We start from the raw sequence: 57671 nt of genomic DNA on the forward strand, positions 1-57671 counted from the left end.
GTGAGACCTCAAATTAACTGACATGCCGCTATAACATTAACAAGTTAAGTAAATGTGCTGACTGAGGTGGGAGGATTCCCGTGCCGCACTTATCTCTCGAATATTCTGCAAATCTACGAGGAAAGGTGGATTTTACAGAATTATGTCTCAAACTTCGGGATGCAGTCCTGGGAACCGGGCTTTTTGAAATAGGCGCGATCCGAGTCAGGGCTTTTGAAGCATCGGCATGGGCGGTTGCTGATGCTCTTCCGGAGAATGGGTTTGTCGATATGTCTTTCCGCATTGGGAGGGGCCGGTCTCAAGAAGAGAAAAAGCGGGCAGGAGAAGCTATTTTTTTCACAGCTACGAATGCGATGTCCGGTTTATTGGAAACGCAAAATTTCGCTCTTTCACTAGAGATACGAGAAATAGAGTCAACGCTGAGTTGGAAGAAAAACGCCATGCATGATCGGCTAAGAAAACAGTAAAAACAGAACAAAAACAAAAGCCGAAAGCTTGGAAAGGATAAGATGAATGTCAACTTTAGAAGAAAATGCAAGAAAGGCGAACGAATACATTACACGTATCCGCGAAAAAGGTGTTCTCAACCGTATTGGTGGGAAAGAATGCCCCGCGATCAGTGGCGAGGTTTTTGAAACACTATCGCCAATTGATCTCAAGCCGCTGGCGTTCGTTGCGAAAGGTGATGCGCGAGACATTGATCAGGCAGCAAAAGCTGCGAAGGCGGCTCAACCTGCGTGGGCTGCGTTGAGCGGAGCGAAGCGTCGGGAGATTTTGCACACTATCGCTGATGCCATTGAAGCGCGTGCCGAAGAAATTGCATTTCTGGAGTGTCTGGATACAGGTCAGTCGCTGCGGTTCATGTCAAAGGCGGCGCTTCGCGGTGCCGAAAATTTCCGGTATTTTGCAGACAAGGCGCCTTCTGCCCGTAACGGACTTTCTCTGCCCACAGGCGGACAGGCCAATATAACCACGCGTAATCCTGTGGGGCCGGTGGGTGTTATCACTCCGTGGAATACGCCTTTTATGCTCTCAACGTGGAAGATCGCGCCCGCTTTGGCCGCCGGCTGCACGGTTGTTCATAAACCTGCGGAGTTTTCACCCATCACGGCATCGGTTCTGGTGGAGATTGCTGAGAAAGCTGGATTGCCCCCCGGCGTGTGGAATCTAGTGAATGGCTTTGGAGAAGACGCTGGCGCGGAACTGACACGACACCCGGATATCAAGGCGATCGCCTTTGTTGGGGAAAGTGGAACTGGTTCGCTGATCATGAAGCAGGCCGCAGATACTCTGAAGCGTTTTCATTTTGAACTCGGCGGGAAAAATCCAATTATTGTCTTTGCTGACGCGGACTTGGAACGTGCAGCAGATGCGGCTTTGTTCATGATTTACTCTCTCAATGGGGAGCGGTGTACTTCATCTTCACGTCTTCTGGTGGAGGCAAGCATCTATGACAAGTTTACCGCTACTCTTGCCGAGCGTGTAAAGACCATAAAAGTAGGGCATCCGCTAGATCCAGCCACGGTTGTCGGTCCGCTTATTCATCCGGTTCATGAAAAGAAAGTTCTTGAATATATCGGGATCGGTAAGGAAGAAGGTGCCACGATAGCTGCCGGTGGTGGAAAGGCCGATGGTCCTGGTGGTGGATGTTATGTTGCCCCTACACTTTTCACACATGCAACCAACAATATGCGCATTGCGCAGGAAGAAATCTTTGGCCCAGTTCTGACCGCAATTCCCTTCCAATCGGAAGATGAGGCCGTTCTTCTGGCGAATGACACCCAATACGGACTTGCTGCTTATCTTTGGACTTCAGATGTTACCAGATCCTTCCGTGTTTCGGACAAGCTTGAGGCCGGCATGATCTGGGTGAATTCAGAGAATGTGCGGCACCTCGATACACCGTTTGGCGGTGTCAAAGCCTCCGGCATAGGCCGCGATGGCGGAGACTGGTCATTCGATTTTTATATGGAAACCAAGAATGTTTCCTTTGCAACAGGCGTCCACACTATTCCGAAACTGGCCTGACAGGCCGGGTTTTCGGACTTCATAAAAATAAAAATCGTACCTGACAGGACCGTCAGACAAACGAGTGGAGAATAAGAATGCCGATCAGCCCGTTCAACCTTTACCCAGATTTCAATATTCTGCGTCTTAGCCATGTCGAACTGGTGGTGACCGATCTGGCCCGCAGCCGTACCTATTACGCGGACCTGCTCGGTTTGCAGGTCACAGACGAAGATGCAGATCATGTCTATCTGCGTGCGCTTGAGGAGCGGGGACATCACTGCATGGTGTTACGCCGCGGTGAGAAAGGAGAAGTCGGTTATCTGGGTCTTAAAGTTTTTTCAGAAGAAGATCTGGACAAGGCGGAGCGGTACTTCCGCAATCTGGATCATAAGGTCGAGTGGATCGAGCGCCCCTATCAGGGGCGTACTCTGCGGACGCACGATAATTTCGGTATCCCGCTCGAACTCTACTTCAAAATGGACCGTCTGGAGCCGATTCACCAGAAATATGCGCTCTATCACGGGGTAAAACCGCTACGCATTGACCATTTCAACTGCTTTTCACCCGATGTTGATGCATCGGTCGAGTTTTATAATAATTTAGGCTTCCGCGTGACAGAATATACGGAAGACGAAAGCACAGGCCGCTTATGGGCAGCCTGGATGCACCGCAAGGGTGGTGTGCACGACATGGCGTTCACAAGTGGTGTCGGGCCGCGCCTACACCACACAGCTTTCTGGGTGCCGACCCCACTGAATATCATTGATCTCCTCGATCTGATGTCCACCACCGGTTATCTTGCCAATATCGAACGTGGCCCTGGTCGTCATGGAATTTCCAACGCGTTCTTCCTGTATTTGCTTGATCCGGATGGACACCGCACAGAAATCTACTGCTCGGACTATCAGACGGTCGATCCTGATCTCGAACCAATCAAATGGCAATTAACAGACCCTCAGCGCCAGACATTGTGGGGAGCACCGGCGCCTAGATCATGGTTTGAACATGGTAGCGAATTCCGAGGTCTTGAAACGAGGCAGCCTGTGGCGACGGCCAGCCCGATCATCGCGCCGTAAGAAAAGAGATCGGGCCATGAAGCTTCAGGATCCATCCCTGTTTCGGGAAGCTGCGCTGGTGGGTGACCGCTGGGTTGCGGCGTCATCGTCATCTTCCATCCCTGTAACCGATCCTGCGACAGGACAGCTTATTGGCTCGGTCCCTGATCTTGGTGAGGCAGAAACAGCAGAGTCAATATCGGCCGCTGTGCGTGCCCAGCGGACTTGGGCAGCCCGCACAGCAGCCGAACGCGCTGCCTTTCTGCGTCGGTGGTATGATCTCGTCATGGCCAGTAAGGCCGATCTTGCCAGAATCATGACGTTCGAACAGGGAAAGCCCCTAAAGGAAGCAGAGGGCGAAATTGAGTATGGAGCCAGCTTTATCCTCTGGTTTGCCGAGGAGGCTCGCCGCCTGTATGGTGATCTCATTCCGGGGCATCAAGCCGATAAGCGTATTCTGGTAGCCCGCCAACCCGTTGGCGTTGTTGCGGCGATCACGCCCTGGAATTTCCCCAATGCGATGATTACGCGCAAAGTCGCCCCGGCTTTGGCCGCTGGCTGTGCTATCGTGCTCAAACCGGCAATACAGACACCGTTCTCAGCCATTGCCTTGGCGATTCTGGCGGAAAGAGCGGGTCTTCCCGCAGGACTTTTCAGTGTCATTACCGGAGGCGCCAGAGAAATTGGCGCGGAGATGACATCGAATCCTGCCGTGCGTAAACTGACGTTTACCGGATCAACCGAGGTTGGTGCGCTTTTATATGCTCAATGTGCGCCGACAATCAAAAAACTCGGTCTTGAACTGGGCGGAAACGCACCTCTGATCGTGTTCGACGATGCAGATGTTGATGCCGCCGTGGACGGCACACTGATTGCGAAATTCAGAAATAATGGTCAGACCTGCGTGTGTGCAAACCGGCTTTATATCCAGTCAGGTGTTTATGACCACTTCGCAGAAGCCCTGACTAAAAAAATCACGTCCCTGAAAACAGGAAACGGTTTCGCGGAAGACGTTACATTCGGCCCGCTTATCGACAATGCTGCTGTGGAGAAGGTCAGAGAGCATATTACAGATGCGATTGAACATGGCGCATGTGTTCTTGCGGGTGGAAAATCACATGCGCTGGGCGGACTGTTTTTTGAGCCAACCGTGCTAACCGACGTGACCAGTCAGATGCGTGTGGTCCACGAAGAAACTTTTGGGCCTTTAGCTCCGCTGATCCGTTTTGAGACAGAGGAGGAAGTGATAGCTGCCGCAAACGATACTGAATTTGGACTGGCATCCTATGTATTCACACGTGATGTCGCTCGGGTCTTTCGCGTGAGCGAAGCACTCGAATACGGAATGGTGGGTGTTAACACAGGAGCTATCTCAACCGCGGAAGCACCTTTCGGCGGAATCAAGATGTCCGGCCTCGGACGGGAAGGCTCGCGATACGGTCTCGATGACTTTACAGAGCTCAAATATATCTGCCTTGGCGGCATTGCCTGATCAGAAAGCGAAATTTTTCCATGACTGCAAAATTTCTTACTTTTTCCTATGAGAATGTAACCCTCTACGGATTACTTCATGATCGGGGAATCACGGATTTATCGCGCCTCTATGGTGATCGGTGGCCCGGCCTGCGAGAGGTTATCGAAGCAGGCGCGCTGAGCGAACTGGCAACATCCGCGCCACGGTTGGTCGATTTCCGTGAAGAGGATATTCGCTACGAAATTCCTGTTACCAATCCAGAAAAAATTATATGCGTCGGCGTTAATTTTCCCGATCGCAACGAAGAATACAAGGATGGTCAGGCTGCGCCGTCCAATCCGTCCCTGTTTATTCGCTTTCCGCGCAGTTTCGTAGGCCATAAAGAGGCTCTGATAAGACCACCGGAATCTTTACAGCTCGACTATGAAGGGGAAATCGTCCTCGTAATAGGGAAGGCTGGACGGCGAATCTCTCAGGAAAATGCTCTTGATCACGTCGCCGCTCTGACCCTCTGTAACGAGGGCACGATCCGTGATTGGGTCAGGCATGCGAAATTCAATGTTACACAGGGGAAAAATTTCGATCGCACTGGTTCAATCGGTCCTTGGCTGATTCCATTTACCTCAGAAGATCAAATCCGCGATATCGCGTTGAGCACCCGTGTCAATGGTGAGATCCGTCAGCAGGACCGTACCTCGAGGATGATCTTTTCTTTCAAGAAAATTATTTCCTACATATCAACCTTTACAACACTTGTTCCTGGCGATGTCATTGTCACCGGAACACCAACAGGAGCGGGAGCCCGCTTCGATCCGCCAGTGTGGCTGACGCCTGGCGATGTCATTGAAGTTGCTGCCGACGGGCTGGGTGTTCTTCGTAATTCCGTTGCTGATGAGGAGCTGACGTAATGCTGTCTCCCGAACAGATCAGAGCAGAAGCAGATAAACTGGATGAGGCAGAAAAAACACGAATACAGACGGGGCTGATTTCCCAACGCTATCCCGATGCTTGTCTTGATGATGCCTACGCCATTCAGGATGCCTGGGTCAGCCGTAAGATGGCGTCAGGACGAAAAATCATAGGATGGAAGATTGGCCTGACATCAAAAGCCATGCAATACGCATTGAACATCGATACACCTGATTCAGGCGTTCTTCTTGATGACATGCATTTTGATGATGGTGCCGAAATACCTGCTGATCGGTTCATTCAGCCAAGGATTGAGGCCGAACTTGCTTTCGTGATGAAAAAATCACTCCGTGGACCCGGAGTCAGCATGTTCGATGTCATTGCCGCGACGGATTATATCGTTCCAGCACTTGAAATTCTCGATACGAGGATCGTACGTGTGGATCGTGAAACGGGTCACGCACGGACAATTATCGACACCATTTCGGATAACGCTGCCAATGCAGGCATTGTCCTTGGTTCCGTTCCGGCGGTCCTCGATAAAATCGACATCCGATGGGTGGGCGCGATTGTTTTCCGAAACGCGGTTGTTGAGGAAACTGGGCTGGGAGCAGGCGTACTCAATCATCCCGCACGCGGTGTGGCATGGTTGGCAAACCGGCTGGCGCAATATGGCGGCGGCATCAATGCAGGTCAGATTGTTCTCGCAGGGTCCTTCATCCGCCCGGTCGAAGCCCGGCACGGTGATACGATAACGGCTGATTATGGTCCTCTTGGAACAGTAAGCTGCTTTTTTAGATAAGGAGTGTCTTGATGTCGGCACCAGTGAATGAATTCAAAAAGGCTCTGCGTTCTGGGGAGTGCCAGTTTGGGTTGTGGGTGGCTCTTGCCAATGCCTATACAGCCGAAATATGCGCTGGAGCAGGGTATGACTGGCTGCTGATTGACGGTGAGCATGCGCCAAACGATATCCGCAGTATCATGGCGCAGTTGCAAGCCATTGAAGGAAGTAGCAGTCACGCCATTGTCAGGCCGCCTGTTGGTGAGACCTGGATGATCAAACAGCTTCTTGATATCGGGGCACAGAGCATCCTTGTTCCAATGGTCGAAAGCGCTGGTCAAGCGCGTGAGCTTGTGCGCGCAGTTCATTACGCGCCGCAGGGTGTGCGCGGTGTGGGTGCCGCCCTTGCGCGCGCTTCTCGTTTCAACCGTGTGTCTGATTATCTCCAGACCGCAGGAAACGAAATTTGTCTGTTGCTACAGGTGGAAAGCCGCCTCGGCCTTGCGGCCCTGGATGAAATCTGTGCTGTTGAAGGTATTGACGGAGTGTTTGTCGGGCCAGCAGATCTTGCCGCAGATCTCGGTTATATCGGGCGACCAGGAGAGCCGGAAGTTCAGCGCCACATCGAAGAGGCTCTACAAAAAATTATTTCTCATGGAAAGGCTGCGGGCATTCTGACAGCGGATCCTGTTCTAGCGAGGAATTACGTGTCCGCAGGGGCAACCTTTGTTGCCATCGGCACCGATGTTGGTCTGCTGGCCGGGGGAGGCTCCCGTCTTCTGGAAGATTTCAAAAAAACACTCTGATTCTTTTTCAGAAGAGACTTAATATGATGAAGAGCCGGTCATGCTTCATCTTCTAATGAAAGCCTCATTGGCCTTCGACTGATAGGCCGTATCATCCCCGACATCAGATCCCCTTGGGTCAGGGTTTTCCTGCCACAGGGCCTTTAACGGTGTTTTTTTGGTGGTTCAGTTATCGTTATCCGATCTACTCGCAGTTTGGCTTAGGAGCGGATCAAAAATCAACGTTTTTTAGATTAACTGCTGGAAATGCTTGAAAAAATTAGCATCGTGTGCGGGGTTTGAACTCGTATTACCATCATGAAAAGGCAATAAAGATTGGCTGATAGACTGAGGTTATGTTAGTGATATTCCGATAACGAAACATCACAATATTGCTGATGGTCTCGGGATACAACCAGACTTCACACCATAGTGGGCTCAGGTTGGGGCGAAACTGTTGCGTTCCTTGTCAGTTATCTGTCTCCTTCTTGAGTGTGGCATGTAGCAGCAGTTCGGTGATCAAAGTTATCTATTGGGCTTCTGTGCATTATATTTGCATATTCACATGAAATATCACTTATGATTGACTTAGAGGGATCGAAGAACCGTTTTTTTGAACTCCTGTTGCCTGATTTCAGGGCTATGACGTTTTGATTGATGGTTGTCAGGGTAATTTTTTCTCTGCGTTTTGATCCGTGAGGGGATATTGCCCCCGCTGAGCTGCTACGCGGTCGCACTGATCCGCTCCAGGAAGATAAAGCGGCGCATGTTGTAGACGATGTTGGCCAGCCCAATTTTCATGGTGGCCCGTGTGATACCGACGGTGCGTATGAACAATCCCATCTGTGATTTCTGATCGGCAAAAACATGCTCGACACGCGACCGGATAACGGACTTGCCCGTATTGGACCGCTGGATATGACAGGGCATAGACTTGAGATGAGGCTTTTTCCTGTGAACCCTGGAGACAAAGCCATGCTTTTCCATGAAGTCCTCATTGGCTTTTGAGCGGTAGGCTGTATCTGCCCAGACATCAGACGCTGTATTGCTGCGGTCGAGCAGGCCTTCTCTCACTCTGGCACCATCGCTGGCGGCGGCATCCGTCGTCTTCCATTTGCGGATCAGCCGAAACTTTCGGTCGATGGAAATATGCGATTTATAGCCAAAGAAAGGGATGGCGAGATCCGTTGACGGGATCGTTCCGTCATCCTGCCGTTTTGCCTTGGTGAATTTCAGGGGCCAGCATGCATGACGATCCTTGAGGGATAGCTTTGCGGGTTTGTCCCGCCAGTCTTGTGGGATCCGTTCCACCCGAAGATCCGCCTTCTCCGCGTTGGTGTTGCGCTGCTTTGGAGCAGCCACCAGTGTTGCGTCCAGGATCTGGCCTGCCATCGGGAGATAACCAGCGTTTCGTAGGGTTGCGTCAAAGCGATTGAACAGGCCATCGATCGCACCCGCCTGTGTCAGACGCTCGCGAAAGAGCCAGACCGTTTTGGCATCCGGTACCCGGTCCGACAGCTCCAGACCAAGGAAACGCATAAAAGACAGCCGGTCGTTGATCAGGTATTCTGTTCGTCATCAGACAAATTGTTCAGCGTCTGGATCACCAGTATCTTGAACATCAGAACCACACATCAAAGGGCGGACGCCCGCCTTTTCTTCCATCCGAATAGGCCAGAGCCTGATCCAGATCAGGGCGGAACACCTCAAAATCCACAGTCCGGGAAAACGCTTCAAGCTGATCGCCAAGCCCGCTCAAACGAGCAAGCCGCTCTTCAACATCAAAGAAACCCAGCTGCTTCATTATTCATCCACCCAATCACCACAGGGGGCATGGAATCACAGATACGCACTCAAAACCATGGAGTTTTTAGAACCCTCCAATTTATTTCTGAAACAAAAAAGTATTCAAAATTCTGATTTATGATGTGGGGAGTGTGTGTTGATCCAGTAGGGCTACATTTTCATGAATGGCTTTGATTAACGCATCTACGGCCTGATTATCTTGCTTTATTTTCTGATACTCCAGACTAAAAGGCAGATCAGATAGCGGTGGTAAATCGGCCGCAATAGCGTCGACAATTTTTACACCGTCTGGAATAAAATGACGTCCAAAAACCGAAACGCCAAGCCCTGCGATAACACCGGCTCGTAACCCTGTAATACTTAAGCTTGTATGTGTAATGACGAACGGAATGTGAGCAGCGCTTAGGGCTTCAAGGGCCATACTACGGCTGACGCTTGGTTCCGGGTGCAATGCAAGAGGAAGAGGACGCTGTTTGCAAAGATCCGGTTCGTCAGGGGAAATCACCCAGACGAGAGGATCTGCCATAAGCGGTAAGGCCTGCTGTGTTGATGATCTGGTTTTAACAAGAACGATATCAAAAAAACCGGTGTGAAATTTATCAAGTAGATTTCCACTTAACCCAACTTCAACCTGCAATGTGATGCCGGGATAAAAACGGCGAAAACGTCGGAGAATATCTGGTAGCCTAGATGTGGCAAAGTCTTCAGCAACCCCAAGTCTAACATGTCCGGTTACTCCTGGTGCGGCCAGGTCACGCTCTGCGTCTTCAATAGTATTCAGAATACGTCTGGCATGCGGCAGAAAACGTTCTCCTTCTGGCAGAAGGGCGACATGATGTGTTGAACGCAGGAACAACTGTTGTCCAAGTTGCGATTCAAGTCTGCGTATGTGCTGACTAATGGTGGACTGGGTCAGTCCCATGCGTGCTGCTGCAAAAGTAAAGTTTCTCTCTTCTGCAACCGCAAGAAAGCTTTCAAGGAGATCAGTATCAATCATAATATAATTATTAAGAAACCAACTCACCAATGTGTCAATAATTTATTCTTCCACTGAATTCTTCTTGGGGCTTAGTGTGCTTTCAGCCGGATGCAACGTCGAACAGGACTGGATTGATGACAGACTGGTTAAAACAAAAAAAAGAGCGAGCGCGGCGTCTTGAAGAAGTTGCTTCTCTGGTATCAGGCAAGGTTGTGCAACCTGCGGATGTCACTGCTCTACTTGAACGAATTATCTGTAGTGGAGATCGTGTATGTCTTGAAGGTGATAATCAAAAACAGGCTGATTTTCTAGCTGAATGCCTCACACGCGTTGACCCCTCGCAAGTGCATGATTTGCATATTGTTCAATCAGGTCTGGTTTTATCAGAACATCTTGATTTGTTCCGACTAGGGATTGCCCGAAAACTTGATTTCTCATATTCAGGTCCGCAGTCTGGAGCGATCGCCAGAGCGCTGGATCAGGGAAAAATCAAACTGGGGGCAATTCATACTTATATTGAACTTTTTGCTCGTTATTATGTTGATCTGACCCCTAATGTTTCACTCATTGCTGCGGTCAGTGCTGACAGGAATGGTAATTTATATACGGGACCGAACACTGAAGATACGCCGACCATTGTTGAAGCTACAGCGTATAAAAATGGTATTGTAATTGCTCAGGTTAACAAAATTGTTGATACGGTTCCACGCATAGATATTCCTGGAGATCAGATCGACTTCATTGTTGAGGCACCAAAGCCTTTTTACGTTGAACCTCTTTTCACACGTGATCCGGCAGCGGTAACTGAAACACAGATCCTGATGGCAATGATTGCTTTGAAAGGGATCTATGCAGAATATCGCCCGCGCAGACTCAATCATGGTATTGGCTTTGCAACAGCTGCGATTGAACTTCTCCTGCCAACTTACGGAGAACAGCTTGGCCTGCGTGGAGAGGTCGCGACTCACTGGGCACTTAATCCTCATCCAACATTGATCCCAGCGATAGAAAGCGGTTGGGTACAGCAGATACACTGTTTTGGCAGTGAAGTTGGTATGGATCGTTATATGTCAGCCCGGCCAGATATTTATTTTATTGGTCATGACGGAACATTACGTTCAAACCGTCTACTATGTCAGAATGCAGGGCTCTATGCCTGTGATATGTTTATCGGTTCGACCCTGCAAATTGACCTTGCAGGTAATTCCTCGACTGTCACACCTGACAGAATAGCTGGTTTTGGGGGAGCGCCGAATATGGGAGCTGATGCACATGGCCGCCGTCATGTTTCAGATGCTTGGCTAAAGGCGGGACGTGAAGCTGCCGGCAATGATGGCCCTCTTGTTCGGGGGCGTAAGCTTGTGGTGCAGATGGTTGAGACTTTTGGCGAGGGAATGAAACCAGCCTTTGTGGAGGAATTAGATAGTATTGCCCTAGCACGAAAGCTGGGTATGCCGTTGGCTCCGGTTATGATTTTTGGTGATGACGTAACGCATATCGTTACAGAAGAAGGAATTGCCAATCTCCTTCTTTGTCGTAATGCCGATGATGTTGAACAGGCTATTCGGGGTGTTGCTGGTTACACGCCGGTTGGTCTTGCGCGTGATCGCGCAAAGGTTGAGGCTCTGCGTGAACGTGGCGTGATACGTCGTCCTGAAGACCTTGGGATCAATCTTTTACAGGCTGATCGTAATTTGCTGGCCGCGCGTTCCATTCGTGATCTTGTGACATGGTCTGATGGGCTTTACGCCCCTCCTTCAAAATTCCGAAACTGGTGAGGTCTTCCATGGAAAAATTCACCATACATACTCAGGCGAAGGCAGTATTACGCGGTAAATCTTCTAACGCATTTACTGGAGTTGTTGCATCTGGAAACCTGGAAATTCTTTTTGAAAGAAAAGACAATTCTCTCGATGTAACAGTCGAAGTAATGACTGCATCGCACGGATATCAGGCGGTGTGGGAGGCTGTCATCAAAGATTTTGTGGATAGAACTTCTCCAGGAGGGGTGCACATCGCCATTCACGATAATGGGGCTCGACCTGATACGGTTTTACTTCGCCTGATGCAGGGCGCACGTCTTATGGGGGCCCAGTCATGATCCCTGAAAATATCATGAACGAGCCCAGTTGGTATGAGTCATCTGCCCGGGCCCGAATTAATGGTTTGCTGGATGCTGGTAGCTTTAGTGAAATTCTTGGCCCTCAGGACAAGATCATGAGTCCGCATCTGGCTCTTTTTGATCTGCCACCGGCCTTTGATGACGGCATGATTATTGGTCGTGGGCTGATAGATGGCCGCCCTGTTGCTGTCGCTGCTCAGGAAGGGCAGTTTATGGGCGGCACGTTTGCCGAAGTCAGCGGTGCAAAGCTCGTCGGTTTACTCAGATCTGTGGCCAGTGCCGCAGGAACTTCTCAGGCTGTAAGCACTGTAGTTCTGTTACTTGATACAGGCGGAGTGCGCCTTCAGGAAGCGAATGCGGGGGAAATGGCTGTTTCAGAAACCATTCGTGCTGTCCTTGATGTCAGGCGAGCGGGCGTGCCTGTTGTTGCTTTGATTGGCGGTCGTGCTGGAGCATTTGGCGGTGGTGGTCTGGTAACGGCGTGCTGCTCTCACATTGTTATTTCTGAGCAGGGGCGTATTTCAGTCAGTGGCCCTGAAGTGATTGAGACCAACAAGGGGGTAGAAGAATTTGACTCCCATGATCGTGCTCTGGTCTGGCGTATTACAGGGGGGCGTAGTCGTGTTCTTCTAGGCGGGGCTGACAGTTATGTGAAAGGTGATATTTCCAGTTTTCGTCAAACGGCAGCACAGGCACGTAATAGTGCGCCTTCTTTGTCCTTGGAAACATTAGAGCGTGAGCAGGAGAGACTTGAACAAAGACTCTCGTCCTATGGTGACTGTCGCGATACCCCGGAGATCTGGACACTGGCAGGCCTGCCGACACCAGACAAGATAGCAGATCTGACTGAGGATGAGTTTATCAGCCTCTTGGCAAAGGGAGGAAGGCGTCATGATGCCCGATAATCTACTTTCAGCATTGTTCCCTGAAGGTCATATGCTTTCATTGGGGGCAGAAAATACTTTTTCGGGCCGCGCCAAGTCTGGTGGCAGAGAGGTTGAAGTTCTGGGTATTAGTGGAGGCACACCTCTTGGTCCTGAAACAGCAATTATTCTCGCTGGGCGCGTGCTTGGAATAGTAAAATCCGGAAGCAAAGCCCCAATTGTCTTTCTAATCGACACAGCTAGTCAGCGGATGACAAGACGGGATGAAATGCTGGGGTTGAATGAATATCTGGCGCATCTTGCCAAGAGTATTATGTTAGCTGGCTTTGAGGGGCATAGGACGATCAGTGTGCTTTATGGTACAGCTGCTGCTGGTGCGCTTATTGCCACAGCACTTGCAACGCAAACTATGATTGCTGTTGATGGAGCGCATCCCAGTGTGATGGATCTGCCGTCTATTGCGCGTGTTACAAAATTATCACTGGATATTTTGACTGAAAAAGCGAAAAAAACACCGGTGTTTGCTCCTGGGGTCGAACCTCTTGCTGCGACAGGTGCAGTCACTGAAATCTGGAGCCTCTCTGATGGGCATTGTAATGAACGTCTCAGTGCTTTGCTGGCTGATGAGGTGACGGATGGAGCCGACATCCGTGATCTCCTGGGGGCCAGTCGTGGTGGCCGTAAAGTGGCTGCAGAGGTTGCCAAACGTGTACAAGAAGCTTTTTTGCAGACTATTGTTTCAGAAAAGGCTCGCTGATGTTGCCGGTCTGGCGGCATAAACTTCTTGTCGTCAGATCGGATGTCTGGCGCGGGATATGCGCAGATGCGTTGGTTGGTCTGGACGATGCTTATACCAAAGCGATCATTCTTGACTGGGCATTTCAGGGGTGGCCACTGATTTGCCGGCGACCTTATGAAAACGAACAGAAAGATATTGATGCTGGTGGTGTTGCGGTTGGTCTGCCTTTACCGTCGGTTATGGGCAAAAAGCGTCTTGGGTTCATCGTACCGTCTCACGCCCTTTCATCCTTTTCAGGGGCTTCGTGGCCACGAAGTAATGTCTCTAGACCCGGCTTAACGCCTGCACGTCTGAACGATATTCGCTTATTGACTGAACTCGGGACGAAACACGGTCTTTTTCCAGAAGCAGCAGGAAGTTTGCTTTGGGAAATTTTGACAGGGCTGCCGTATCTTTCTGAAACGTCAGATTTCGACGTGATGTGGCGTCTTCCTGCCTCAAAGATCGAAGATCCTGAAGTTCTTGCTGCTTTTCTTGCTGATCTGGACCAGGCTGCAAGTAAGTTGTCAGTGCGTCTGGATGGTGAAGTTGTTTTTCCGAATGATCGCGCTGTGCAATGGCAGGAGCTTCATTCTGCGCGTCCTGATGACGAAGTTTTGGTAAAAACCCTTACTACAGTCGAGTTGGTTCCGGTCAGAACTCTGACGGACTCATGGGGAAGACTTCCTGCATGAAACTTGCCATCATGCAGGGAGTCGACGTTTCTTCTACTGTGCCAGCAGATATGGTCGCGCATATAGCACGGAAATGTCTGATTGATGAGGTTAGAACCTGGCCCAAGCCCGGTCTTGTCAGTCATGTTGATACAGGTAGCCACACAGATATGACTGCTGCCCATTTTGAAGCCAGCGCACGCGCTATAAGCCCATATTTTTCTGATCTTTACCGTGCAGGTTATGCTGGCGCGGACTTGCCGGTCTTGCGTAAGGTTGGTCTTGCGGCAGAAGCTGCTATGCTGCGTGCCACCGGTGGCATTAACACACACCGGGGTGCTATATGGGCTTTAGGTCTGTTAAGCGCTGCTCTTGGCTGGCGTGTTGCTCGGGGTGAGGAGTTGCCCTGCTGTGATGTTGTGCGGCGGGTATGGGGCTCAGACATTCTGGCGACCACGCATGAACCATCAAGTCATGGTGGGGTAGTTCACAGGCTTTATGGTGCTGGCGGGGCACGTATTGAAGCTGGTTTAGGATTTCCCTTTATTCGCTCTGTTGGTTTGCCTGCATTAGAAAAGGGACGTGAGTTATGCCCCGGTGATGAGGAGGCGGCTCGGGTGCAGTGTTGCATAGCCTTAATTGCGCAACTCGAAGATACCAATATTCTGTATCGCGGCGGCACAAAAGGATTATCTTACGCGCAAACGGGCGCTGCGATGTTTCTCAGACGTGGTGGAGTGGGGAATCCCGGCTGGCGTGTTCACGCCGAGAGCCTGCATCGTGGTTTTGTCTCCCGCAGGCTTTCTCCTGGTGGTGCAGCTGACGGTCTAGCTGTTTCGCTCTTTCTTGAACGAACGGAGAAAACCATCTCCTAACGACATGTCCTTCAACAACAAAAAAAATAGGACGCAACATGATACATATTCTACTTGTTTCTCTGATTCCAATTTTCGCAGTTATGATGGCTGGATATATAGCTGGCAAACGTGGAAAAATTGATAATAAGAATGTCGCCAGTCTTAATGTCTTGACTATGGAGTTTGCTTTGCCTGCAGCTCTTTTTGGTACAACAGCCAGAACATCGCGCGATGTTCTGGCTGAACAATGGCCTCTTCTTTTTACGTTATTGCTTGTTATGTTATTAGTTTTTGCATGTGTGTGGGGAATTTCACGATACATATCAAGCTTTTCTGCAGCGATTTCTGCTGTGATAGCATTGAGCGTTTCATTGCCTAATTATGCTGCTGCAGGCATTCCTCTGGCTTCTGCCGTGTTTGGTATGACAGGAAAGCTTTATATTACCACTGCTATTGTCTCTGGTGCGATTGTTATGTCACCTCTTACCCTTGCTTTTCTGGAGGCCCAGAAAGCCGATGTAAACGAAAAGGGCCTTTCGCTTCTGTTCATGTCTGTAGGGCGCTCTATGCTGAAGCCTTTAGTTGTGGCTCCGTTCCTAGGGGTCGCAATTGCGTTGTTGGGTATTGTTTTACCTGATTATATTCTGCGCTCTTTTGATCTAATTGGACAGGCAACAGCGGGTGTAGCGTTGTTTGTTACCGGGCTCATTTTGAGTGCACAGAAAGTTTCTCTTTCTACTCGTATTCTGTTCCTCAGTGTCGTGTGCAATGTTGTGCAGCCTTTGTTTGCATGGTTTTTGACAGTGATAATTCCCATGTCAGTTGAAATGGGACAGGCTGTTATCCTGTTGACGGCGCTGCCTGCTGGTTTTTTTGGTCTGCTGTTTGCTTTGCGTTACCACGCAGATAGTCAGGATGCCGGGTCTATTATGGTTGTAAGCACTGTGATGAGCCTGGTGACATTGACAGTTGTACTGGCCTTGGTTGCAGGCACATCTATGTATAGCTAGCCTTAATTAATGTAAGGGAGAAGTTCGATGGGTGGTGTACTGGCTATTCTGTGTTCCGGGCAGGGCAGCCAGCATGCAGGCATGTTTGACATGATTGCGAACTGTGTTGAAGCTCTTCCCGTTTTTAATGAAGCTACCAAAATTCTTGGTAAAGACCCGAGGGTTTTTGTAAAGGAAAATGATACCGATAAAGCTTATTCAAATCGAAATGGGCAGATTTTATGCTGTACCATGGCTCTGGCTTTATCTGCTGTTCTTGAAAAGTTTCTCACAGGGCAACGGGTTCTTTACGCGGGTTACAGTGTTGGTGAATTAGCGGCGTGGGGGGGGGCTGGATGTCTGACACCCACGCAGGTGCTTGATTTGGCGATGCGCCGTGCAGAATTGATGGATGCTGTAAGTCCAGAAGGCGCTGGTCTTGCCGGAGTGGCGGGCCTTCCCCGGCATGTGATTGAAGGTATTTGTGAAAAAACTGAGGTTTCGATTTCTATTTCTAATAGCGATGAATCAGTCGTTCTTGGCGGTACAGGTAGAGCGCTAGAGAAGGCGGTAGAACTTGCTATTAAAGCTGGAGCTGGAACAGCCCACCGACTGAAGGTCTCGGTACCCTCTCATACGCCATTACTTAAAGGAGCAGTAGCTCCCCTTCTAGAATATATTCTTTCTCTAAATCCTAAACCTCCAAAAGAAGAAGCGCGGCTTGTTAGCGGCCTGGATGGAGAACCCATTTTTCGGATTGACGATGGGGCAAAGCGCCTTGCAAAGCAGGTTGCTGCCACGGTGCATTGGGATGCGTGTATGGAGGCCTGCCTGGAAGCTGGAAGTCAGACCGTTCTCGAACTGGGACCAGGAACGGCTCTCGCGCGCATGGCTCGTACCGGTATTTTGAAAGATGCCCATGTTAGAGCAGTTGAGGACTTTCACACTCTGTCAGGGCTTCTGAGTTGGTTAGAGCAAAATATTTAGCTGTCAGGTTATGACACGCCCTAGCGGTCCAATGCCGGGAAATCAGTTATCAGATCCCGCGTTGAGCACGTTTTTGCTGATCAGAAATCACAGACTGGACTGTTTGTCCGCAAGGTCAGTATGATTCGTGTCATCGCGAGGATCGGGCTGGCCAATATCGTCTACTGCGTGCACCGCTTTCTGCTCCAGACGCAGAGCGAAGCCTATCACCCAGAACCATTAATACCTGCTCGTTAAACCCAAAATCACGCTACAACACCTTCAATCAATGGTTCTTCTATCCCTCCATCTACTTCATAATGAAGATCAGCAACTTGCTACATCTCTGCACACCATATTCTGCCTTTTTATCTACAAAAACGACATAGAATATCATTTTTATACCGGAATATAATAGAATTGCATCTGGTAGATGCGTCATTGTTTTTTTAATGAAACGATTATGTTTCCACTTCTGATGCGAGGAGATTAAATAAATAAATATAATTTTTCTATATTTCGTATTACATAATGCAAAATGCATTGTGTAAAAAGAAAGTTATTCTTGATTTTTAAGGTCACGCCAAGAAAAAATTTGCTCACAGAATGATGGAGCGTAAAATGAAACTAACAGACTTCAAGGTTCTGACTTTCGATTGCTACGGTACCCTGATTGATTGGGAGACGGGTATCATGAATGCTCTAACACCGTTAATATCACGGCTGAAAACGCCTCTTAGTCGTGATGCCATTCTCCAAGCGCATGCAAAATATGAATCGCGCCAGCAGAAATGGACGCCGGGCCGTCCCTATCCAGCTATTCTGTCGAGCGTATATCGTCGCCTGGCGGAGGAATGGGGTGTTTCTCATACGATTTCCGAAGCGCAAGATTATGGTAATTCCGTTCCAAACTGGCCTGCTTTTCCCGATAGTACCGAAGCACTTGAATATCTGAAACAGCATTTTAAGTTAGTTATCTTGTCCAATGTCGATGCTCGTTCTTTCAGCGGCAGCAATGCCCGACTGAATGTCGCATTTGACGGTATTTATACAGCCGAGGACATCGGGTCCTATAAACCGGCAATGCGTAATTTTGAATACATGCTGGAATATCTGGCTGATCTCGGTTTGGAGCCGTCTAATGTGCTGCACACTGCGGAGAGTCTGTTCCACGATCATATGCCAGCCAATCAGGCGGGACTGGCGTCATGCTGGATCTACCGCCGTCATGCGCAGGACGGTTTTGGGGCGACGATGGATCCGGGTGCGATGCCGAAGATTGATTTCTGCTTCAACTCCATGGCTGAACTAGCCGAAGCGCATAAAAAGGAAATTGCTGAAGGCTGATATCCATTTCTCCTGTCATCATCTCCTGATATCTAACGGTGTTGAGGTCATGTATGAATAGCCGCAATAAAAAGCTGGGCATGGGAAACACGATTTCCCGGCGTGATCTGATCCATGGTATTGCCGCAACTACACTTGCTGTGCCCATGGCCCAATCAGGGATTGGCCGGGCTGTTGCAGCTGGCACGCAGACGGCCCTTACCAATTACGCAGGGATAATTACGGATGCGGCGGCCTATCCCCCCCTGCGTGAGGGAATGCGTGGTGCTCACCCTGGTGCGTTCGAGGCTGCGCATGCACGCCGTGATGGCGTGCCTTACCCGACACCGGTCCCGACGGGAGAGAGTTATGATCTTGTGGTTGTAGGGGGAGGCTTGAGCGGCCTTGCGGCTGCATGTTTCTACCGTCGGCGCTTCGGTTCGGATGCTCGCGTTCTGGTGTTGGATAATCATGATGATTTTGGTGGTCATGCCAAGCGCAACGAGTTTGTCAGTGACGGTCGTACGCTTATGGTTACAGGGGGATCAGCCTATTTTGTCGCGCCGGATCAGTGGACCGACAACGCAAAGGAATTCGTGAAAAGTCTCGGTGCTGATTTTACGGTCAAACGTAAGGAAGCCAATCCGTATGTCCAACTGGGTATGCAGCCCGCGACTTTCCTTTCGCGTGAAAGTGGGGGGGGCGGGCGACTGTATCCCCACGTTCGTTTTACCTCGCCAACGCCCGAATTCTTGAAAACGGCAACCCTACCGTCTCGTGTGCGGCGTGATCTAACCGCTGTCTATTATGGTACGGCTGATTATATGGCGGGTATGACAAAAGCGCAGAAAATTGAGCGTCTGCAGACCATAACGTACAAGCAATATCTTCTGGACTATGTAAAGATTGCCCCCGAGACCTTGCCATGGCTGCCTGGTGTGTGGTGCCTAAGCAAGACGGCCGCCAGTGCCTGGTTTGCTTATTTCCGTTATGCGCCGGGGTTCTCGTCGCTGGGGGTGGAGCGCGCGCCCTTTTCGCCTGAAGCTCCGCAGAACGAAGCGGCAGATTTTCATATGCCCGCAGGCAATTCGGATTTGGCACGGCTTATGGTGCGTGAGTTGGTTCCACAGTCCTTGCCGGAAGGAACGTGGCAGTCGCTGGAAACGGTTCGGGTGCATTATGATACACTGGATCGCGCGCAGTCTCCCGTACGTATCCGGCTAAGTAGTATCGCGGTCAGGGTCCAGCATCTCGGCCCTGCGCCGGTGGGTCTGTTTGAACCTGAAAGGCGGCCCGTTGCCGTGGATTATATACGTGACGGTAAATGCTGCCGCGTAATGGGAAAAAATGTTGTTCTTGCAGGCAACAATAACATGATCCCCTATTTATGCCCTGAGATGCCAGAAGAACAGAAAGCAGCTCAACACAAAGCCGTCCGCGCCGCCAACCAGATAACGAACGTTCTGATCCGTAACTGGGAAGCCTTCCGCAGGGCAGGTGTTACCCATGTGGATACACCTGTCGGGTTCTTTGGTAGTTTTGCTCTGAATGTCCCATGGGCGAGGGATGATGGTACGCCCGACATGGACCCCAGCAAGGGTGCTGTCGTGAGCTTCATGACGGGGACCAATTCCGGTATCCTGAATAATGAAACCATGACACGCACTATTCTGGGGAGTGACATGCCCGACAACCTGAGTATGCAGCAGCAGTTCAGGATGGTGCGAATGGGATTGTTACAGACGCCTTTCGAAACATTCGAACGTGCGGTCCGCAGTCAGATGAACAACGTGCTGGGTCCTTATGGTTTTGATGCCGCGCGCGATATTGTGGGAATAACCGTCAACCGCTGGCCCCATGGTTTTGCCATGGCGCAGAATTCGATCTTTGATCCACCCAGCCCGACGGGGGAACAGCCCTATGAAATCGCCCGTCGGCAGTTTGGCCGAATTTCCATCGCCAATAGCGATGCATCGGGGCAAGACCTGTGCAACACTGCTATTGATCAGGCATTTCGCGCAGTGGAAGAAATGGTTCCCCACAGTTATGGCTATTATAGCAGGATATAAGTCAATCCTGCACTCAGTGGCAGTCCCGTCGTGTAGCCGTCATGAAATGGCGGTATGCGCCATAATCCATAACAGCTTGGAAGCAATAACGGACATGAACAAGGAATATACTGTCACCCGCTCCCTTTCACCCTTGTTGGGGGCGGTTGCATGTCTGATTGTCATGATAGCTGTAGGACTATTGGCCCCCGCTGCCCTTGCAGCAGAAGAAGCATGGCATGGCATAGATGCACGTCAGGAGATGCCCGATGTCCTGCTGGGACCATGGAAGGCTGACATTGCGGCATCTCATTATACTGATCCACCACCACGTAATGCGTTGCGTTTCTTTTCCTACACCGAAGGGGGAAAGGTTCTTGTCTCCTTTATGACGCTAAATGCGAAAGGACAGTTCAGTTCTGGGCACTGGTCTGCCTCGGTTGATGGAACACCCGGCATAGAATACCATAGCCAAGGCGGCTCAATCCCGTTCAATGTTGTCTATTTCACAAAAGTCGACGACTACGATTACCATCTTGTTGTGAAAAGAAATGGAAAGGTGGAAATCACGGCGGATTACAGCCTATCCAAAGATGGCAGGACACTGTCATATCGTTACGGTGATAACGTGATCATCTATCATCGTTGGAACATGATGGATTAGCACCGGACGACGTGGGAATATCATAGCCGCTTGGGCGCGTAGGTCTCTTAAAACTCTCTGTTCTGTCCGAATAAAAATCGTAACCCATTGATATTTCTGTTACTGGAAAGATCAAAATAGTGGTTCTTAGAATCCTTCTGGTTTCACCAAAATTTCAGTGGCTGATGAAGGTAAGTCAATAACAGCTTAATTGTCTGGAGCCGTAAGGAACTCAACTGGTACAACCAGAACAGTTGCCAGAAACGAACCTACACCAAAGCTAAGAAAGACATGATAGAAACCGATTGCTGCGATTGTACATTCATGTCCCTCATTCACACTGTCGCAATCTGTATCTTCTATCTCAAAGAGTGTGTCTTGAGGCTAAATAAGGAGAAAATTTCTCCCGGTAACAAAAGAAGCATTTTTTTGCAGGAGACGGGTTGTCGTCGTGGTGAAATTCTAATGACTGGCCGAGTAGGCATTAAAAGACGAAAGGGTATAAGTTGATTGACATGAAACGCGTTCTTGATCTCAAGGCTATGATAGCAACAGTCGAGTTGGCGGCAGGAGATTATTTAACCTCACGTTACAAATTACCTGCGCCGGATGACGCCGTAACACTTGAACTCGTTGCGCCGCTAGGACAGGGCCATGTTGAGGCAGCGGCCAAAGATACTTTTGTGTTTGTTCTGAACGGGCAGTTTTCCATTAATGACATGCTTCTTGAGAAAGACGACGGGTGTAAAATTACGGCAGGAACCGCATTTAACTGGACAGCAACCCCGGCCACCTATTTGTTTGTTATGAGTGTATTAGAAACCGAAGATACTGAGCAGGGATTGGTGTCTATTGGTCCATTTGCTCAGATGTCTCCGTCTTCACCTCCTCCTGTAGAGTATCTGACAGGGCCTGTTCCAACATGTCAGAGTGCTTCTGCATGGCGCAGCTGTGCTGGTCAGTTCTATGGTGGAATATGGACTTCGACTCCATATTCCCGAAAAAAGGTTCCATATGTTCATGATGAGTTCATGTATTTGCTTGAAGGAAATGTTACGTTCACCAGTGTTTCTGGTGAGGCACAGACATTCAAGGCAGGAGATGCGTTTCTGATCTGTCGTGGAGCAAGCTGTTCATGGGATAGTCAGGAGAACGTCAAGAAATTGTACGTTATTTTCCGTCCATCATAAGATGAAGGACGTGACGTCTTTTGTTTCGCGAATGACTCTGTCTTCCAATTGTATTTGCGATTGTATGCTGGCAGTGAGTTCACCGCTCCTTTAGTATTAAAGTATCTTATATAAAAAGCTCAGGGGAACGAACTCTTCTGATCATGCTGACGCCTTTCAAAATAGCATGATGATACGCCAGTAATCTTTTCTGTGTATCAGAGTTGGTTTCTTTTCTACACTGAGCGTCATTTTTCTAACACGTCCCCGATGAATGTCCGTGGTGAACCGCCCCTTTCTGCTTCAGTCAGGACGCTCGGAAGAATTTTATTTATTCCGGTAAGAAAATGATATGATGTTCTGTATCGCTTATAAAAATGGGGTTTTCCGCTGTCTACTTCTGCACATAATCAATTGGATATTGGTGCTGTATCACCCCTTTTAGGGAGTTCCGGAGGATAGGCATGGCAAACACTTACCCCTCTTCTATGGTGCAGAATGGTAAATCATTCCTGTTATCCAGTTATGTGGCGCGAGGGGGCATGTCCCGCTCTCTGGTTCTACTACTCTCGGTTTCTTCATTTGTGGCTTTTAGTCAGCTATGTTGTTACGATATCGGAACAGCAGAGGCTGAACCTACTCGAACCGGTTCTGTCCCGGAACGGAATAGTAAAATTGTAACCCATAAAACTGTCAAGAACAGCAAAGCGGGGAAGATATCCACTGCTATAGAGAAATCCCCGCAGGCTGTTGTTTCATCAGGCACGGAAGAAGTCGGGGTTACTGGGCATGTCGCATTGCCCAATGGGGTTACGAACCGTACCCCAGGAGGAGGGATGATGCCTCCGCAGACGATTGCAAAATCTCGTAGCGGATTGACCCGCGATTATATTGCCAAGCAAAGTCCGACCAGTAACCCAGTTGCTCTTGTGGCCAGTCTTCCGGGCGTAGTGTATGCCGGGAATGATCCGCTTGGCACAAATGACGATCAGCAGGGCTTGACAGTACGTGGGCTCAATCAGCAGGAAATTGGCTACCTATTTGAGGGAATACCTGCTGCGGCCCCAGTTTATCTTCTGCCTTATACGTCAGCGGCAGCAGACAATGAAAATATTCAGTCATTAACGCTCACACAGGGGTCTCCAGACACGCGGTCTCCACTTTATAACGCAGTAGGTGGTGAACTTTCTGAGACCATGCATGATCCGTCACATCATTTTGGTGGCCTGATTGACGCATCATACGGTTCTTTCAGTCTGCGTCGTCACTTTATTCGTGTGGATACAGGTGATATTGGGAATACGGGCGTGCGAGGTTTTATCTCCTTCTCACACCGTCAAGCGGATGAATGGCGTGGTGCGGGTGGCACGCGGCGTTATCATATTGATATGAAACTGGTGAAAGACTGGGGTGCTGACAATCACGCAGCTTTCATCATGAGCTACAATGACGCTAAGCAATATTATCTACGTGCGCCGACCAAAGCGCAGTGGGACCAGTATGGCGTCAACTTCAACTATAATGATACCCCTTGGGGGGAATCTCCTTCAAATTATTATAAATATGAAGAAAATAGAATGAAAAAATTCATTCTTGGTGCGCCCATTAATCTCAATTTAGGTCATGGCCTTACGCTAGATGTAACGCCATATTTTACGTATTCTTGGGGATACGACAACGGAGGAAGTACATTAAGCCGGGATGGCAGTTTCCTTGGACCGAATGCGGCAGGTCCTTTACAAGTGGGCGGCACAAACAGTTCTATAGTGGCTGCATCAATTGATTCATATCGACTGGCTTACTCTGGAATTAATTCTGCTCTGTCTTGGACACGCGGTCATAACACTCTGACAGGCGGGGCATGGTATTCCTATTTTGATCAAGCGGAGCCGCAAAGCTATCAGGCTGTCAATGCCGATGGGGGTGTGCCCAGCATGTGGGGGGATAACCCTATTCTAACTGCTGATGGTAAAGTTCTTCGAACTTATGATATTCATCTCGTTCAGCAGACAAATGCTTTGTTTATCAATGATACATATAAAATGTTACATGATAAGCTAACCCTTACGGCAGGTTTTAAAGAAGTTATGGTTACACGGTCACAAACCAACCTTGTGCCAGGCGTAACATATGCAACAGGACAGAGTGTGGCAGAGCCTCTCCCACAGTTCATGGCAAGTTACAAAATTACACCTCATGATCAGATATATATCAATGGAACAGCATCTTTCCGTATGCCAGCATCCATCATGACATATGCTGACCGCTATAGTGTTTCTACCGGGACGCTGTCTTCCAAACATGCGAGTAATATTAAACCTGAATTTGCGATTGGCGAAGAAATCGGTTATCGGCATACTGGTTTTGCCAATGTCTCAGTTGCTTTGTTCAACTATAACTTTACACACAGACAACTTAGCACAACAACGTATCAGGATGGCTTGCCTGTTTCTGAGTCCATTGATGCAGGTGGTCAGACCATGCGTGGGGCTCAGATTGAGGTAGGGCTCCAGCGGTGGCATCACTTCAGTCCCTATGTATCTGGGCAGTATGAACACGCGACAATCGATAGTAATCTCCCGGCTGTTGCCAGTGACGGTACGTCAGTAGCTCTGCCAACCAAAGGAAAAAGGGCCGTCAACACACCAGAATTTACAGCCGCAGTAGGCCTTAACTATGATGACGGATCTATCTTTGGTGGGTTCAACATGAATTATATCGGCAAGCAGTATTCGACATTCATGAATGATGAATCCATACCGGGTTATGAAACATTCAATGTGAATATCGGCTACCGGTTTAAAAATATGTGGCTCGCAAAACACCCGCAGCTTCAGCTTAACCTGCTTAATATTGGCAATAGTGGCTATCTGTCCGGCACTAGCAGCATCAAAACCAATGCGCGTACCATGATGGTTGCAGGTCATAGTGTCGCAGGATCTGCGCCTCAGTATTACGTTGGCGGTGGCTTTGCCGGTGTTCTTTCCTTCTCAACAGGTTTTTAAAAAATATCTGACGGAGAGTTTTGCATGTCACGGTTTCCCAAAGCTTTGACCTTTGATGTTGTTGGTACCCTGATTGATTTTGAAAGCGGGATGATTAATTCCCTGCGAAAACTATGCGGTGTTGCCATAGACCGTGAGGCTTTTTTGACGGCCTATCGGGGGATGCGCGCACGTGGGCAGACACTGCCTTTTCCGCAGGATCTCAAGCCTATTTATCAGGAACTGGCCCCCCATTTCGGTTTACCAACGGATGAAGCGTATTCTGACGCATTTGTATATGCAGCTAAAGACTGGCCTGCATTCGAAGATAGTGTGGAGGCCATGCGGCGCCTTGGTCAGCACTTCAAGCTGGTTGCCATGACGAACACGCAGCGCTGGGCTTTTTCCGGGATGGAAAAGACGCTTGGCCTACCATTCCATGATTCTATTACGGTGGATGATGCGTTGTGTGAAAAGCCGGATACTGCATTCTTTGGGTTTACGCGGGGTCGCTTGAGTCGGGATGGTTTTCTGCAAGGTGATATTTTGCACGTTGCGCAAAGCCAGTACCACGATATCGGGATTGCTCGTAAACTTGGTTACACGGTCTGCTGGATTGAGCGTAGAAAGGCTGTCGGTGGGTTTGGCGGTACCATTGCTGTGGAAAACCTGACAAAGCCCGATTATCATTTTTCGACATTGAAGGAGCTAGCTGATCTTGCCGACTCAGGTGGTTTGAAAATGCTGTATTCCTGAGAGGCTGTAGACTATGGAAGTCCAGACTCTTGATGATGTCCCGGCATCAGCTTTTCATTTGCGTCTCGCACTTGTCGCTGGTGGCGGACCGTTTTGCGATGGTTATATTCTGGGCGTTATTGGTGTTGTGCTGCCGGTTCTGGTTTCCAGCTTTCATTTGAGTGCAGATGCAACCGGACTTGTTGGGGCCGCTTCTTTGCTCGGCGTCTTTATTGGCGGTTTTGCCGGAGGAATGGCTTCAGACCGGTTGGGAAGGAAAATGCTGTATACCGTGAATATTCTCATGTTCACGGTTTTTTCCGTCGCACAGTATTTTTGCGCCAGCTTTGGTGCCTTGCTGGTCTGGCGGCTTCTGATTGGTGTTGCCATTGGCGCGGACTATCCCATTGCTACAGCGTATGTCACGGAGTTTATGCCCCGCCGCTGGCGTGGGCCAGCTCTGAGCGGGCTTATTACTTTCTGGTGGCTGGGCTATGTGTGCAGCTTTGTTGCCGGATATGCGTTGCTCTCATTTTTCCCCGGAAACTGGCACCTTGTCATGGGCTCCAGCTTTATCCCTTCGCTTTTTCTTCTGCTGTGTCGGGCCGGTATGCCAGAATCCCCGCTCTGGCTGATGAGTGTTGGCCGGGTGGCCGAGGCACGTCATATTGTCATGACTTTTTTGAATGCTGATATTTCTTTTGAAGGCATTCAGTCTTCAGCGGAACCCGGGGGCATTCGTCAGGTTGTGGTAAAATTATGCAGCCCACGTTATCGCGGATTACTGGTTTTTGTAAGTGCCTTCTGGATTTTGCAAAGCGCTCCTGCGTTTTCAATTCATACGTTGCAGGCTCAGATCCTGGCACAGATGCACATGAACGATCCCATTCTGGCTGCCTGTGTCGTTACGTGTTTTACGTTTTTGGGTATTCTCCCTGTTACCTTCGGATTGATTAATCTGATTGGACGCAGAACGCTTCTGATCTGGTCCTTTGTTCTGGCAGCGCTTTCCTTACTTTTTATTGCCCTGTGGTCTGGAGAGGCTGGTTGGGCTGTGTTGGCTGCGTTTATTGTGTATTCCGCGGTGGAAGCGGCCGGTAGCGGCTTACAGTTTGTCTACCCCAATGAACTGTTTCCCACAGAAATACGGGGAACGGCAGTGGGGTTTGCATCTTCCGCCAGTAGGTTAGGGGCGGCTTTGGGTACGTTTTTACTTCCTGTCGGGGTCGCTCACTTTGGTGTCCGGGTAACGTTATTTTTTGCTTCCGGCCTTCTTGCTCTGGGGGCTTTCATATCCTGGCGCTGGGCCCCTGAAACTGCAGGGCTTAGTCTTTCTGAAGCCAGCCATATTACCCTTTCCTGAGATTGTTATGGAGAACAGGCTATGAAATTGACCTCCTATTGGCTAGAAACCGCTCCTTTGTTCAAGGCCAGTCCTGCTGCCGCCATGCCCGGTATGGTGGATGCCGTGGTGGTGGGGGCCGGGTTTAGTGGTCTTTCAGCGGCTTTGCGCCTGCGGGAGCTTGGGGCTTCAGTTGTTGTGCTGGAGCGTGAGCGGGTTGTCGGTGAGGCATCTGGCCGTAATGGGGGGCATGTCAATAACGGGCTGGCTGGTAGCTTTTCCATGGCCTGCAAGGCGATGGGGGAAGAAAAAGCGACCTCGCTTTACAAAGTTTTCAATAAAGCTGTTGACACTGTTGAAACGCTTGTGCGCGGGAATGACATTGATTGTGACTTCGTGCGGTGCGGTAAGCTGAAGGTTGGTAATTTGCCGGCTCATCGTGCGGCGCTGGAGGCCGACTATGAGCGGCTGACCAAGGCAGCAGACCCGGATGTGCGCTTTATTAGTGAAGCCCGGATACGTGATGAACTGAAGTCAGACTTGTTCAATAGTGGCCTGATTTACCCCCACAGTGGGCGTATGCATATGGGCCGCTTTGGTGTGGGGTTGGCGCAGGCTGTTCTAAAGTCTGGCGGCCTTATTTTTGAAAACACACCTATGACAGGTATAAAATCCGGGCATGGGTGTTTTGAGGTCAGCACGCCCCGTGGCAGGATTGTAGCAAAAAACGTGTTGATGGCAACGGGTACCAGTCGTCATGGTCCATCATGGTTCCGCCAGCGGATTATGCCAGTGGGGAGCTTTATTGTTGCGACTGAGCGCATGGATGCTGCGGCGCTGGAGCGGGTTATGCCCGGCGGCCAGAATGTTGTTACCATGCAGAATATTCATAATTATTTTCGTGCCACGGCTGACCACAGGCTGATTTTTGGGGGTAGGGCCAGTTTTTCCCGATCCCGAACTACAACAGATATAGTTAGTGGTCATATGCTACTTGCTGCTATGCGACGCACATTGCCCGACCTGCCTGATGTAAAAATCGAATATTGCTGGGGCGGTGATGTGGATATGACTGTCGATCGCCTTCCGCGTGCCGGGCAATGGAACGGCGTTTATTACACCATGGGCTATAGTGGACACGGAACGCAGATGTCTGTTTATATGGGGCAGCGGATGGCAGAAGCTATGGCCGGTATGCCAAATACCAATCCTCTTGCGGGCCGTTCATGGCCTAAAATTCCCTTTTATGGTCTGGCATCATATGCGTTGCCGGTCGTGGGAGCTTATTATCGCGCCAAGGATTACATACAAAATTTCAGAGCATAGTAGCCATTTTTCAGGTGTTACCTGATAATGGACAACTTACTCCCGTGGAGACTTAAAGGTTGTTTCGGTCGGTTCCAGAGTGAACCGACCGAAACAGAGAATATGCTCTTAGTAGCCTTTTGAACGGTCCACTCTTGAAGGAAAATTCCGTTCTCCGGCAAGGTAGCGTTTCACGGTATCCAGCAGGACGCGGCCAGCGGTTTCAGTCTGGCTGCTGCTGGCAATGTGTGGCGTTATAAAGATCCGTGGATCGTCCCATAGCGGGCTGTCGGTGGGCAGGGGTTCCGGGTCTGTCACATCCAGAATGGCTGCACTGATCTGCCCGCTTTCCAGCATTTCAAGCAGATCTGGCACAACCAGGTGTGCGCCTCGTGCTGCGTTGATGAGTTGTGCTCCCCAAGGTAATTTTTCAAACAGGCTGGTATTGAGTATTCCGCGCGTGGCGTCCGTCAGAGGAAGCAGGCAGACAAGAATGTCTGTTGTTGCCAGAAATGCACCAAGCTCTTCTGCCCCGGCGTAACAGGTAACATTGGGCATGCTGTGCCGTGAGCGTGACCAGCCGCTACAGGTAAACCCATTTATCGCCAGAGCTTGCGCCACGGGTGCACCAAGTTTGCCCAGGCCCATAATACCCACCCGCCGTTGTACCGCGACCAGATTGGGTCTGGCCTTCCAGACGTGTTTTTTCTGCTGAGCAATGTAGGTCAGTCCGTCACGGTGTAGAGTAAGGGTAGCCCACAGAACGTAGTCCACCATGCCATCCGTCAGGCCCGGTTCGATCATGCGGATGATGGTGACATGCTCGGGGATGGCGGACATATCAAACTGGTCCACCCCTGCGCCAACGGAGAAAATGACTTCAAGATTGGGAAAGCGTTTCAGCAGATCAGGCGGAGGTTCCCAGGCCGCTAAAAAGCGGACCTCTTCGGGGTTACCCGTTTCCGGCCATACATGGAATTCAAGCTCTGGCAGAGCTTTGTTGAAAAGCGGTTTCCAGACCTGCGCCCGTTCTGGGGTGGATTTGAGCAGAAAAGACATGCGGTACTTGTCCTACAGAGAAAAATGCGCGCAGGTTCAGCCAAATGCCTGGCTGCACAGGGCAAAGCAGGAGGGGGCATCTGCTTGTGAACTGATGATTTCTGTCGGTTCCGTTGTCATGGATACGACGGAGCCCACCCGCAGCAGGCCCCACTGGTCCAACAGGGTTGCCACGGTTTCATCCTGTGGAATGTCAACCCGCAGGAACTGTCCTGCACAGGTGCCCGCCCAGTAAGCCAGCATGGGTAGAGCAAAGGCCGGGTCCTGCGCGATAACTGGCCCGGCAACCTGTCCCCAGCCGAATTTGCGACAGAACGAAAACCCCAGAATGCCTTTTTCTGAATCGACCAGAATACCCCGGCCATCGTTCATTAACAGTTCGATCAGGGCTGAGCGGTTCATTCTGAGTGCGGCAGTGTCCATTGCACAGATAGCGCTTAGATCGGCGCTTCCCATAGGGCGCATCCGGCAGCCCTCAGGCAGAGGGATGAGCGGAACCGTGGAAACATTCCCCTGATGCTGCGCGACAACGCAGGTGGAATGGAAGCCGGTTTTTTCATAGAGAGGAACGCCGACAGAGGTTGCGTTCAGGTGCACCCTGTATCCGGGTAATGCCTGTCGCGCCAATGTCATCAGTTGCCTGCCAATACCATGCCCCTGCCATGCAGGACTGACAATAATCATGCCCAGACTGGCTGCCTGTGGGCCCCACGCCCACCACAGTATTGTCCCTATAACCGTGTTTTCAGACGTCGTGGCGACAAAGCCGTTACCTAGGCTAAACATCTGTTCCCAGTCTTCAAGTCGGTGGGGCCACGCTAGGTCCTTGGAAAGTTGCCATGCCTGAGCAAGATCATCAGGCAGCATGGCACGGAATGAGATCTGCGTTTGCAGCACGGAGGACGAGGATGTGCTCTGGGTCAAATCTTCTGCTCCGGAAAGAAGTCCTGAATTGGGAAAGACTCTTTTACGATGGGTGATTTTATGACGATGTAACTAAAGTATTTTTCAATTCCGATGTTTATTTCGAGAAGATTTTCCATGATGGTCTGGTAGTGTTCCACATCACGGGTGACGAACTTGACCAGGTAGTCATATCCACCGCTGATCAGATGGCATTCCACGACTGTATCAAGTTTGCTGATGTGGCCTTCAAATCGTGCAAAATCATGGCGACGATGGTCCGAGAGTGTTATTTCTGTAAAAACGGTGAGAATGGAAGTTATTTTCCGAATATCAATCTGCGCACCATAGCCGGTGATGTAGCCTGCGGCTTCTAGTCGTTTAACACGGATCAGGCAGGGGCTGGCCGAAAGCCCAACCCGATTGGCAAGCTCAACATTGGTCAGACGACCGTTGCGCTGCAACTGCGTGAGAATTTTCAGGTCGATCCTGTCTAGCTTCGGGGTGGGCTGCATGGCAAAAATTGTCTCCGGAACAGGCTAGGGTGCCCCGGAATGGGGCATAGAGAACGCCGATCAGAATATTCCGGTTATAAAACGTCAAGGCCACCGAGATGCAGGCTTTTCATTTCCATGAACTCTTCCATGCCAGCATGGCCTCCTTCACGCCCGAGGCCGGATTCCTTGACGCCGCCAAACGGAACACTTTCCATTGAAATAGCACCGGTATTGTGGCCGATCATTCCGAATTCCAGAGCTTCCCCCACGCGCCACAGGCGACGGATATCATTGGTGAAAAAATAGCTCGCCAGACCAAAGGGCGTATCGTTGGCAATGCGGACCGCATCCTCTTCCTTTTGGAAGCGGAAAAGGGGAAGTACTGGGCCAAATGTTTCTTCGTGCGCTACGCGCATGTCTGTCGTCACGCCTTCCAGCACAACCGGCCACACAAAACGTCCTTCAGTGCGGAGTGGGGCGCCCACATAGCGAGCGCCTTTGGCCAGTGCATCCTCAACATGGGCTCTTACCTTGGCGACAGCAGCTTCATTGATCAGTGGGCCGACGGTGCTGCCCGGCTCCAGCCCTGTGCCAACCTGAAGAGCCTCCACTTTAGCCATGATGACTGGTAGAATCTGGTCCCATATTCCATCCTGCACCAGCACTCGGTTTGCGCAAACGCACGTCTGGCCCGCATTGCGGAACTTGCTCTGCATGATGCCTTCAGCAGCGGCTTCGACATCCGCATCGTCAAATACAAGGAAGGGAGCGTTTCCTCCCAGTTCCATACTGCATTTTTTGACGGTAGCCGCAGATTGTTCGAGCAGAATCTTGCCAACACCAGTGGAGCCGGTGAAGGTCAGCTTACGGACAACCGGGCATTCGGTCAGCACTTTCCCGACGGCAGCGGGCCAGCCAGTCACGACGCTGAGCAGCCCCGCAGGCAGGCCAGCCCGCTCGGCGAGTGCGGCGAGTGCGAGTGCCGAAAACGGGGTCAGTTCAGATGGTTTGATCACCATGCTGCATCCTGCGGCTATCGCGGGACCACATTTGCGGGTGATCATGGCGAGAGGGAAGTTCCAGGGGGTAATGGCGGCAGTCACGCCAATGGGTTGCTTGAGCACAAGTACGCGGCGGGCCGGGTCCGCCGTGGTTAGGATGCTGCCTTCGCTCCGCCGGGCTTCCTCAGCGTACCATTTCAGGAAGGAGGCAGCATAGCGCACTTCCCCGCGTGCTTCGGCCAGTACCTTGCCCTGTTCGGCCGTCATGATTAGGGCGAGGTCTTCCACATTGTCTAGAACAAGCTGGTACCAGGCATTTAGAATTTCTGCGCGATGGCTTCCCGTTTTGTTGCGCCAGGCAATCTGGGCAACGCGTGCGGCCTCTATCGCCCTCTGCGTATCATCCGCTGTGCAGGCGGGTACCGAGCCGATGATGTCCCCGTTGGCTGGGTTATCGACGTCGATGGTCTGACCATCTGCCGCATCGCACCAGGTTCCGGCAATAAAGGCCTGCTGGCGGAAGAGAGTTGCATCATTCAGGGTTGGATGGGTCATGCTTGGTTTCCTAAATGCAAGGAGTCAGGACAGCTCTTGCGCTGTGCGGTGGCAGGCGATGAACGCGCCGGAAGGAGCCTGCCATACAGGGGGCGGCGTGAGCGCGCATGTGGCGGCGGCCACCGGGCAACGTGGCATGTAGCTGCAACCGCTTGCGGGTGCCGGACCACTTTTATCCTGCTTCAGCCCGTGCTGACGGAGGATGTTATCCAGCCAGTCCGGCCGCATTTCAGGCACCGAGGCTTCCAGCTTGCGCGCGTAAGGGTGATGCGGCGCGGTCTGCAGGGCTGTTATTGTGGAGAATTCTACACAGTGTCCGGCATACAGGACGGCAACATGGTCACACACCGAGCGCAGGGCGTGCAGGTCATGCGTAACAAACAGCCATGAAAGGCTGAGTTCGCGCTTGAGCTCCATCATCAGGTCCAGAATGGCCGCAGCGACAACGGTATCCAAGGCCGCCGTGATTTCATCACACAGCACAAGGCGCGGGCGGGCAGCGAGTGCGCGCGCCAGATTGACGCGCTGCTTTTGGCCGCCTGAAAGCTGGGTGGGCAGACGGCTGGCCAGAGCGGCGGGCAGACGCACCATGTCCAGAATATGCCGGATGGCGTTATCAGAGGCATCTTCACCATAAAACGTCAGCACCCTGCGCAGGGTGGCTTGCACGGTCATGGCGGGATTCAGCACAAGGTCCGCGTTTTGCGCTACCAGTTGCAAGTGCTGGCGTTGTTGAGGGGAGCGTAAGTTGATATCGGCCGCAAGCGGCTGCCCCTCAAACATCATGCTACCGGCCGACCAAGGCTGAATGCCCGCAATGGCGCGGATCAGTGTGCTCTTGCCGCAGCCGGATTCCCCGATAATGCCCATGGTTTCGCCAGCCAGAACCGGCAGGCTGACTTGATTCAGAATGGTGTGCACGGGGCGCCCTTCCGGCGTGGTACCCCCATAGCCAACCAGAATGTCACGCACATCCAGCAGCGGAGCGGAGGCCGGGGCCGGATCATGATTGCGCGTGTGGGGCTCACTGGCCGCCACAAGGGCCTGTGTATAAGGTTGAGTGGGCGCGGTCAGGATCTGGCCGGTGGACCCTTCCTCCTGCACGGTGCCATTTTTCAGCACTACGGCACGGTCTGCCATCTGGGCGACAATGGCCAGATCATGCGTGACATAAACGCCGGTAAAGCCGCACTGGCGCATGGCAAGACGAAATGCTTCCAGAACCTCTATCTGGGTAGTGACATCCAGTGCCGTTGTGGGTTCATCAAAAATCACCACTTCTGGCTCAGTGATCAGGGCCATGGCAGCCATAATCCGCTGGAGCTGTCCGCCTGAGCACTCATGGGGGTAACGTGCACCGATGGTATGGGGAGAAGGGAGTGCCATCAGCTCAAACAGTGCTATGGCCTGCTCCACAGCCTCTTTGCGGGGCATGATATGGTGCACCAGAGCGGGTTCTATCACCTGCTCCATCAGCGGAAGGGCCGGGTTGAAAGCTGCTCCGGCATTCTGTGCGATGTAGGCGATTGTCATGCCACGAAAGGCATGTAGCTCACGCGCATTCATGTGCAGCACATCGTGCCCGGCCACACGCAGAGTGCCGCCTGAAATGCGGCAGCCCTGCCGGGCGTAGCCTGTCAGGGCAAGGGCTATGCTGGTCTTGCCGGAGCCGGATTCACCAATCAGAGCCAGCATTTCCCCTTCCGCCACATTGAAGCTGACATTGGTTACAATAGGGGTTTCCGGGCCACGGCCTCGGTGGCCTGTCAGGCTCAGGTTCTGAACTGAAATGAGAGGCGGAGGTGCTGTGGGGGGAAGCAGGCTCATTGGCGTTGCCCTTTGCCGTCGAGTGCAAGGTTGAGGCCTACAGTCAGAATGGCGATTGTCAGGGCAGGGGCGATCACCGCGGGCGCGCCATACACAAGGCCCAGTAGATTTTCCCGTGTCAGGGAACCAAGGTCCGTCTGTGGCGGCTGTAGCCCGACACCCAGAAAGCTCAGGTTGCTCAGCAGCCGGACAGCATAAATGAAGCGTAAGCCGACATCTGCCAGCACGGGGCCGGTCATGTTGGGCAGGATCTCGCGCAGGACCAGATAACCCGTTTTTTCTCCCCGCATGCGTGCAGACAGAATGAAATCCTTCCGCACGATCGAGAGAGCCAACATGCGGCTGGTGCGGTAGGAGCCGGGCATGTAGATGCACGCCATGGCCAGCACCAGAACCGGAACGGACGAACCAAATGTCGCGACGGCCACCAGTCCGCTAAGCAGGGATGGAATGGAAATGACGCCATCCATGAAGCGGGAAAGCAGGGTATCCGTCAGTCCTTGTTTAAGAGCAGCCATTATGCCCAGAAATGTGCCTGCGCTACACGCCATTACGGTCGCTACGGCACAAAGCAGGACAGTACTGCTGGTGCCAAAGAGCAGGCGGCTCAGGACATCACGTCCCAGATAGTCCGTACCCAGCAGATGTGTGGAAGATATGGGTGCGAAAACCGTGGAACTGACGACTTCGCCGGGTGGGCAGGGTGCTATGAGAGGCCCTGTAACGGCCAGTAAAAGCCAGAACAGAGCCAGCAGGACTGGTGTTTGCCGCAGGGGGAGCAGGCGATGCAGAGGCCGGGAGAGCATCATGTGCGTGTTCTTTCCTGCGAGGAGCAGAGCGCCACGATATCGGCCAGTGTTGTGAGTAGCAGGTAGGCCGCGCAGAAAATAATTGCGCAGGTTTGCACCAGCGGAATATCGCGCGAGGCCACACTATCCACCATCAGGCTGGCTATGCCTGGGTAATGAAAGACGGATTCCACGATGACCACGCCACCCAACAGATAGGACAGGCTGAGGGCAATGACGTTGAAGAGGGGAGCAATCACGTTCGGCAGGACGTGGCGCAGTATGATGAAGGCCGGGGAAACGCCTTTGAGCATCGCCATTTCCACCCATGAAGAACTTAGTACGTTCACCATGACGGCGCGTGTCATGCGGGCCATCTGTCCGACAATGACACAGCCAAGTGTTGCTACGGGCATGGAAAAGGCGGCCAGAAACGAGCCGATGGAATGAATATCACTGATGCTGGCCAGTGCGGGCAGCAGATGCAGTTCCACGGCAAAAACCAGCACTGCCAGCGTCGCGATCAGAAATTCCGGCACAGACACAACGCACAATGTGAGCAGGGAGATTGTGCGGTCAAACACCGTATTGCGAAAAATGGCGGAAAGGGTGCCAAGAAGCAGAGCGGCAGGCACGGCAAACAACGTTGTAATGCCAGCCAGAAGAAGAGAATGCAGCAGACGGTCATGCACCATGCTCAGCACGGGCTGGTGGCTGACAAGGGATGTGCCGAAATCCCCCCGTAGCAGTCCCCCTGCCCAGCCTGCAAAACGCAGCAGCACAGGTTGATCCAGCCGCAGGCTGTGGCGCAGGGCGGCTATGGCATCGGGTGTGGCTGCCTGCCCAAGCAAGGCTTCAGCGACATCTCCCGGTAACGCGGAAGTTATAAAAAAGACGGCAACAACAACGAACACCAGTGAGACGAGGGAAGCCCCAACCCTGAGGGCAATCGCTTCACCCAACCGTGCCGTCATGGCTGGCCTCCCGCAGTATCCGTCTCATCAACCCAGATGCTGCGGGCAAAATTGTAGCCCATCAATTGGCCACCCTGACGCGGGCGCAGGCCCCGGATGCGTGGATGATATCCATCCAGACTGGTGATGAAGTTGGGGATCGCTATTCCGGCATCCGTATGGATGAGTGTTTGCATGTCATCATACAGAGCACGGCGTTTTGCCTCATCGGGCTCACTCCGGCTGAGAACCAGAAGCTGGTCGAACTGTGCATTGCGCCAGTGCGATTCATTCCATGGTGCAGTGGATGCAAAACTGAGCGCAAAGGTCATGTCCGCTGAGGCGCGTGGGTTTACATTGCCGAAGCCCAGGGGGAAACGCATCCATGACTGGCTCCAGTAGCCATCGGCAGGCATGCGGCGCACATCCAACTGGAGGCCGATGCGTCGTGCGTCATTCTGGAGCAGCACCGCCATCTCGACGGATCCGTTGGCAGCGGGCGAGCAGATGAGCGGGGGAAGGCTCTGGTTTAAATAACCGCTGCGTCTAAGAAGAAATTTTGCCTGTTCCGGATCATAGCGGGTCTGAGGAAGATGCGCGTTGAAATCACGATGTTCAGGGGGTAGGGGCTGGTCATTCCCCATGCGACAGTAGCCAAGATAAATGGAATCACGCATCTGTTCGCGGTTGAACAGCAGCTTCATGGCGCGGATAAAGTCCGCGTTGCGGCCCGGTCCGACATCCTGCCGGATGGCAAGATTAGTGTAAGTACCTGTTGGGCTTTCCATCACGGCAAGGCCACGTTTGCGCACAAGAGCGACAAGGCGCGGGTCTACGGCGGCAATAATATCGACATCGCCCGAGAGCAGGGCATTGTGTCGGGCCATGTCATCACTGATGGAAATTAACTCTAGACTGTCCACCCACACCCCGCCGGGGTTCCAGAAATTTGCGTTGCGCAAGGCAAGTGAACGCACGCCAGGCTGGAAAGCCGCACACGTAAAGGGACCTGTGCCATTGGCCTTATCAAATTGCGTTGTACCCTCGCGGATGATGGCAAAATTTGTCAGCCCGAGCACGGAGGGAAACGTGATATTCGCGGTGTCTAGCTCAATGATGACATCCAACGGCCCATCTGCCCGTATGGTGCGCATGGCCATGGCCTGATAATGCACCTGCGAGCCAACAGTGGGATCTTTGTGCCGGAGAATGGAATACACAACATCGGCAGAAGTCAGCGGTGCTCCATCATGGAAGCAAACACCGCTGCGCAGCCGGATATGCCATGTCTTGAAGTCTGTGCTTTCAAGGCTTTCCGCCAGAGCCGGGCGTGGCGTCAGGGTCTCGTCCAGTGTGACAAGACCATCATAGAACATATTACCACGCATATAATCCGTCGCCATGGACTGGCGCGCGGGGTCCAGCGTGTCGCTCAGAGAACCTGTTGTGGAGGCAGCACGGACATGACCGCCCGTACGGGGAACGGGGCCAGTTTGGTTGGAAACAGAACTATTGGAGGCTGTTGCAAAAGCCGTGCCCGACCATGACTGTGTAGCACAAAAGCTGGCGGCTGCCAGATGTGCTCCCTGTTTTATCATGTTGCGTCGGTTCAGCATCAACACGCTCCGGCTGGGGGTAAAGAGCGGGACAGATGGGGGAGGGAATGTCTGCCACAACAGGGCACGCTCCTCCCCCGGCGTAGGGCTTACAGACCCAGAACGCCCGGCAGGCCCCCGATATCGGCAATTTCGGTGTAGCCGTAGTAGGGGGTGGAAGGTTCGTGCCCGCGGGCAACAAACACTTTGTTGCGGATGCCCAAATCATGCGCGGTCATCAGGTCATACCGCAGGGATGAAGAGACGTGCAGAATGTCTTCCGGCCCACATCCAAGGCCATCCAGCATGTATTCAAACGCGCGCATATGCGGTTTGTAGGCCTGCGCATCTTCTGCCGTAAACACGGCATGCACGGGAGCACCTAACTTGGCCACGTTGGAGTGAATCTGCGTGTTGGATGCATTGGACAGAATGACTAGCGGAACTTCACTGGCAACTTTAGCCAGACCGGCCGGGACATCATCCCATGGGCCCCATGTTGGAACGGACTCATAAAACTTATTGGCAATTTCAGGAGAGAAATGGATTTTCCATTTCTTGCATGTGCGTTCCATCGCGTTGAGGAGCACATAGCGGTAGGGCTGCCAGGGGCCCAGCACCTCATCCAGCCGATAAGCCGCGAAGTCCTTGCAGAACTGCTCCATTCCTTCGGCAGGAATAACATCTGCGTAAAGCTCACGCGCCATGTCACTCATCCGGAAGCGGGTCAGGGTGCCATAGCAGTCAAACGTTACGAATTTCGGCCTGAACGTCGTCATGATGTTTCTTGTCCGTCTGAGTTAATATTACGATATGACAACATGTATGGCGGGGGGAATGCTACTGCTTTTTTGCATTATGCAGCATAGAGTTCTGTATCTTGAAAAAAGGACAACAGAATATGCTGCGTTAAAATTTCTTGTCCCTTACGAGGAAAAAATAGTCTGGCGTGTTCAAGCTGCTTATTATGCAGCGGAGGCAGAAAACCGGGCAATACTGAACGGTGCAAGGGGAATATCTGTTTGCCCTGTTGCAAGCAGGTCCGCCATGGTAGCCCCTACTCCCGGGCCAAGCTGGAACCCATGCCCACAAAAACCAAAGGCGTAATAAAGTCCCGGAACGCGCGGGCTGGCACCCATGACGGGCAGATCGTCTTCGGTATAGCCTTCAATGCCCGTCCATGTGCGGATTACGCGCAGGCGAGCAAAATCAGGGAGAATGCGTTGCAGATGAGGCATTTGCCGCACGGTATTCAATGGGTCCAACCGGGCTCGTTTCGCCACAAGGTCCACGGTGCCACGCAGGCCGCCCCCAAAGACGATATTGCCGCGCTCGATCTGCCGTAGGTAAACGCCTTCTTCTTCCACCCATGATGCATAGCCAATAACAGGCTGAATACGGTAGGGCACGGGTTCTGTGACGCCCATTTGCGGTGCTTTGGGGGTCAGGCGCAGGTCATCACCGAAAGCTGAGGCCATTTTCTGCCCCCATGCTCCGGTGGAGATTTGAAGCAGAGGCGCCGTAAAGCGTTGGCCCTTCGCCGTTTCCACCACAAAATCTTCAGAAGTGCGGGTAATGTTATTGACTTCCGCTCCTTCAAGAACAGTAGCACCAGCCCGGCGTGCTGCTCGGCCAAAGGCCGGGGCTGCAAGGCGGGGATTGGCATGGCCATCAAGCGGGGAAAAGGATGCGCAATCCACATCCGGAGCAAGCATGGGAAAACGCTCTACGGCTTTACGTCCGCTGTAAAGTTCCAGCTCCAGACCATAGGGTTTGCAGTCCTGCGCATATTGTTCCAGTCGCGCACTGTCCTGCTTCTTGAAGGCAACCCGTACATGCCCGCTGGGCAGAAATTCGACGTCCTCCCCAATCAGTTCAGGCAGGCGACCCCAGATTGCACGGGAGCGGTTGGCAAGTGGTAGCTGTGGCAAAAAGCGCCCCTGACGGCGGACATTGCCAAAATTGGTGCCCGATGCGTACTGGCCTACCAGATCACGTTCCAGCAAAATAACCGAGAGTCCGCGCTGACGTGCAAAAAATGCGGTTGCGGCTCCCATCAGGCCGCCGCCGACAATAATCACATCGGCCCGCGCAGTGGTGGGTGTAACAGGCAGGGCAGGGTGGCTCATGTCATAATACCCCGAATTTTGGCAGGTAGTGGTTTAACCGGGGCAGCGCTACGAATACGTCCGGCTTCTTCAATGGGTATCTTGCGGGCTGCAGCCAGAATTTCGGCTCCCGCCAGGCCGCACATACGGCCCTGACACCGGCCCATGCCCACACGAACAAACGCCTTGGCGCGGTTGACTTCCGGAGCATCCAGCGGGCCTGCTGCGCGCCGAATGTCTCCGGCAGTCACGTTTTCACAACGGCAGACAACAGTCTCATCCGGCAGATCAGCCGCATTCTTCCACGGCCATGGAAAACCTGTTTCCAGCCCGTGCCGGAATGCGTTCATGGGCTTGAGGGCCGCGCGAAGGCGGCTGATGTCTTTCCGGGCGGTGGGATAGCCAAGATCTTCAAGGCAGCGCAGTGCGGCCAGTGCCCCAGCACTTTCCGCCGCATCGGCTCCACGGATGCCTGCTCCGTCACCAGCCAGATAGATTCCTTTTTGCGATGTCGCCCCATCTTCATCCGTGACAGGCAGCCACTGGCGGGAGAGGGCATCAAATGCAAAATCACACTTCAGCAGGTCAGCAAGCTGTGTTTCTGATCGCAGGCCATAGCCTATGCCTACGGCATCACCAGCTGTGTGACGAACCTGCCCTTGGGCATTGCGCCATGTCACGCCGCGTACCCTCAGATCCGTACCGTCTTCCTGCGGGTCTATCCTTACAGGTGTGATGCCTGAATGAAGAGGCACACCCGCCCGCAGCAGGTCAGCCATGTAGCGCATTCCCTGTGCCAGAATGGCTGGACGATGGCGCAGGCCACTTAGTCCTTTCATGCGTGTTTTGAAAGAGGACGTATCCAGAACCGCGTGGGGTTTGACCCCGGCGCGTAGATATTGCCAAGCGACCAGATACAGCAGGGGCCCCGTTCCCATGAAGACCGGTGCGGCTCCAATGGTGCAGGCCTGCGCCTTGAGCGCGATCTGCGCACCCCCCAGAGTGAACACGCCCGGCAAGGTCCAGCCAGGGCAGGGCATGATGCGGTCCGTGGCCCCTGCGGCAATAATCATGGCATCAAACGGCAAAGCCTGAGCGTGCTGATTATGTTCTGTCAGCAACTGGTTGCTGGATACGCCCCATGCCAGAGTTTCGGGGCGATAATCTATATGAGGTAAAAGGGCCTTGAAAGCAGTGTGCAGAGCTGTCGCAGCGCCTGCGGAAGCGCCATAGAGTTTAGCGGCGGGACGCGAGAAATTTTCCGGCTGCCGGCGATAAATCTGGCCACCCTGCTGGCGGTTTTCATCCAGCACAACAGGGCGAAGGCCGGCCTGAGCAAGAGTTTGTGCTGCGCGTGTGCCTGCGGGGCCGGCCCCTATAACAATGACTACTGGCTTGTCCATGGCACCTCTGCTGTCACAATACGCAGGCCCGAAGAAACAGGCGTGGAACAGGCGCGCAGTTCATCGCCGGTTTCTGTCCATACACGGCAGTCCTGACACGCTCCCATAAGGCAGAATCCTGCTCTGGGTTTTTTATCGAATTCGTTCAAGCGAAGCTGGCTGCCCGCCAGGAGTAGTGCTGTCAGAAGTGTATCTCCTTCCAGCGCGGTGACAGGCTGCCCGTCGACTGTAATGGTGATGTGTGGCCGTTCTGTTTCGGCCACGCGTCGAAAAAGTCCCTTCATACGGGAGAACCTCCTGCCGTGCGCCCTAGCGGGAGTGTACGCCAGGGCAGAGTGCTTCAGGCAATAGCTGCGGCAATATCCTTGTCATCCAGTAGTGCATTCAGTACGATTTCGATACGGTCGCACAGAATATCCGTTTCTTCCAGTGTCAGGCAAAGGGGCGGGGCCAGCCCGATAATGTCATCCCCGAAGGCGCGGAACAGAACACCTTTTTCATAACCGATCCGGGCGAGCTTTTTAGAGATGCCAAGAGACGCTGCGGGTTTTGTTTTGGCAGCTTTGTCTGTCACCAGTTCGATAGCGCCGAGCATGCCGATTGAGCGTGCATCCCCAACCAGCGGATGGTCTTTCATTGCGGCGAGGCGGGTCGCCAGATGGTGGCCTGACGTCACACCGTTTTCCAGTAGGCCGTTCTGGTACAGGTCCAGTACGGCAAGGCCGATAGCGGCACTCACCGGGTGAGCGCTGTAGGTCATGCCATGCCCCACAGCAACACCCGGCGGCGTGGCATCTCGAACGGTGGCATACATGCCTTCACTCATGAAGACAGCTCCCATGGGCGCGTAGCCTGAGGTCAGGCCTTTGGCCACTGTCATCATATCCGGCACAACGCCTTCGTGCTCGCAGGCAAACAGCGGGCCTGTGCGGCCAAAGCCAGTGATGACTTCATCCGTGACAAACAGAATGTCCAGTTCTCGGCAGGCATTGCGCATGGCCGTCAACCAGCCTTTGGGAGGAATGGCTACGCCGCCGGAACCCTGCACGGGTTCGCAGAAAAAGGCTGCGACATGCTCAGGTCCACCCAATTCTGTCACCTTGTTGCGAAGGTCAGAAACGGATGCAGCAATAATCGCAGCCGCGTCCGGCCCTTTTGGGTGGTGATATGGGTCCGGGCTGGAAATATGGTGCTGCCATGCCAGCGGCACATCTGCATCGCGATGGAAGGCGGCAAGCGCCGTGAGTCCGGCACCAGTATAGGTGCTGCCGTGGTAGCCGCGCGCAAGACCAATGACATGGCGTTTCTCCGGGGTGCCGCGTGCATGCTGATAGAAGCGGATAAAGCGCAGGGCGCTATCCACCGCATCAGAACCGCCTTGTGAGAAAAAGACACGGTTCAGGTCGCCCGGTGTAACCGCAGCAAGGCGGGAGGCGAGGGTAATGGCGCTCTCGCTTGCAAAGCCAAAATAGCCGGTGGCGTAAGGCAGGCGTATCATCTGTTCTGTGGCGGCTTGTACAACGCTCTGCTGGCCGTAACCGACATTGACGCACCACAGACCGGCAAAGCCATCAAGCAGCGTGTTTCCGTCAATATCCTTCAGCCATGCCCCTTGGCCGGACTGGAGGATACGAGGACCATATTCTTCCTGATCACGCCATGATGAGACCGGATGGATGAGGTGAGCGCGATCAAGAGCGGCGAGTGTCTCTGGAGTCATGACGTTTGAGGTCCGTTGTGTTGTTGCCCGTTGTTTTCCTATGCGGGCTGGCGGAAAAAATATGGTGCCATAAGCAAAGGATGTGAAAGTGGATTGTGCTGTTCTGAGCGGGAGGTCAGTAAGAATGCGTTAAATTGCCGTGAGGTCTGTTTTAGCGTTTGCATTGGGGTAAAGATCAAGGAAAATACGATACCGAAATGACATGACAGGTGTTTGTGCCACAAGGGTGCAGGGGAAAAGAGCGTGATCGATCTCAGCTTTCGTCCAGAAGATATTACGCTGCCTGTGGGGCATTTTCTGTCTGGAAAGGTTGTTTCAGGTGGAAAGGATATTGCTGTTACCAGCCCCGGTAATGGCAGTCTTCTGGCTTATGTGCCTGAGGCTGGCCCTGAGCTGGTGCATGAAGCAGCACAAACTGCTGCTCGTGTTCAGCGCGAGAGTGGCTGGGCGACTTGCGCGCCGAGGGAGCGAGCACGGGTGCTGCGGCGCTGGGCTGATCTTGTTGAGCAGCACAGTATGGAACTGGCCCGGCTGGAAACTGTGTGCTCAACCCGCCCCATTACTCAGACTGTAGGGTGGGATATTCCTTTCCTTGCTGAAGGAATAAGATTTTTTTCCGAATATTGCGATAAGATTGGCGGGGATGTGGCGGCAACATCTTCCAGCTTGTTGGGAATGGCCATTTACGAACCCTACGGTGTGACTGGTGCTATCGCTCCGTGGAATTTCCCGCTGGTCATGGCAAGTTGGAAGGTCGTGCCTTCTCTTGCTGCAGGGAATGGAACGGTTCTCAAACCTTCGGAAATGACGCCATTTTCTGCTGTGCGCCTGGCTGAGCTTGCGGTGGAAGCCGGGATGCCAGCAGGTTTGTTCAATGTGGTGCAGGGTACCGGGCTGGCGACTGGTGAGGCTATCTGCCGCCATCCGGATATCGGTAAACTCAGTTTTACCGGTTCCACCCGGACGGGTATTGCTGTCATGAAAGCCGCGGCAGAAAGCGGCCCCAAGCCAGTTACTCTGGAGCTGGGGGGGAAAAGTCCTCAGCTGGTATTTAATGATATTTCCTCCGTAGATGAGGTTGCCGACCGTATCTTCCGGGCCTTTACAGGCAATGCTGGGCAGGTCTGTGTGACAGGGTCTCGCCTGATTGTGCAACGTGGGGTGGCAGAACCATTAATTGCGGCACTTGTTGCCCGCTGTGGTCAGGTTGCAGCTTTTGCTCCATGGGCTGCAGCAGCCAGTTATTCGCCCATTATTTCAGAACCACAGGCACAGCGCATTCTAAACCTTGTGGAAAACAGCGTGAAAGCCGGGGCGCAAAGCCTTGCTCCCTGTCTGCGTATGAACAGTGAGGAAGGTGGCATTTTCCTGTCTCCCGGCATCCTGCTGGTGACGGATGTCAAATCTCCTGTATGGCAAGAAGAAGTGTTTGGTCCCGTTCTGGCCGTGCAGACTTTTGATGATGATGACGAGGCTTTTGCTCTGGCAGAGCACCCTGTGTACGGGCTGGCGGCAGGGGTTCATACAGCCAGCATGTCCAGAGCAATGCGGGCCATCCGGACACTCAAGGCCGGTACTGTCTGGGTCAATCGTTACGGCCGATCGTCAGATTTTGTAATCCCGACGGGTGGATTTGGCGGATCAGGTATTGGCAAGGATCTGGGGCGACAGGCTTTTGAGGCTAATCTCCGGCTCAAAAGCGTGCTGATGGCAGTGGAGTAAGCAGACAATGCAGCCACAGAGTCCTGATGCAGCATTTCTAACGGCCTTAAGAAGAGATCTGCATACGCATCCGGAACTCCGGTTTGAGGAGAAGAGAACAGCGTCCATCGTAGCAGAGCATCTGCGCAGGCTTGGGTATGAGCCCCATACTGGTCTGGCCACGACTGGTGTGGTGGCAACGCTGGATACAGGCCGCCCCGGTCCCGCTGTCATGCTACGGGCGGATATGGACGCTTTACCGATCAGGGAAACTGGTCAAGCTCCGTGGGCCTCTCGTGCAGAAGGAGTTATGCATGCCTGCGGACATGATGGTCATACCGTTATGCTGCTGGGTGCTGCCGCTGCTCTGGCATCAGACCCACCACCCTGTGGAAAGGTCCATTTCGTGTTTCAGCCCGGTGAGGAAGGTGGGGCAGGCGCACAGATCATGATTGACGAAGGTCTGTTCAAACTTTTTCCAACTGATTACTGTTTTGGGTTGCATAACTGGCCGGGGCTGCCTGCAGGGCAGATGGCGGTACGATCCGGTCCGATCATGGCGGGGGGATGGCGTTTTATTATTGAAATTACGGGAAAAGGCTCTCATGCCGCTCAGCCTCATCTTGGGCGAGATCCTTTGACTGTAGGCGCCGCTCTGGTACAGGGGGCACAGCTGCTGGTCGCGCGACGTACTGATCCGCTTATTCCGGCTGTTGTCTCGTTTTGTATTTTTGATGCAGGCACCACTGATAACATTTTGCCTGAAAAAGCCCGGCTGGCCGGTACACTGCGCGCTCTAGCGCCGAATGTTCTGGGCGAACTCAGGGATGGACTTCAGCTGCTATGTGATGGGCTGGCCATGGCGCATGGCGTGGCAATTTCCGTTCATTTTCATCAGCCCTATCCTGTTACCGTTAATGAGGATGTAGCCACTCATCTTGCGGGTAAGGCCATGCAAGTTCTGGAGGCGGATGAAGATGGTCCTGCGCCGGACCTGAATATTGCACCTAGTCTGGCCTCGGAAGATTTTGGTTTTATGCTTCAGCAGAAACCCGGTGCATATGCCATGATAGGAAATGGAGAATCTTCTAAACTCCATTCTTCTGATTATGATTTTAATGATGATGTTATTCATATTGGTGTGAGATACTGGCATATACTTGCCCACATGTGTGCGGCATCGGCGGCTGAGGCCTGATTGAAATACGCACTCTCTAAATTCTGGCAGGAAGGATACAACGCGTATGAAAACTTATGATATCGCCGTCATTCCGGGTGATGGAATTGGTGTAGAAGTTATGCCTGAAGCTCTGCGTGTGCTGGAGCGTGTGGCTGATATCTGTGGCTTTGGCCTGAAATTTCGAAATTATGACTGGAATTGTGAAACATGGCTGCGCACCGGCCAGATGATGCCGGATGACGGCATTGACCAGCTTTCACAAAGTGATTCCATCCTGTTGGGAGCTGTGGGCTTTCCGTCTGTCCCGGATCATATTTCATTGTGGGGACTTCTTATTCCCATTCGGCGGGAGTTTCACCAGTATGTTAATCTACGGCCAGTTCGGCTTTTACCCGGTATTCCCTGTCCGCTGGCGAACAAGAAGCCCGGTGATATTGATTTCTGGATTGTACGGGAAAACTGTGAGGGTGAGTACTCGCAGATTGGCGGTGTGTTTGGTGAGGGCACACCGTCCGAAGGTGCGATGCAAACAGCAGTATTTACACGGTACGGAACGGACAGAATTCTCCGTTATGCTTTCGAGTATGCTCGTAAGCTTGGTCGACTGCATGTGACATCGGCAACCAAATCCAATGGTCTTTTTCATTCCATGCCATACTGGGATTCCCGCTTTGAGGCGATTGGCAAAGAGTATCCCGATATCCTCATGGACCAGTATCATATTGACATCCTGGCTGCGCGCTTCGTCATGTCTCCAGAACGGTTTGATGTGGTTGTAGGGAGTAATCTTTTTGGTGATATTCTCTCTGACCTTGGTCCTGGGATTACGGGCACTATTGCAGTGGCTCCGTCAGCCAATATTAACCCCGAGCGCTCATATCCCTCGATGTTCGAGCCAGTTCATGGGTCTGCGCCTGATATTGCCGGACGCTTTATCGCCAACCCTGTTGGTCAGATATGGGCTGCTGCAATGATGCTGGAGCATCTGGGCGAGGTAGAGGCCTCAAATCTTGTGATGAAGGCTATTGAAAAAGCCCTTGATGATCCAATGGCGCCACGTACCCCAGATATGGGAGGTAAGGCGGGCACACGTGAACTGGGAAAGGCTATCACTAACAAAATTGTCTCCTAAGAATATACTCTGGAACTTAGAGGTTTTTGGCCCCCCATTTTTTAATGCCCTCTGTAATTTCATCTCTTGTGTTGTGATGAGGGGATGGTGGTATAAAGCCGCCCTGCTTCTTTGATGTTGAGGAGTGACTTGCTCGGCTGGGCGACTAGCTTGACGTGTTTTTCCGTACTGTGGATTTTGAACTGTTCTGTCCTGAGACGGAGAAGATGGAGGGATCGAGGGAGTAAAGTGGGAAATTTTAACAAATCTTTTTCAAAAAACTCTTACATATCACACTCAGTAGTGAATGACTGAGCGGATCGATTTACCTTCATGCATGAGGGTAAAAGCTGCATTGATGTCTTTAAGCGGCATCGTATGGGTTACAAAAGGTGCTAGCTGAATGTCACCGCGCATTGCGTCTTCGACCATTCCAGGTAGCTGTGTTCGCCCCTTTACGCCGCCAAATGCCGTGCCTCGCCATGATCGACCGGTGACAAGTTGAAACGGGCGGGTGGAAATTTCCTTTCCAGCTCCCGCAACTCCAATAACAATTGACTGCCCCCAACCGCGATGAGCAGCTTCCAGCGCGGCACGCATGACAGAAACATTGCCGATGCATTCAAACGTATGGTCAATGCCCCAACCAGTTAATTCAACGAGTACTTGCTGGATAGGTTGCTCGTAATCTTTTGGGTTAAGAAAATCAGTTGCTCCAAAGGCTTCTGCCAGTTCGAACTTTTCCGGGTTAGTGTCGATCGCAAAGATGCGCCCTGCCTTTGCCTGTCTTGCTCCCTGTATGACGGCGAGCCCAATTCCCCCAAGCCCAAAGACTGCAACCGTATCGCCAGATTGTACTTTAGCCGTGTTATGTACCGCGCCGATACCGGTTGTCACACCACATCCCAGCAGACAAACATGTTCAGGGTTAGAGGCCGGATTAATCTTGGCAAGGGAAACTTCAGCCACAACCGTGTATTCACTAAAGGTAGAGCAACCCATGTAATGATAAATGGGTTGTCCATTGTAAGAAAAACGCGATGTGCCGTCGGGCATGACACCTTTGCCCTGCGTTGTGCGAACAGAAATACAAAGATTGGTCTTTCCGGATTTACAGAACAGGCACTCGCCACATTCTGCCGTGTAAAGGGGAATAACGTGATCACCTGGCACCACGCTTGTCACACCTTCTCCCACTTCTACAACAATCCCAGCTCCTTCGTGTCCAAGCACTGCTGGAAAAAGTCCTTCCGGATCATCGCCAGACAGAGTGAAGGCATCCGTGTGGCACACTCCAGTGTGGGTAATTCGGACTAGCACTTCACCTGAGCGGGGCGGAGCAACGTCAATTTCAACAATTTCAAGAGGTTTACCGGCCTCAAAAGCAACAGCAGCACGCGACTTCATAATATTTCCCCGGTATCTTGCAGTTCGGAATAGTCAATATACTATTTAAAGAAAGTAAGATTGAATGAGACGACGTCCTTAGTGGACCAGACTATAGTGCCCCTGCCGACAGCGCATTCAACGAATTCGTTGCCCAGAGGCTCAGCGCAAGATTGGTCATCAACCTTTAGTCTCACTTCCTATCACCACAACATGTCATATTGTTGGATCGCAATCAGTAACATTAAAGAAACCCTCCATATATCAAATAGAAAACGTAACTGGTCGATAATTCTTCTTAAAGCTGAACAGAAGAATGTTTTTAAGAATATGCCTTTTTTTCAACTTCGTTCATCTCAGCATTAATCTGATCAACCAGTTCCTGACGAGTATCAGATGGAATATCTATTTGTAATCTGCGTTCCAGTGTCGCAAAAATACCGATGAATGAGTTGCGGCCATGCTCAAGAATCTGCAGACATGCCTCTTTATCAACGTTCAATTGCTGCATCATGTAACGAGACAAGATTTTCACGGCAACTGGATTTTCGAAAACAAAAACAGGCTGCAAATCAAAAGTCATTTTTCGAGCATAATTGACACCAGGTAGGCATTTTAGGCGTTGGCTTAGCCGGATGTCTCTGGAAGAGGCGCCCACATCAACCCACAAAATCCCATTATCCAGAAGCCATTTCTGTCTTTCCGTATCGTAAACCTCAAAATCACGACTCTCCAAAGTAATGGTTACGCGTTTTGTTTCTCCCGGTTTGAGAGAGATTTTGCAAAATCCGCGCAAATCACGCTTACACCGTTTCAGGCGGCACTTTTCCCCACGAAGATAAACCTGAGCAATTTCTTTTCCTTCATAGAGGCCCGTATTTGTAATGTTAAAGCTGATATCCAGACCCTGAAGTGGAAGAATTTCGTTTTTGCTTAGGATCAAATCACTATATTCAAAAGTTGTGTAACTTAGCCCAAATCCAAAGGGAAAAAGGGGTTGGCTATCTCGTGCATCAAAATACCTGTAGCCCACAAAACACCCTTCACTGTAATAGTGTCGTCCGTTTTCGCCTGGATAAGACAAGTAACCAGGGATGTCTTCCTTCTTCACAGGAAAGGTGGTCGTCAGCTTTCCTGATGGTACGGTTTTGCCAAAAAGGATGTTTGCAACCGCACGCCCCATGCCCTGACCACTGAAAAAAGTGTCCAGCACGGCGTCAACATGTTCCACCCAGGGCATAGCAACAGCATCGGGGTTCGAAAGAATGACTATGAGTTTGTAAGGACGTTCAGCCTGCCCAAGCGTGGTAATCAGATCATCGTATCCGGGAGCCAGATTCAGATCGCTCCTGTCAGAACCTTCGCCATCGTAACCGACAGGCGGGGCTGCGAATAAGATAACAATATCAGCATCCAGACAGGCAGTAAGCGCCTCAGATTTAAGCTGCACGCATGCTTCGGGTTCAGGCGCTGTACCGAGCAACCAGACTACCTGTGTCTCCGGAGAGCAGTAGGAACTGATTTCATCGAACGGAATGTCAACCTGTGTCGGCGTAGTCGTTGCGCAACCTGATCCCTGAATAACGGGCTCAAGAGCTTCCTTCCCAAGGATAACAACTTTTCTCAGTCTTTCAGCAGAAAGAGGGAGGCATTTGTTGTCGTTTTTCAGCAACACGATGGACTCTTCGGCGAATTTCCGACTGAGTACATGATGTTGTTGCTCTGTGTATTGAACATTATTCATTTTAGAGGCATGGCAGCGAAGGACAAGGCGTATGACATTTGCACACGCTGTATCTAGAGCACTCAGATTAACGCGACCATCCGCCAGATCGCGTTTGAGATCTGCTTTACGAATAGGGCTTTCAGGCATATCCAGATCGTTACCAGCTAGAATGGATGCCCCCCGGTCCTTAATACCATGCCAGTCCGCAATAACCGTGCCCGAATAGCCCCAGTCATTGCGCAGGACACCATTGATTAAGTGTGCGCTTTGGGCCGTTTGCTCCCCGTTTACTCGGTTATAGGACGTCATAACCGACCACGGGTTCGATTTGGCGATTGCTCTTTCAAAGGCGAGAAGGTAAATCTCCCGTAATGCTCGTTCTTCTACGATGGAATCCATGGTCGTACGTTCAACCTCTGAATCATTGCAGACAAAATGTTTCAGAGACGTGCCAACACCGTATTTTTGTATACCATTGATCACAGCTGCTGCCAGATCGGCAGAAAGAACAGGGTCTTCAGAGTAATATTCATAGGCACGACCCGCAAGCGGTGTTCTTCTTATGTTAATGCCAGGCCCTAGTAGAAGATGTACTCCTAGGTTTCTACATTCCTTTCCTAAGGCTTCCCCTAACTGGGTCGCCAAATCGGTATCCCACGAACATGCCAGGCTTGACCCATTGGGGAAACAAGTTGCCGGTTTCATTTGGCCCCATGCTGTTTGAACATCATCAGCTTTTCTGTTGACCACGCCCAGAAACGAATCAAGATTTTCGCCGCCACGCTCGTTTTTATCAATTTGCTGAACCGAATATCGTACACCATAAGTACCATCGGTCATGGTGATACTCGGCAGGCCCAGCCGCTCTATGGGCCTGGTTTTCCACATATTGAAGCCGCCAATCATATCGATTTTTTCGTCTATCGTCATTTGGCTGACTAATGAGTCAACGTCGTAAGAAGAAGGCATGGCGCTTGTGTTCATGATGATCCTAAGTATCTGAGAAGGAAAACGAGAGGATATGTGAACGCTATCCTCATTTATAAGCCCTGATGTCAGACTAGCCTGCTGCGCTCTTTATCCTCGGTCCGTCATCTGTAGAGCTGTACAGGAGAAATAAAATAAATTGTATAGCGACACACGCCAGAGGAAGCCAAACAAAGCCCGCCAAAACCCACAATGCGATGTCTCCCGTAGGGGATGACTGGTTTGCATCATAATGTCCAAAAGAAAGAAATAGAGAAAGAATAAACCCCGTTATTCCACCAGCAATTTTTGTAACAAGAGTATTTAAGGCGTAAGATATACCAGCCAGATCGACATGATCGTCTGCATGACTGTAGTCAACTGCTTTTGCAAGCAAGACATAATATAACGGTGACAAAACTCCTTGAGCAAAGGTCAAAACAATAAGAGATCCAGCAAATTCTACTAAAGAGGATTTCGAAAGAAAAATTAGAATATAGGCAATGCCCTGCAGGACAGAGAGCGCAAGGCCAGTTCTGAAAAGGCCAAGTCGTTTAGTAAAAAATGGGCACAACATTGCACCTAAAAGCCCTGACAAGACACCAATTGTCAATGTCAGACTTGCGACAGATTCTGACCTTCCAAGATTGCATTTTGCATAATAGAAGATGAAACCGGAAAATGCTGACAGACAAATAAATTGAACAAAAACCAATGCATTACATAAATGCCAATTTCTGTTTTTTATTAGAGATTTCATAATGTAACGAAAAGAATAAGTTGCAGCCTGCGGTGGAAAGCGCAAAATACAGGTTTTAACAACAACAAACCACAGAATACTACCTGCACAGCACAACAGAAAAACAAAAGCCACAAATCCGAATTGCCGTTGTGATAACGTCTCCTCTCCACCAAGCCATTCGACGGCTGGTATGGTGAGGAAAGCGACGCAAAATTTACCGACCTGACAGCCGATCATCCTGAAGGAATTTAAGTCGATTCTTCCTTTACTGGTTTGCGAAATCATGGTGGCCATAGCCCCATATGGTGTATTGATACAAGAATATACGGCACCAAAAAGAATATATGTGGCGCCTGCCCAGATAACTTTTCCATTTCCAGGAAGCGGAAGGGGAAGAAAACAAAGGAATCCTGCTACTCCAAACGGTATGGACAGGTAAGTCAGAAGACGGGGTACAATAAGCCCGCCCTTTCTATCCATAAAAATTCCGATCAGTGGGTCACAAAGTGCATCAAAAACGCGGGCAATGAGCAATATCCAAGCAACAGAAGCAACGGGAAGTCGATAAATATCCGTATAATAATACATCAGATATGTGGACGTCAGCCCCCATAAAAGGTTAGATGAAAGATCACCACACCCATAAGCAATTTTTTCTTTTATAGAAAGGTCATTATCAGAAGTTTTCATGAGAGATCTGTCATGGTTGCGGCCTGACAACTGTTAGGCAGAATTGCTGATGGGGATGAACGGGATAGGTCAGACATTACGGTTTTCGTATAGATATTAATGGAAAAATAGCGGACATATATCTTTCTGAATACACTTTTCCATAGTTATATATTATAATAATATTTTCGTTTCATATGTTAAATAGATGGGATATTTTTCTGTTCGTCTGTGCATGTGCAACGCATCCCGTAACGATTAACATCCTCTGTCCATCCTATAATGGAATCGACACGAAAAAAACCAATATCTAAAAATGAAAAACAAAATTAATACCTCAGGAACGCCTATACTTAATTTCTGCTCGGTCATCGGAATATCCGAACTGGAGTATCAAAAGAAAATCATTGCGAGAAAGATACAACATGACCTGTTATTGAGCGCATACGGTTACTCCAGTGAGGCAGCGTATCTCCCTAATCTCGGGAAGCAATGACAGGGTGCTGGTTTTGAATACATGTGCCGACGAGATTATCGGGAAGCAGAGCTTGATCGGATTATCTACTCACTTATCAAGGATGGAGATCTTTGGAATGGCATACCGGAAGGCTGGATTCCTGTCGGCAGTTCTCTCAACAACCTTACTTTCTGGCGGAGGAGGCGCTCTGTACGCAGCAGATAAACCAGAACCCCTCTATGCGCTTAAAAGCAACCACCAGCATGCACCGGTCGTCAAAAAGCAGTCTACACAGGTGGGTGGCAGAATTGCCGGTCGTAGCAAAAACCGCAAGGTAGCCGTTGTCAATAATTCATCGGAAGACCTGCATGTTAGCGGTAAGCGTCGTGTCGTTGGTGTGCAGGACGTTGTCTCCTCCGCTGAGATTCATCGTGCAGTTCCGGGTACCAATCCACTTAAGGCGCTGTCCCAACATCCCGGTGTCATGTTCCAGAGTTCTGACCCTCAGGGCTTGGGGCAATGGACGAGCATGCTTTATATGCACGGCTTTCAGCAAGACCAAATTGGTATGACCGTTGAAGGTATTCCTATTGGTGACCAGGAATTCCACTCGTTCAATGGTTTGAACTCAGCTCAGGCCATCACCAGCGAAAACCTTGAGCGCATGGATGTCTCACTCGGGGCAGGGGCAGAGTCCATCGCGGCCACCAATAACCTAGGTGGCTCCCTTCAGTTTATTGGCAGCGATCCAGGACATGTACGTAAAGCGACCATCGGTCAGACCTTCGGCAGCAATAGTCTATTTCATACCTATGTCCGTGGAGACAGCGGGGATCTGACCAAAAGAGGCGACAGATTCTATGTCTCCTACATGCGTAACGATACCAAAAGGTGGAAAGGCGGCGGTCACCAATTCATGCAGCAGGTTAACTTCAAACTTGTTGACCCCATTGGTGAACACAGCAGTCTGTCTACCTTCTTTAACTATAGTGATTTTGAATATATCGACTATCAGGATATGTCTTTCGACAGCTTGAAAAATGGCGGTTACTACCTTGATAATTTCATTGGTACTCCAAATGGGTATCAGAAAGCCTATCAGGCTGCTTTGGGCATTTTCCCGTCATCTTACAGTAACATCGTCGATAAAACCGATGCCTCCTACTACGCGGCATCTACGACATCACGTAACTATATTGGAGGTACTACATACGACTTCGAATTGGCCGACCGTCTGCACTGGAAGGGCACCGTTTACGGGCATGGCCAGTATGGACGTGGTAGCTACACAAGTCCATACAGTACCTCTCCCAACGGTGCCCCGCTGGCAGAGCAGATCACGGTTACGCAACAAAAGCGTTTCGGATTTACATCTTCTCTGAATTATACCGTTGCCAAAAATGACATCAGCGCCGGCGTTTGGTATGAGAACTTCAGTGTCAACGTTGATCGAAATGCCTATGAAGAACCCCTGCTCGGCCAGGGAAAACCCGTCAATCCGGTCGGATCTCTACCCAGCCCTTATGCAACTTTCTGGGGCATGCAGTTCAACTCAAATAGCTTTACCGCCTACCTTCAAGACACTTACCATCCTCTAAAGAACGTTTCTCTGCATGTTGGTTTTAAATCCATCCTGCAAACAGTGCGGGCTGGCCAAACAGCCAATATGGTCTCTTATACTGGCACAGACTCTTTGGCCGTCGGCAGCGTTACTTCCTCCAGACCGTTTTTACCGCATATCAGTGGCGACTGGCGTTTTCTCCGCGATCATGAGCTCTATTTCGATATTGCGGAAAATATGAAAACTCTTCCAATGGCAGCCTACAAACAGGGAGCATCCCCTTTCGCTCTTACGGGAGAACAGTACGAGAAAATAAAAAATACTATTAAGCCAGAAACAAATTGGACGTATTCCGTTGGTTATCGTTACAATAGCCCATGGGTCAGCGGTACGGTATTTGCTTATCGTTCAGACTTTTCGAATCGGTTGCAGCAGATTACGGCGGGCACCATCGTCAATCCGGTTAGCAGTGTTGCAAACGTGGGCAGTATCGCAATGAACGGAGTTGACGCCGGATTGGTTGTGCGCCCCCTCAAAGGACTGAGTATCAGCAGCAACGTCAGCTACAATCATGCCACCTATGGTAGCAATATTTCTGAAAATGGGGTCACATACCATATAAAAGGCCAACAGATCGTCAACTATCCTCGTTTTATGTACAAGGCGAATGTTGTCTATACGATAGGAGATTTTACCACACATTTTGATGCCACCTATATGGGAAAGCGGAACTACAGTTATACCGGTGACCTTAAAGTACCCTCATATTGGGTCGAAAACGCGGGTGTGCGCTGGATGATGGGTAAAACCATCAGGAAGCTGACCCATAGCAGCCTGCCAGAAGACCTGTCGATCGACTTCAATGTCTATAACCTGGCAAATCAGAAATATATTTCTGTCAGTGGCGAAAATGGAAACGCTATGTATGGTGACTATCAGTCGTTCTTTGTGGGGGCCCCACGTCAATATTTCGGCTCTATCCGGATGTCATTCTGATAGCAGCACAGCGGGAAAGCCCGTTCTTTTATATCAATACAAGGCCACTCTCTTTTCGGAGCTGTAAAATGTCAGAAATTTCTTCGGATGTTACGCATAAACGTATTCGTCCCTTCAATACTAAGGTTACTTATCCAGAGCAAAACTTGGACAATGATTTATGTCAGGCCGTGGTTGCCGGGAAGACCATTTATCTGCGTGGACAGGTGCCCCAGGATCTGGATACGCGGGAAAATGTCGGCGTTGGAGATCCGGTGAAGCAGACTCAGAAGGTCGCTGAAAATATTCTCCTGCTCCTTAATGAATGCGGGGCAGAGGCACGCCATATTTGCAAAGTGACCGTTTATCTAACGGATATACGCTATAGGGAGTCAGTATACCGAACGCTTGGGCAATATTTGAAAGGCGTTTTTCCGGTGTTTACGGGCCTTGTGGTTGTAGCGCTCGCTCGGCCGGAATGGCTCGTGGAAGTTGATGTTATCGCCGAACTGGACTGATGCCAAACAGTGTTTTTAACGACCGGTGGCGGTTTTAATGAATAATACGGTTGATACACTGGCGCAGCTTGTTGCGTTTCCAAGTGTTTGTGGCACACCCAATAGTGCAATTATCGATTGGCTTGAAGCTCGTCTTTCGCTTTTGGGAGCATACATACTGCGTGTACCAGGAGAGGAGCTCGAACGGTACAATCTATTTGTCCGCATTGGGCCAGATGTAGCGGGTGGTATTGTTCTTTCTGCGCATGCAGATGTTGTGCCAACTGAAGGGCAAAGCTGGAGTTCTGATCCATTTACGTTAACTGAGCGAGACGGAAAGCTTTACGGACGCGGCAGCAGTGATATGAAAGGTTTTCTGGCCTGCATGGTTACTGCCGCTGCTAAAGCAACGATCTCTCCTTTGAAACGACCTCTTTATCTCGCCATTTCGTACGATGAGGAACTGGGTTGCCTTGGTGTACGATTTCTGTTGCGAAAGCTGCAGGAGACCGGGCTTGCAGCGTCAGGTTGTATTATTGGCGAACCCACACAAATGCAGGTTGCTGTTGCGCATAAAGGGAAAGTGGCATTGCGTATTAAGTGCCGAGGTAAGTCGGCGCATTCGGCTAATCCGCTCAAAGGAATAAACGCAATTGCTCTTGCCGCCAGCATGGTGTCAGAACTTCAGACTCTTCAGAAGTATATCGAAGACACAGAGGAACATGACAAGCGTTTTGAAGTGCCTTTTTCAACGGTTCAGGTGGGTTTGATCGAAGGAGGGGTGGCTTTGAACATCGTTCCGGAACATTGTAACTTAATGGTTGAAATCCGTGTTCTGCCCCACCTTTTGCCAGATGTTTATATTGCATGGTTGCGGGCCGCCGCACAACGTGTTGTGACACAGAACGGGCAGGGGGCCGTAATTGAGGTCGAGGTAATCAATAGCTATCCTGGTCTCAGTTATGATGAAAACGGATCTGGCATTTTATCTCTTGGTTTGCGAAGTATCTCTCAGAATACAACAACGGTAATTGACTTTGGCACAGAAGCGGGACTTTTTGCGCGAGAGCTAAATTTGCCATGCATTGTGTGTGGTCCGGGATCCATTGCGCGTGCGCACAAGGCTGATGAGTACATCACCAGACAAGAGCTTGAGGATTCAGATTTGTTTTTGTCTAGAATAATAGAAGATCTTTGCAATAAATGTTAGTAAATGCGCCAGTCTGACCGGTACTAAACGCCTGTATTTTTTCTATGAGAAATGAGAGCGGATTAGGAAAAACCTAAGACTATCAAAGAAAAAGAGTTATTTATGTACCAGTTTCACTGCGTAATAAAATAGCAGAAGTATCTTGGCTGTATTGAGCCAGAAAATAAAAAGGTGGCGGTAATGTCAGTGGAGAAAGTTGAAACGCTCGTTATTGGTGGAGGCCAAGCTGGCGTAGCTATGAGCGAACATCTAGGCAAGAGTGGATTGCCGCACCTAGTTGTCGAGCGTAATAGAATTGCAGAACGCTGGCGTTCTGAACGATGGGACTCATTGGTGGCTAACGGACCGGCATGGCATGATAGATTTCCCAATCTTACATTCGAGGGTGTTGACCCGGACGGCTTTGCATCTAAACAAAAAATAGTCGAATATTTTGAAGCTTATGCAATAAAAAACAACT

General features: G+C 51.2%; 47 protein-coding genes and 2 pseudogenes (1 of these 49 cut by a window edge). 31 read left to right on the forward strand and 18 right to left on the reverse strand.

What is annotated here, in order from left to right:
* The first annotated feature begins 80 nt into the window (after positions 1-80).
* The 7 genes from AD948_RS17160 (at position 81) to hpaI (ending at position 7035) form a co-directional block, all read left to right on the forward strand.
* On the forward strand, positions 81-467 hold the full coding sequence (locus AD948_RS17160; RefSeq protein ID WP_061472896.1) for a 5-carboxymethyl-2-hydroxymuconate Delta-isomerase: 387 nt from the start codon (positions 81-83) through the stop codon (positions 465-467).
* Positions 468-513: 46 nt separating this feature from the next.
* The gene (gene hpaE / locus AD948_RS17165) at positions 514-2028 is read left to right on the forward strand and encodes a 5-carboxymethyl-2-hydroxymuconate semialdehyde dehydrogenase (protein ID WP_061472899.1); all 1515 of its coding nucleotides are present in this window, start codon (positions 514-516) and stop codon (positions 2026-2028) included.
* Positions 2029-2105: 77 nt separating this feature from the next.
* Positions 2106-3086, forward strand: coding sequence for a 3,4-dihydroxyphenylacetate 2,3-dioxygenase (gene hpaD, locus AD948_RS17170; protein WP_061472903.1), 981 nt, complete (start codon positions 2106-2108; stop codon positions 3084-3086).
* Positions 3087-3102: 16 nt separating this feature from the next.
* Positions 3103-4557 carry an NAD-dependent succinate-semialdehyde dehydrogenase gene (locus AD948_RS17175; protein WP_061472906.1) on the forward strand — a complete coding sequence of 485 codons (1455 nt, stop codon included), beginning with the start codon at positions 3103-3105 and terminating at the stop codon, positions 4555-4557.
* A gap of 20 nt (positions 4558-4577) precedes the next feature.
* Entirely contained in the window at positions 4578-5447 is an 870-nt protein-coding gene (locus AD948_RS17180; RefSeq protein ID WP_061472909.1) for a fumarylacetoacetate hydrolase family protein, read from the forward strand.
* A complete protein-coding gene (hpaH, locus tag AD948_RS17185; RefSeq protein WP_061472912.1) occupies positions 5447-6250 on the forward strand; it encodes a 2-oxo-hept-4-ene-1,7-dioate hydratase in 804 nt (267 codons plus the stop codon). Before AD948_RS17180 ends, hpaH begins: the two co-directional genes overlap by 1 nt.
* 11 nt (positions 6251-6261) lie before the next feature.
* Positions 6262-7035: a 4-hydroxy-2-oxoheptanedioate aldolase gene (hpaI, locus tag AD948_RS17190; RefSeq protein ID WP_061472915.1), complete on the forward strand. Its 774-nt coding sequence runs from the start codon at positions 6262-6264 to the stop codon at positions 7033-7035.
* Positions 7036-7737: 702 nt separating this feature from the next.
* Here the strand turns inward: hpaI and AD948_RS17195 are convergent.
* Together AD948_RS17195 and AD948_RS17200 are read right to left on the reverse strand one after the other, a co-directional pair.
* Positions 7738-8818: pseudogene (locus tag AD948_RS17195) on the reverse strand (IS5 family transposase).
* A 117-nt stretch (positions 8819-8935) separates the two neighbouring features.
* Positions 8936-9817 carry a LysR family transcriptional regulator gene (locus AD948_RS17200; protein ID WP_156479083.1) on the reverse strand — a complete coding sequence of 294 codons (882 nt, stop codon included), beginning with the start codon at positions 9815-9817 and terminating at the stop codon, positions 8936-8938.
* A 116-nt stretch (positions 9818-9933) separates the two neighbouring features.
* Between AD948_RS17200 and mdcA the strand changes: the two genes are divergently transcribed.
* From mdcA to AD948_RS17285, 17 genes and pseudogenes are all read left to right on the forward strand, one after another.
* Positions 9934-11577: a malonate decarboxylase subunit alpha gene (mdcA, locus tag AD948_RS17205; protein WP_061472922.1), complete on the forward strand. Its 1644-nt coding sequence runs from the start codon at positions 9934-9936 to the stop codon at positions 11575-11577.
* A gap of 8 nt (positions 11578-11585) precedes the next feature.
* Positions 11586-11900, forward strand: a complete 315-nt coding sequence (gene mdcC / locus AD948_RS17210; protein ID WP_061472925.1) for a malonate decarboxylase acyl carrier protein — start codon at positions 11586-11588, stop codon at positions 11898-11900.
* Entirely contained in the window at positions 11897-12826 is a 930-nt protein-coding gene (locus AD948_RS17215; RefSeq protein ID WP_061472927.1) for a biotin-independent malonate decarboxylase subunit beta, read from the forward strand. The genes mdcC and AD948_RS17215 overlap by 4 nt, the downstream gene beginning before the upstream one ends.
* Positions 12813-13562, forward strand: coding sequence for a biotin-independent malonate decarboxylase subunit gamma (locus AD948_RS17220; RefSeq protein WP_061472930.1), 750 nt, complete (start codon positions 12813-12815; stop codon positions 13560-13562). The genes AD948_RS17215 and AD948_RS17220 overlap by 14 nt, the downstream gene beginning before the upstream one ends.
* Entirely contained in the window at positions 13562-14278 is a 717-nt protein-coding gene (gene mdcG, locus AD948_RS17225) for a malonate decarboxylase holo-[acyl-carrier-protein] synthase (RefSeq protein WP_061472933.1), read from the forward strand. The genes AD948_RS17220 and mdcG overlap by 1 nt, the downstream gene beginning before the upstream one ends.
* Positions 14275-15132 carry a triphosphoribosyl-dephospho-CoA synthase MdcB gene (gene mdcB / locus AD948_RS17230; RefSeq protein ID WP_061472936.1) on the forward strand — a complete coding sequence of 286 codons (858 nt, stop codon included), beginning with the start codon at positions 14275-14277 and terminating at the stop codon, positions 15130-15132. The genes mdcG and mdcB overlap by 4 nt, the downstream gene beginning before the upstream one ends.
* A gap of 38 nt (positions 15133-15170) precedes the next feature.
* Positions 15171-16124 (forward strand): AEC family transporter, encoded by a 954-nt coding sequence (locus tag AD948_RS17235; protein WP_061472940.1) that lies wholly within the window; start codon positions 15171-15173, stop codon positions 16122-16124.
* Positions 16125-16151: 27 nt separating this feature from the next.
* Entirely contained in the window at positions 16152-17090 is a 939-nt protein-coding gene (locus AD948_RS17240; protein ID WP_061472943.1) for an ACP S-malonyltransferase, read from the forward strand.
* 24 nt (positions 17091-17114) lie between these two features.
* Positions 17115-17327: pseudogene (locus tag AD948_RS18820) on the forward strand (hypothetical protein); the annotation flags it as partial.
* Between the two features lie 363 nt (positions 17328-17690).
* Positions 17691-18416: a haloacid dehalogenase type II gene (locus tag AD948_RS17250; protein ID WP_061473057.1), complete on the forward strand. Its 726-nt coding sequence runs from the start codon at positions 17691-17693 to the stop codon at positions 18414-18416.
* A gap of 53 nt (positions 18417-18469) precedes the next feature.
* Positions 18470-20464 (forward strand): NAD(P)-binding protein, encoded by a 1995-nt coding sequence (locus AD948_RS17255; RefSeq protein ID WP_082782503.1) that lies wholly within the window; start codon positions 18470-18472, stop codon positions 20462-20464.
* Between the two features lie 94 nt (positions 20465-20558).
* Positions 20559-21107 carry a hypothetical protein gene (locus AD948_RS17260; protein ID WP_061472954.1) on the forward strand — a complete coding sequence of 183 codons (549 nt, stop codon included), beginning with the start codon at positions 20559-20561 and terminating at the stop codon, positions 21105-21107.
* A 494-nt stretch (positions 21108-21601) separates the two neighbouring features.
* Positions 21602-22276 carry a cupin domain-containing protein gene (locus AD948_RS17265; protein ID WP_061472957.1) on the forward strand — a complete coding sequence of 225 codons (675 nt, stop codon included), beginning with the start codon at positions 21602-21604 and terminating at the stop codon, positions 22274-22276.
* A 443-nt stretch (positions 22277-22719) separates the two neighbouring features.
* Positions 22720-25260, forward strand: a complete 2541-nt coding sequence (locus AD948_RS17270; RefSeq protein ID WP_248846080.1) for a TonB-dependent receptor — start codon at positions 22720-22722, stop codon at positions 25258-25260.
* A 24-nt stretch (positions 25261-25284) separates the two neighbouring features.
* Positions 25285-25995 (forward strand): HAD-IA family hydrolase, encoded by a 711-nt coding sequence (locus AD948_RS17275; protein ID WP_061472963.1) that lies wholly within the window; start codon positions 25285-25287, stop codon positions 25993-25995.
* A gap of 13 nt (positions 25996-26008) precedes the next feature.
* The gene (locus AD948_RS17280) at positions 26009-27337 is read left to right on the forward strand and encodes an MFS transporter (protein ID WP_061472966.1); all 1329 of its coding nucleotides are present in this window, start codon (positions 26009-26011) and stop codon (positions 27335-27337) included.
* Positions 27338-27358: 21 nt separating this feature from the next.
* Positions 27359-28642, forward strand: a complete 1284-nt coding sequence (locus AD948_RS17285) for an NAD(P)/FAD-dependent oxidoreductase (protein ID WP_061472969.1) — start codon at positions 27359-27361, stop codon at positions 28640-28642.
* Positions 28643-28750: 108 nt separating this feature from the next.
* Here AD948_RS17285 and AD948_RS17290 read toward each other — a convergent pair whose 3' ends face one another.
* The 13 genes from AD948_RS17290 to AD948_RS17350 form a co-directional block, all read right to left on the reverse strand.
* Entirely contained in the window at positions 28751-29680 is a 930-nt protein-coding gene (locus AD948_RS17290) for a 2-hydroxyacid dehydrogenase (protein ID WP_061472972.1), read from the reverse strand.
* Between the two features lie 36 nt (positions 29681-29716).
* Positions 29717-30604: a GNAT family N-acetyltransferase gene (locus AD948_RS17295; protein WP_248846081.1), complete on the reverse strand. Its 888-nt coding sequence runs from the start codon at positions 30602-30604 to the stop codon at positions 29717-29719.
* Positions 30601-31098: an Lrp/AsnC family transcriptional regulator gene (locus AD948_RS17300; RefSeq protein ID WP_061472975.1), complete on the reverse strand. Its 498-nt coding sequence runs from the start codon at positions 31096-31098 to the stop codon at positions 30601-30603. The genes AD948_RS17295 and AD948_RS17300 overlap by 4 nt, the downstream gene beginning before the upstream one ends.
* 74 nt (positions 31099-31172) lie before the next feature.
* Positions 31173-32636: an NAD-dependent succinate-semialdehyde dehydrogenase gene (locus AD948_RS17305; RefSeq protein WP_061472978.1), complete on the reverse strand. Its 1464-nt coding sequence runs from the start codon at positions 32634-32636 to the stop codon at positions 31173-31175.
* A gap of 24 nt (positions 32637-32660) precedes the next feature.
* Complete coding sequence (locus AD948_RS17310) at positions 32661-34463, reverse strand: ABC transporter ATP-binding protein (protein ID WP_061472981.1); 1803 nt, start codon at positions 34461-34463, stop codon at positions 32661-32663.
* On the reverse strand, positions 34460-35272 hold the full coding sequence (locus tag AD948_RS17315; RefSeq protein WP_156479084.1) for an ABC transporter permease: 813 nt from the start codon (positions 35270-35272) through the stop codon (positions 34460-34462). The genes AD948_RS17310 and AD948_RS17315 overlap by 4 nt, the downstream gene beginning before the upstream one ends.
* Positions 35269-36225 carry an ABC transporter permease gene (locus tag AD948_RS17320; RefSeq protein WP_061472984.1) on the reverse strand — a complete coding sequence of 319 codons (957 nt, stop codon included), beginning with the start codon at positions 36223-36225 and terminating at the stop codon, positions 35269-35271. Before AD948_RS17320 ends, AD948_RS17315 begins: the two co-directional genes overlap by 4 nt.
* A complete protein-coding gene (locus AD948_RS17325) occupies positions 36222-37880 on the reverse strand; it encodes an ABC transporter substrate-binding protein (protein ID WP_156479085.1) in 1659 nt (552 codons plus the stop codon). The genes AD948_RS17320 and AD948_RS17325 overlap by 4 nt, the downstream gene beginning before the upstream one ends.
* A 29-nt stretch (positions 37881-37909) precedes the next feature.
* The gene (locus AD948_RS17330; protein WP_061472987.1) at positions 37910-38578 is read right to left on the reverse strand and encodes a haloacid dehalogenase type II; all 669 of its coding nucleotides are present in this window, start codon (positions 38576-38578) and stop codon (positions 37910-37912) included.
* 186 nt (positions 38579-38764) lie between these two features.
* Positions 38765-39928, reverse strand: a complete 1164-nt coding sequence (locus AD948_RS17335; RefSeq protein WP_061472990.1) for an NAD(P)/FAD-dependent oxidoreductase — start codon at positions 39926-39928, stop codon at positions 38765-38767.
* Positions 39925-41310, reverse strand: coding sequence for an FAD/NAD(P)-dependent oxidoreductase (locus AD948_RS17340; RefSeq protein ID WP_061472993.1), 1386 nt, complete (start codon positions 41308-41310; stop codon positions 39925-39927). Before AD948_RS17340 ends, AD948_RS17335 begins: the two co-directional genes overlap by 4 nt.
* On the reverse strand, positions 41295-41594 hold the full coding sequence (locus tag AD948_RS17345; RefSeq protein WP_061472996.1) for a (2Fe-2S)-binding protein: 300 nt from the start codon (positions 41592-41594) through the stop codon (positions 41295-41297). The genes AD948_RS17340 and AD948_RS17345 overlap by 16 nt, the downstream gene beginning before the upstream one ends.
* Before the next feature lie 56 nt (positions 41595-41650).
* On the reverse strand, positions 41651-43030 hold the full coding sequence (locus AD948_RS17350) for an aminotransferase class III-fold pyridoxal phosphate-dependent enzyme (RefSeq protein WP_061472999.1): 1380 nt from the start codon (positions 43028-43030) through the stop codon (positions 41651-41653).
* A 243-nt stretch (positions 43031-43273) separates the two neighbouring features.
* On the opposite strand from AD948_RS17350, the gene AD948_RS17355 reads away from it, so the two are divergent.
* From AD948_RS17355 to AD948_RS17365, 3 genes are read left to right on the forward strand one after another with little or no spacing between them, the layout of a single operon-like run.
* On the forward strand, positions 43274-44752 hold the full coding sequence (locus tag AD948_RS17355; RefSeq protein WP_248846082.1) for an aldehyde dehydrogenase family protein: 1479 nt from the start codon (positions 43274-43276) through the stop codon (positions 44750-44752).
* Between the two features lie 7 nt (positions 44753-44759).
* Positions 44760-45929, forward strand: a complete 1170-nt coding sequence (locus tag AD948_RS17360) for an amidohydrolase (RefSeq protein ID WP_061473002.1) — start codon at positions 44760-44762, stop codon at positions 45927-45929.
* 46 nt (positions 45930-45975) lie between these two features.
* Positions 45976-47043, forward strand: a complete 1068-nt coding sequence (locus AD948_RS17365) for a tartrate dehydrogenase (RefSeq protein WP_061473005.1) — start codon at positions 45976-45978, stop codon at positions 47041-47043.
* A 276-nt stretch (positions 47044-47319) separates the two neighbouring features.
* Here AD948_RS17365 and AD948_RS17370 read toward each other — a convergent pair whose 3' ends face one another.
* From AD948_RS17370 to AD948_RS17380, 3 genes are all read right to left on the reverse strand, one after another.
* The gene (locus tag AD948_RS17370; RefSeq protein ID WP_058987455.1) at positions 47320-48429 is read right to left on the reverse strand and encodes an S-(hydroxymethyl)glutathione dehydrogenase/class III alcohol dehydrogenase; all 1110 of its coding nucleotides are present in this window, start codon (positions 48427-48429) and stop codon (positions 47320-47322) included.
* Positions 48430-48730: 301 nt separating this feature from the next.
* Positions 48731-51118: a beta-glucosidase family protein gene (locus AD948_RS17375; RefSeq protein WP_061473007.1), complete on the reverse strand. Its 2388-nt coding sequence runs from the start codon at positions 51116-51118 to the stop codon at positions 48731-48733.
* A 76-nt stretch (positions 51119-51194) separates the two neighbouring features.
* On the reverse strand, positions 51195-52532 hold the full coding sequence (locus AD948_RS17380; protein ID WP_061473010.1) for an MFS transporter: 1338 nt from the start codon (positions 52530-52532) through the stop codon (positions 51195-51197).
* A 527-nt stretch (positions 52533-53059) separates the two neighbouring features.
* Between AD948_RS17380 and AD948_RS17390 the strand changes: the two genes are divergently transcribed.
* From AD948_RS17390 to AD948_RS17405, 4 genes are all read left to right on the forward strand, one after another.
* Entirely contained in the window at positions 53060-55525 is a 2466-nt protein-coding gene (locus AD948_RS17390) for a TonB-dependent receptor (protein ID WP_248846083.1), read from the forward strand.
* A 68-nt stretch (positions 55526-55593) separates the two neighbouring features.
* Positions 55594-56022: a RidA family protein gene (locus AD948_RS17395; RefSeq protein ID WP_061473016.1), complete on the forward strand. Its 429-nt coding sequence runs from the start codon at positions 55594-55596 to the stop codon at positions 56020-56022.
* A gap of 37 nt (positions 56023-56059) precedes the next feature.
* On the forward strand, positions 56060-57211 hold the full coding sequence (argE, locus tag AD948_RS17400; RefSeq protein ID WP_061473019.1) for an acetylornithine deacetylase: 1152 nt from the start codon (positions 56060-56062) through the stop codon (positions 57209-57211).
* Positions 57212-57391: 180 nt separating this feature from the next.
* On the forward strand, positions 57392-57671 hold the 5' portion of the coding sequence (locus AD948_RS17405; protein WP_061473022.1) for a flavin-containing monooxygenase. The gene runs 968 nt beyond the window's last position; the window shows 280 of its 1248 coding nt (coding positions 1-280); its start codon is at positions 57392-57394; its stop codon lies off the right edge, out of view.

Origin of the sequence: Acetobacter senegalensis, assembly GCF_001580995.1 — a bacterium.
GTDB lineage: Bacteria > Pseudomonadota > Alphaproteobacteria > Acetobacterales > Acetobacteraceae > Acetobacter > Acetobacter senegalensis.

What these genes read in the sequence shown, in the direction of transcription:
- hpaE (WP_061472899.1), top strand. Translation starts at nt 514, where the DNA reads ATGTCAACTTTAGAAGAAAATGCAAGAAAGGCGAACGAATACATTACA.
- hpaD (WP_061472903.1), top strand. Translation starts at nt 2,106, where the DNA reads ATGCCGATCAGCCCGTTCAACCTTTACCCAGATTTCAATATTCTGCGT.
- AD948_RS17175 (WP_061472906.1), top strand. Translation starts at nt 3,103, where the DNA reads ATGAAGCTTCAGGATCCATCCCTGTTTCGGGAAGCTGCGCTGGTGGGT.
- AD948_RS17180 (WP_061472909.1), top strand. Translation starts at nt 4,578, where the DNA reads ATGACTGCAAAATTTCTTACTTTTTCCTATGAGAATGTAACCCTCTAC.
- hpaH (WP_061472912.1), top strand. Translation starts at nt 5,447, where the DNA reads ATGCTGTCTCCCGAACAGATCAGAGCAGAAGCAGATAAACTGGATGAG.
- hpaI (WP_061472915.1), top strand. Translation starts at nt 6,262, where the DNA reads ATGTCGGCACCAGTGAATGAATTCAAAAAGGCTCTGCGTTCTGGGGAG.
- AD948_RS17200 (WP_156479083.1), bottom strand. Translation starts at nt 9,817, where the DNA reads ATGATTGATACTGATCTCCTTGAAAGCTTTCTTGCGGTTGCAGAAGAG.
- mdcA (WP_061472922.1), top strand. Translation starts at nt 9,934, where the DNA reads ATGACAGACTGGTTAAAACAAAAAAAAGAGCGAGCGCGGCGTCTTGAA.
- mdcC (WP_061472925.1), top strand. Translation starts at nt 11,586, where the DNA reads ATGGAAAAATTCACCATACATACTCAGGCGAAGGCAGTATTACGCGGT.
- AD948_RS17215 (WP_061472927.1), top strand. Translation starts at nt 11,897, where the DNA reads ATGATCCCTGAAAATATCATGAACGAGCCCAGTTGGTATGAGTCATCT.
- AD948_RS17220 (WP_061472930.1), top strand. Translation starts at nt 12,813, where the DNA reads ATGATGCCCGATAATCTACTTTCAGCATTGTTCCCTGAAGGTCATATG.
- mdcG (WP_061472933.1), top strand. Translation starts at nt 13,562, where the DNA reads ATGTTGCCGGTCTGGCGGCATAAACTTCTTGTCGTCAGATCGGATGTC.
- mdcB (WP_061472936.1), top strand. Translation starts at nt 14,275, where the DNA reads ATGAAACTTGCCATCATGCAGGGAGTCGACGTTTCTTCTACTGTGCCA.
- AD948_RS17235 (WP_061472940.1), top strand. Translation starts at nt 15,171, where the DNA reads ATGATACATATTCTACTTGTTTCTCTGATTCCAATTTTCGCAGTTATG.
- AD948_RS17240 (WP_061472943.1), top strand. Translation starts at nt 16,152, where the DNA reads ATGGGTGGTGTACTGGCTATTCTGTGTTCCGGGCAGGGCAGCCAGCAT.
- AD948_RS17250 (WP_061473057.1), top strand. Translation starts at nt 17,691, where the DNA reads ATGAAACTAACAGACTTCAAGGTTCTGACTTTCGATTGCTACGGTACC.
- AD948_RS17255 (WP_082782503.1), top strand. Translation starts at nt 18,470, where the DNA reads ATGAATAGCCGCAATAAAAAGCTGGGCATGGGAAACACGATTTCCCGG.
- AD948_RS17260 (WP_061472954.1), top strand. Translation starts at nt 20,559, where the DNA reads ATGAACAAGGAATATACTGTCACCCGCTCCCTTTCACCCTTGTTGGGG.
- AD948_RS17265 (WP_061472957.1), top strand. Translation starts at nt 21,602, where the DNA reads ATGAAACGCGTTCTTGATCTCAAGGCTATGATAGCAACAGTCGAGTTG.
- AD948_RS17270 (WP_248846080.1), top strand. Translation starts at nt 22,720, where the DNA reads ATGGCAAACACTTACCCCTCTTCTATGGTGCAGAATGGTAAATCATTC.
- AD948_RS17275 (WP_061472963.1), top strand. Translation starts at nt 25,285, where the DNA reads ATGTCACGGTTTCCCAAAGCTTTGACCTTTGATGTTGTTGGTACCCTG.
- AD948_RS17280 (WP_061472966.1), top strand. Translation starts at nt 26,009, where the DNA reads ATGGAAGTCCAGACTCTTGATGATGTCCCGGCATCAGCTTTTCATTTG.
- AD948_RS17285 (WP_061472969.1), top strand. Translation starts at nt 27,359, where the DNA reads ATGAAATTGACCTCCTATTGGCTAGAAACCGCTCCTTTGTTCAAGGCC.
- AD948_RS17290 (WP_061472972.1), bottom strand. Translation starts at nt 29,680, where the DNA reads ATGTCTTTTCTGCTCAAATCCACCCCAGAACGGGCGCAGGTCTGGAAA.
- AD948_RS17300 (WP_061472975.1), bottom strand. Translation starts at nt 31,098, where the DNA reads ATGCAGCCCACCCCGAAGCTAGACAGGATCGACCTGAAAATTCTCACG.
- AD948_RS17305 (WP_061472978.1), bottom strand. Translation starts at nt 32,636, where the DNA reads ATGACCCATCCAACCCTGAATGATGCAACTCTCTTCCGCCAGCAGGCC.
- AD948_RS17310 (WP_061472981.1), bottom strand. Translation starts at nt 34,463, where the DNA reads ATGAGCCTGCTTCCCCCCACAGCACCTCCGCCTCTCATTTCAGTTCAG.
- AD948_RS17315 (WP_156479084.1), bottom strand. Translation starts at nt 35,272, where the DNA reads ATGATGCTCTCCCGGCCTCTGCATCGCCTGCTCCCCCTGCGGCAAACA.
- AD948_RS17320 (WP_061472984.1), bottom strand. Translation starts at nt 36,225, where the DNA reads ATGACGGCACGGTTGGGTGAAGCGATTGCCCTCAGGGTTGGGGCTTCC.
- AD948_RS17330 (WP_061472987.1), bottom strand. Translation starts at nt 38,578, where the DNA reads ATGACGACGTTCAGGCCGAAATTCGTAACGTTTGACTGCTATGGCACC.
- AD948_RS17335 (WP_061472990.1), bottom strand. Translation starts at nt 39,928, where the DNA reads ATGAGCCACCCTGCCCTGCCTGTTACACCCACCACTGCGCGGGCCGAT.
- AD948_RS17340 (WP_061472993.1), bottom strand. Translation starts at nt 41,310, where the DNA reads ATGGACAAGCCAGTAGTCATTGTTATAGGGGCCGGCCCCGCAGGCACA.
- AD948_RS17345 (WP_061472996.1), bottom strand. Translation starts at nt 41,594, where the DNA reads ATGAAGGGACTTTTTCGACGCGTGGCCGAAACAGAACGGCCACACATC.
- AD948_RS17350 (WP_061472999.1), bottom strand. Translation starts at nt 43,030, where the DNA reads ATGACTCCAGAGACACTCGCCGCTCTTGATCGCGCTCACCTCATCCAT.
- AD948_RS17360 (WP_061473002.1), top strand. Translation starts at nt 44,760, where the DNA reads ATGCAGCCACAGAGTCCTGATGCAGCATTTCTAACGGCCTTAAGAAGA.
- AD948_RS17365 (WP_061473005.1), top strand. Translation starts at nt 45,976, where the DNA reads ATGAAAACTTATGATATCGCCGTCATTCCGGGTGATGGAATTGGTGTA.
- AD948_RS17370 (WP_058987455.1), bottom strand. Translation starts at nt 48,429, where the DNA reads ATGAAGTCGCGTGCTGCTGTTGCTTTTGAGGCCGGTAAACCTCTTGAA.
- AD948_RS17375 (WP_061473007.1), bottom strand. Translation starts at nt 51,118, where the DNA reads ATGAACACAAGCGCCATGCCTTCTTCTTACGACGTTGACTCATTAGTC.
- AD948_RS17380 (WP_061473010.1), bottom strand. Translation starts at nt 52,532, where the DNA reads ATGAAAACTTCTGATAATGACCTTTCTATAAAAGAAAAAATTGCTTAT.
- AD948_RS17395 (WP_061473016.1), top strand. Translation starts at nt 55,594, where the DNA reads ATGTCAGAAATTTCTTCGGATGTTACGCATAAACGTATTCGTCCCTTC.
- argE (WP_061473019.1), top strand. Translation starts at nt 56,060, where the DNA reads ATGAATAATACGGTTGATACACTGGCGCAGCTTGTTGCGTTTCCAAGT.